Annotated in this window: 51 protein-coding genes, 1 rRNA gene and 4 pseudogenes (1 of these 56 running past the window's edge); 26 read left to right on the top strand and 30 right to left on the bottom strand. The window is 49.6% G+C overall.

Going from position 1 to position 57,671, the window contains the following annotated elements:
- A pseudogene (locus ACJHYD_RS20050) lies at positions 1-736 on the bottom strand (carbohydrate porin) (it extends 659 nt beyond the left edge of the window).
- A 476-nt stretch (positions 737-1,212) separates the two neighbouring features.
- Here ACJHYD_RS20050 and ACJHYD_RS20045 point away from each other — a divergent pair.
- From ACJHYD_RS20045 to ACJHYD_RS20030, 4 genes are read left to right on the top strand one after another with little or no spacing between them, the layout of a single operon-like run.
- Positions 1,213-1,659, top strand: a complete 447-nt coding sequence (locus tag ACJHYD_RS20045) for a PTS fructose transporter subunit IIA (RefSeq protein ID WP_001550361.1) — start codon at positions 1,213-1,215, stop codon at positions 1,657-1,659.
- Positions 1,660-1,669: 10 nt separating this feature from the next.
- Entirely contained in the window at positions 1,670-3,121 is a 1,452-nt protein-coding gene (locus ACJHYD_RS20040) for a PTS fructose-like transporter subunit IIBC (RefSeq protein ID WP_001550360.1), read from the top strand.
- Positions 3,111-4,181 carry an aminopeptidase gene (locus ACJHYD_RS20035; protein WP_001550359.1) on the top strand — a complete coding sequence of 357 codons (1,071 nt, stop codon included), beginning with the start codon at positions 3,111-3,113 and terminating at the stop codon, positions 4,179-4,181. Before ACJHYD_RS20040 ends, ACJHYD_RS20035 begins: the two co-directional genes overlap by 11 nt.
- A complete protein-coding gene (locus tag ACJHYD_RS20030) occupies positions 4,181-5,929 on the top strand; it encodes a putative frv operon regulatory protein (RefSeq protein WP_001550358.1) in 1,749 nt (582 codons plus the stop codon). The genes ACJHYD_RS20035 and ACJHYD_RS20030 overlap by 1 nt, the downstream gene beginning before the upstream one ends.
- A gap of 55 nt (positions 5,930-5,984) precedes the next feature.
- Here the strand turns inward: ACJHYD_RS20030 and ACJHYD_RS20025 are convergent.
- Together ACJHYD_RS20025 and fdhD are read right to left on the bottom strand one after the other, a co-directional pair.
- Positions 5,985-6,626, bottom strand: a pseudogene (locus ACJHYD_RS20025) (YiiG family protein); the annotation flags it as partial.
- 88 nt (positions 6,627-6,714) lie between these two features.
- A complete protein-coding gene (gene fdhD / locus ACJHYD_RS20020) occupies positions 6,715-7,548 on the bottom strand; it encodes a formate dehydrogenase accessory sulfurtransferase FdhD (RefSeq protein ID WP_000753589.1) in 834 nt (277 codons plus the stop codon).
- 193 nt (positions 7,549-7,741) lie between these two features.
- Between fdhD and fdnG the strand changes: the two genes are divergently transcribed.
- Genes fdnG through fdhE form a run of 4 tightly spaced genes read left to right on the top strand, consistent with a single transcriptional unit; the run spans position 7,742 to position 13,265 of the window.
- Complete coding sequence (gene fdnG, locus ACJHYD_RS20015) at positions 7,742-10,792, top strand: formate dehydrogenase-N subunit alpha (protein WP_077626238.1); 3,051 nt, start codon at positions 7,742-7,744, stop codon at positions 10,790-10,792.
- 12 nt (positions 10,793-10,804) lie between these two features.
- Positions 10,805-11,707: a formate dehydrogenase O subunit beta gene (fdoH, locus tag ACJHYD_RS20010; RefSeq protein ID WP_000331377.1), complete on the top strand. Its 903-nt coding sequence runs from the start codon at positions 10,805-10,807 to the stop codon at positions 11,705-11,707.
- Entirely contained in the window at positions 11,704-12,339 is a 636-nt protein-coding gene (gene fdoI / locus ACJHYD_RS20005; protein ID WP_000829013.1) for a formate dehydrogenase cytochrome b556 subunit, read from the top strand. Before fdoH ends, fdoI begins: the two co-directional genes overlap by 4 nt.
- A complete protein-coding gene (fdhE, locus tag ACJHYD_RS20000) occupies positions 12,336-13,265 on the top strand; it encodes a formate dehydrogenase accessory protein FdhE (protein WP_109553726.1) in 930 nt (309 codons plus the stop codon). The genes fdoI and fdhE overlap by 4 nt, the downstream gene beginning before the upstream one ends.
- A gap of 181 nt (positions 13,266-13,446) precedes the next feature.
- Here fdhE and ACJHYD_RS19995 read toward each other — a convergent pair whose 3' ends face one another.
- From ACJHYD_RS19995 to ACJHYD_RS19970, 6 genes are all read right to left on the bottom strand, one after another.
- Positions 13,447-13,689, bottom strand: a complete 243-nt coding sequence (locus ACJHYD_RS19995) for a CopG family transcriptional regulator (RefSeq protein WP_001309881.1) — start codon at positions 13,687-13,689, stop codon at positions 13,447-13,449.
- Between the two features lie 218 nt (positions 13,690-13,907).
- Positions 13,908-14,126, bottom strand: coding sequence for a CopG family transcriptional regulator (locus ACJHYD_RS19990; RefSeq protein ID WP_001295676.1), 219 nt, complete (start codon positions 14,124-14,126; stop codon positions 13,908-13,910).
- 418 nt (positions 14,127-14,544) lie between these two features.
- Positions 14,545-14,823 (bottom strand): hypothetical protein, encoded by a 279-nt coding sequence (locus tag ACJHYD_RS19985; protein ID WP_001315112.1) that lies wholly within the window; start codon positions 14,821-14,823, stop codon positions 14,545-14,547.
- Between the two features lie 51 nt (positions 14,824-14,874).
- The gene (locus ACJHYD_RS19980; RefSeq protein ID WP_001550354.1) at positions 14,875-15,096 is read right to left on the bottom strand and encodes a hypothetical protein; all 222 of its coding nucleotides are present in this window, start codon (positions 15,094-15,096) and stop codon (positions 14,875-14,877) included.
- An 84-nt stretch (positions 15,097-15,180) separates the two neighbouring features.
- Positions 15,181-15,471 carry a NadS family protein gene (gene nadS, locus ACJHYD_RS19975; RefSeq protein WP_000356395.1) on the bottom strand — a complete coding sequence of 97 codons (291 nt, stop codon included), beginning with the start codon at positions 15,469-15,471 and terminating at the stop codon, positions 15,181-15,183.
- Positions 15,472-15,783 carry a hypothetical protein gene (locus tag ACJHYD_RS19970; RefSeq protein WP_000897305.1) on the bottom strand — a complete coding sequence of 104 codons (312 nt, stop codon included), beginning with the start codon at positions 15,781-15,783 and terminating at the stop codon, positions 15,472-15,474.
- A gap of 228 nt (positions 15,784-16,011) precedes the next feature.
- Between ACJHYD_RS19970 and ACJHYD_RS19965 the strand changes: the two genes are divergently transcribed.
- Positions 16,012-16,920, top strand: coding sequence for an alpha/beta hydrolase (locus ACJHYD_RS19965; protein WP_001550353.1), 909 nt, complete (start codon positions 16,012-16,014; stop codon positions 16,918-16,920).
- Positions 16,921-17,087: 167 nt separating this feature from the next.
- On the opposite strand, the gene ACJHYD_RS19960 is transcribed toward ACJHYD_RS19965, so the two are convergent.
- The 8 genes and pseudogenes from ACJHYD_RS19960 to yihV all read right to left on the bottom strand — a co-directional run bounded on the left by ACJHYD_RS19960 (position 17,088) and on the right by yihV (position 24,017).
- On the bottom strand, positions 17,088-18,002 hold the full coding sequence (locus ACJHYD_RS19960; protein ID WP_109553727.1) for a transposase: 915 nt from the start codon (positions 18,000-18,002) through the stop codon (positions 17,088-17,090).
- A gap of 12 nt (positions 18,003-18,014) precedes the next feature.
- Positions 18,015-18,902, bottom strand: a pseudogene (locus ACJHYD_RS19955) (hypothetical protein); the annotation flags it as partial.
- Between the two features lie 415 nt (positions 18,903-19,317).
- A complete protein-coding gene (gene fabY, locus ACJHYD_RS19950; protein ID WP_001297068.1) occupies positions 19,318-20,259 on the bottom strand; it encodes a fatty acid biosynthesis protein FabY in 942 nt (313 codons plus the stop codon).
- A 44-nt stretch (positions 20,260-20,303) separates the two neighbouring features.
- The gene (gene dtd / locus ACJHYD_RS19945) at positions 20,304-20,741 is read right to left on the bottom strand and encodes a D-aminoacyl-tRNA deacylase (protein ID WP_000560983.1); all 438 of its coding nucleotides are present in this window, start codon (positions 20,739-20,741) and stop codon (positions 20,304-20,306) included.
- On the bottom strand, positions 20,738-21,610 hold the full coding sequence (locus ACJHYD_RS19940) for a virulence factor BrkB family protein (RefSeq protein WP_001550351.1): 873 nt from the start codon (positions 21,608-21,610) through the stop codon (positions 20,738-20,740). The genes dtd and ACJHYD_RS19940 overlap by 4 nt, the downstream gene beginning before the upstream one ends.
- Positions 21,604-22,203 (bottom strand): glucose-1-phosphatase, encoded by a 600-nt coding sequence (gene yihX / locus ACJHYD_RS19935; RefSeq protein WP_001315111.1) that lies wholly within the window; start codon positions 22,201-22,203, stop codon positions 21,604-21,606. Before yihX ends, ACJHYD_RS19940 begins: the two co-directional genes overlap by 7 nt.
- 98 nt (positions 22,204-22,301) lie before the next feature.
- Positions 22,302-23,087, bottom strand: coding sequence for a DeoR/GlpR family DNA-binding transcription regulator (locus ACJHYD_RS19930; protein WP_000059678.1), 786 nt, complete (start codon positions 23,085-23,087; stop codon positions 22,302-22,304).
- Between the two features lie 33 nt (positions 23,088-23,120).
- Positions 23,121-24,017: a sulfofructose kinase gene (yihV, locus tag ACJHYD_RS19925; protein ID WP_001521800.1), complete on the bottom strand. Its 897-nt coding sequence runs from the start codon at positions 24,015-24,017 to the stop codon at positions 23,121-23,123.
- Between the two features lie 167 nt (positions 24,018-24,184).
- On the opposite strand from yihV, the gene yihU reads away from it, so the two are divergent.
- The 9 genes from yihU to ompL all read left to right on the top strand — a co-directional run bounded on the left by yihU (position 24,185) and on the right by ompL (position 34,924).
- The gene (gene yihU, locus ACJHYD_RS19920; RefSeq protein WP_000718901.1) at positions 24,185-25,081 is read left to right on the top strand and encodes a sulfolactaldehyde 3-reductase; all 897 of its coding nucleotides are present in this window, start codon (positions 24,185-24,187) and stop codon (positions 25,079-25,081) included.
- Between the two features lie 23 nt (positions 25,082-25,104).
- A complete protein-coding gene (gene yihT / locus ACJHYD_RS19915) occupies positions 25,105-25,983 on the top strand; it encodes a sulfofructosephosphate aldolase (protein ID WP_001550350.1) in 879 nt (292 codons plus the stop codon).
- 15 nt (positions 25,984-25,998) lie between these two features.
- Positions 25,999-27,240, top strand: coding sequence for a sulfoquinovose isomerase (yihS, locus tag ACJHYD_RS19910; RefSeq protein WP_001550349.1), 1,242 nt, complete (start codon positions 25,999-26,001; stop codon positions 27,238-27,240).
- A 67-nt stretch (positions 27,241-27,307) separates the two neighbouring features.
- The gene (locus ACJHYD_RS19905) at positions 27,308-28,210 is read left to right on the top strand and encodes an aldose-1-epimerase (RefSeq protein WP_001167543.1); all 903 of its coding nucleotides are present in this window, start codon (positions 27,308-27,310) and stop codon (positions 28,208-28,210) included.
- A gap of 60 nt (positions 28,211-28,270) precedes the next feature.
- Positions 28,271-29,146: a sulfite exporter TauE/SafE family protein gene (locus ACJHYD_RS19900; RefSeq protein WP_000345433.1), complete on the top strand. Its 876-nt coding sequence runs from the start codon at positions 28,271-28,273 to the stop codon at positions 29,144-29,146.
- Between the two features lie 107 nt (positions 29,147-29,253).
- Complete coding sequence (gene yihQ, locus ACJHYD_RS19895; RefSeq protein WP_001550348.1) at positions 29,254-31,290, top strand: sulfoquinovosidase; 2,037 nt, start codon at positions 29,254-29,256, stop codon at positions 31,288-31,290.
- A 45-nt stretch (positions 31,291-31,335) separates the two neighbouring features.
- Positions 31,336-32,721 carry an MFS transporter gene (locus ACJHYD_RS19890; RefSeq protein ID WP_000018378.1) on the top strand — a complete coding sequence of 462 codons (1,386 nt, stop codon included), beginning with the start codon at positions 31,336-31,338 and terminating at the stop codon, positions 32,719-32,721.
- A gap of 40 nt (positions 32,722-32,761) precedes the next feature.
- Positions 32,762-34,165 carry an MFS transporter gene (locus ACJHYD_RS19885; protein WP_001550347.1) on the top strand — a complete coding sequence of 468 codons (1,404 nt, stop codon included), beginning with the start codon at positions 32,762-32,764 and terminating at the stop codon, positions 34,163-34,165.
- Positions 34,166-34,231: 66 nt separating this feature from the next.
- A complete protein-coding gene (gene ompL / locus ACJHYD_RS19880) occupies positions 34,232-34,924 on the top strand; it encodes a porin OmpL (protein ID WP_001309878.1) in 693 nt (230 codons plus the stop codon).
- A 91-nt stretch (positions 34,925-35,015) separates the two neighbouring features.
- Here the strand turns inward: ompL and ACJHYD_RS19875 are convergent, their stop codons facing one another.
- The 4 genes from ACJHYD_RS19875 to typA form a co-directional block, all read right to left on the bottom strand.
- Complete coding sequence (locus tag ACJHYD_RS19875) at positions 35,016-36,281, bottom strand: MFS transporter (protein WP_000956312.1); 1,266 nt, start codon at positions 36,279-36,281, stop codon at positions 35,016-35,018.
- A gap of 101 nt (positions 36,282-36,382) precedes the next feature.
- The gene (locus tag ACJHYD_RS19870) at positions 36,383-37,363 is read right to left on the bottom strand and encodes a sugar phosphate isomerase/epimerase family protein (protein ID WP_000256393.1); all 981 of its coding nucleotides are present in this window, start codon (positions 37,361-37,363) and stop codon (positions 36,383-36,385) included.
- Between the two features lie 7 nt (positions 37,364-37,370).
- Positions 37,371-38,081, bottom strand: a complete 711-nt coding sequence (locus ACJHYD_RS19865; protein ID WP_001550345.1) for a GntR family transcriptional regulator — start codon at positions 38,079-38,081, stop codon at positions 37,371-37,373.
- Between the two features lie 216 nt (positions 38,082-38,297).
- Positions 38,298-40,121, bottom strand: a complete 1,824-nt coding sequence (gene typA, locus ACJHYD_RS19860) for a ribosome-dependent GTPase TypA (RefSeq protein ID WP_000570668.1) — start codon at positions 40,119-40,121, stop codon at positions 38,298-38,300.
- A gap of 372 nt (positions 40,122-40,493) precedes the next feature.
- Between typA and glnA the strand changes: the two genes are divergently transcribed.
- The 4 genes from glnA (at position 40,494) to ACJHYD_RS19840 (ending at position 44,769) form a co-directional block, all read left to right on the top strand.
- Positions 40,494-41,903, top strand: coding sequence for a glutamate--ammonia ligase (gene glnA / locus ACJHYD_RS19855; protein ID WP_001271717.1), 1,410 nt, complete (start codon positions 40,494-40,496; stop codon positions 41,901-41,903).
- Between the two features lie 173 nt (positions 41,904-42,076).
- A complete protein-coding gene (gene glnL, locus ACJHYD_RS19850; protein WP_000190577.1) occupies positions 42,077-43,126 on the top strand; it encodes a nitrogen regulation protein NR(II) in 1,050 nt (349 codons plus the stop codon).
- Positions 43,127-43,137: 11 nt separating this feature from the next.
- Complete coding sequence (gene glnG, locus ACJHYD_RS19845; protein ID WP_001188777.1) at positions 43,138-44,547, top strand: nitrogen regulation protein NR(I); 1,410 nt, start codon at positions 43,138-43,140, stop codon at positions 44,545-44,547.
- Between the two features lie 111 nt (positions 44,548-44,658).
- Positions 44,659-44,769: a YshB family small membrane protein gene (locus ACJHYD_RS19840; RefSeq protein ID WP_000893994.1), complete on the top strand. Its 111-nt coding sequence runs from the start codon at positions 44,659-44,661 to the stop codon at positions 44,767-44,769.
- Between the two features lie 189 nt (positions 44,770-44,958).
- On the opposite strand, the gene hemN is transcribed toward ACJHYD_RS19840, so the two are convergent.
- From hemN to ACJHYD_RS19825, 3 genes and pseudogenes are all read right to left on the bottom strand, one after another.
- Positions 44,959-46,332: an oxygen-independent coproporphyrinogen III oxidase gene (gene hemN, locus ACJHYD_RS19835; protein WP_001550344.1), complete on the bottom strand. Its 1,374-nt coding sequence runs from the start codon at positions 46,330-46,332 to the stop codon at positions 44,959-44,961.
- Between the two features lie 188 nt (positions 46,333-46,520).
- On the bottom strand, positions 46,521-47,030 hold the full coding sequence (gene yihI / locus ACJHYD_RS19830) for a Der GTPase-activating protein YihI (RefSeq protein WP_001295266.1): 510 nt from the start codon (positions 47,028-47,030) through the stop codon (positions 46,521-46,523).
- Between the two features lie 118 nt (positions 47,031-47,148).
- Positions 47,149-47,315 (bottom strand): annotated as a pseudogene (locus tag ACJHYD_RS19825) (hypothetical protein).
- A gap of 296 nt (positions 47,316-47,611) precedes the next feature.
- Between ACJHYD_RS19825 and yihA the strand changes: the two are divergent.
- Positions 47,612-48,244, top strand: coding sequence for a ribosome biogenesis GTP-binding protein YihA/YsxC (yihA, locus tag ACJHYD_RS19820; protein ID WP_000183349.1), 633 nt, complete (start codon positions 47,612-47,614; stop codon positions 48,242-48,244).
- A 381-nt stretch (positions 48,245-48,625) separates the two neighbouring features.
- Here yihA and polA read toward each other — a convergent pair whose 3' ends face one another.
- Positions 48,626-51,412, bottom strand: coding sequence for a DNA polymerase I (polA, locus tag ACJHYD_RS19815; RefSeq protein WP_000250006.1), 2,787 nt, complete (start codon positions 51,410-51,412; stop codon positions 48,626-48,628).
- A 363-nt stretch (positions 51,413-51,775) separates the two neighbouring features.
- On the opposite strand from polA, the gene ACJHYD_RS19810 reads away from it, so the two are divergent.
- A complete protein-coding gene (locus ACJHYD_RS19810; protein ID WP_001550343.1) occupies positions 51,776-52,708 on the top strand; it encodes an acyltransferase in 933 nt (310 codons plus the stop codon).
- 40 nt (positions 52,709-52,748) lie between these two features.
- On the opposite strand, the gene ACJHYD_RS19805 is transcribed toward ACJHYD_RS19810, so the two are convergent.
- The 4 genes from ACJHYD_RS19805 to ACJHYD_RS19790 all read right to left on the bottom strand — a co-directional run bounded on the left by ACJHYD_RS19805 (position 52,749) and on the right by ACJHYD_RS19790 (position 56,309).
- The gene (locus ACJHYD_RS19805) at positions 52,749-54,179 is read right to left on the bottom strand and encodes a DUF945 family protein (protein WP_001550342.1); all 1,431 of its coding nucleotides are present in this window, start codon (positions 54,177-54,179) and stop codon (positions 52,749-52,751) included.
- Positions 54,180-54,333: 154 nt separating this feature from the next.
- Complete coding sequence (gene dsbA, locus ACJHYD_RS19800) at positions 54,334-54,960, bottom strand: thiol:disulfide interchange protein DsbA (RefSeq protein WP_000725337.1); 627 nt, start codon at positions 54,958-54,960, stop codon at positions 54,334-54,336.
- A 16-nt stretch (positions 54,961-54,976) separates the two neighbouring features.
- Positions 54,977-55,963: a stress response kinase SrkA gene (gene srkA / locus ACJHYD_RS19795; protein ID WP_001065519.1), complete on the bottom strand. Its 987-nt coding sequence runs from the start codon at positions 55,961-55,963 to the stop codon at positions 54,977-54,979.
- A gap of 76 nt (positions 55,964-56,039) precedes the next feature.
- Positions 56,040-56,309 carry a YihD family protein gene (locus ACJHYD_RS19790; protein ID WP_001295263.1) on the bottom strand — a complete coding sequence of 90 codons (270 nt, stop codon included), beginning with the start codon at positions 56,307-56,309 and terminating at the stop codon, positions 56,040-56,042.
- Positions 56,310-56,378: 69 nt separating this feature from the next.
- Here ACJHYD_RS19790 and mobA point away from each other — a divergent pair, with 69 nt between their 5' ends.
- Both mobA and mobB read left to right on the top strand, forming a co-directional pair.
- The gene (mobA, locus tag ACJHYD_RS19785; protein WP_001052184.1) at positions 56,379-56,963 is read left to right on the top strand and encodes a molybdenum cofactor guanylyltransferase MobA; all 585 of its coding nucleotides are present in this window, start codon (positions 56,379-56,381) and stop codon (positions 56,961-56,963) included.
- The gene (gene mobB / locus ACJHYD_RS19780) at positions 56,945-57,472 is read left to right on the top strand and encodes a molybdopterin-guanine dinucleotide biosynthesis protein MobB (protein ID WP_001550341.1); all 528 of its coding nucleotides are present in this window, start codon (positions 56,945-56,947) and stop codon (positions 57,470-57,472) included. Before mobA ends, mobB begins: the two co-directional genes overlap by 19 nt.
- Positions 57,473-57,572: 100 nt before the next feature.
- On the opposite strand, the gene rrf is transcribed toward mobB, so the two are convergent.
- A 5S ribosomal RNA gene (rrf, locus tag ACJHYD_RS19775) occupies positions 57,573-57,671 on the bottom strand; the annotation flags it as partial.

Genomic DNA, 57,671 nt, shown 5'->3' with positions numbered 1-57,671 from the left:
TGACGAGGAAATTACCGCCAGCGTTAGAGCGCCCGCGGCCCTCTTTCATCATATAGATATAACCGCTGCCATCGTCATAAAGATCGTTCGCAGTATTACCGGAATGTTCAACAAAGGTATCCTGATTCAGCGGGAACATATCGTAGGCTTCAAAACGGCCTACTTTGACCTTCCAGTCGTTTTGTTTGCCAAAGAAGAATACCGCATCATCGATATTTACTGAACCGTGCATGTCCCCCAGCGGTTGTGCGGAGAACCCGGCGAAATAGCCATTATCCAGTTTTCGCATACCATCAAAACCTAACAGAATACGACCATTGAGATTCCACTGTTCATTAGTGGGATCGCTATTCACATCAGCGTTGGTCATTGCCAGCAGGCCATGATTACTTTCCGCATCCATATTAAATTCTACATCGCCGTAGATTTTTAAATCGCCATAACCTGAGAGCAAAAGATTAGGTGAGGTGGAATTTTTCTTTGCAGATTCCGCCGTTGCCTGTCCATTTACCGGCGTATTGCCCTGGGCAGCCTTAATTTCGCGGATCTCAGCGGCTTGTTGTGTCTGCAGCTGTTTAACCTGGCTCTCTGCTTTTGCTGCCCGCATTTCTGCCGCTTCCAGGCGTTCTTCCAGCAATGCCATGCGTTGTTCCAGCGTTAAATGCTGTGTTTTTGCCATTCCGGTACTACATGCCAATAATAAACCGATGGCTAAAGATAATGTCGATTTTTTCATTATTTACGTTCCCTGAAATAAAAGAGACCCTACGCTTTCCAAAAGGAATACGTATATAGAGAAATATAAGGTGTGCACTTTCGAATTTTTAATCCAACTTCAGCAGGCCGATGGATAGTATCCCGCTGCATAATATGAGTAAATCCGCTGATTTCCTGGAACGTGAGGAATATAACAATAGTGCCGTTTTTAACTAAATATCGTAAAAAATATTAGATATAATTCACGCTGACTCATAAGCCACAAATATAAATAACCTTGCTGCAAAACATGTGCGACAGTTAAACATTCACAACATCATTAAATAATGATTTCTTATTCACTGCATTTATTTTGCCCATCAATATGTGCCTTACTCCGCAAAATTTATCCTTCACTCTGCCTTATATTGTCACGACTTCACGACATATCCGCGCTCATCACAAAACCGCTCCGCCGTTACAATTAACTATAATATTTTTTCATGGAATCCAATAATGGCAGCACTTACTGCAAGCTGTATTGACCTGAATATTCAGGGCAATGGCACTTATTCCGTTCTGAAGCAGTTGGCGACAATGGCGTTACAAAACGGTTTTATCACCGACTCACACCAGTTCCTGCAAACTCTGCTGCTGCGCGAAAAAATGCACTCCACCGGTTTTGGTTCCGGCATCGCCGTGCCGCACGGTAAAAGCGCCTGCGTTAAACAACCGTTCGTGTTATTCGCCCGCAAAGCGCAGGCCATTGACTGGAAAGCCAGCGACGGCGAAGACGTCAATTGCTGGATCTGCCTCGGCGTGCCGCAAAGTGGCGAAGAGGATCAGGTCAAAATCATCGGCACACTGTGTCGCAAAATTATCCACCAGGATTTTATCAACCAACTGCGACAGGGCGACGCCGACCAGGTGCTTGCTTTGTTAAATCAAACCCTCAGCTCATAAGGAAGTGGCGATGGAGTCATCCTTACGTATTGTCGCGATCACCAACTGCCCCGCCGGGATCGCTCACACCTACATGGTGGCGGAAGCCCTGGAACAGAAAGCCCGTTCTCTCGGTCATACCATTAAAGTTGAAACTCAAGGATCAAGCGGCATCGAAAACCGCTTATCCAGCGAAGAGATTGCCGCTGCCGATTACGTGATTCTCGCTACCGGGCGTGGCCTGAGCGGTGATGATCGCGCGCGATTTGCCGGGAAAAAGGTTTATGAAATTGCCATCTCCCAGGCGCTGAAAAATATCGACCATATTTTCAGTGAATTACCGACAAACTCACAATTTTTTGCCGCAGATAGCGGCGTGAAGCTCGGCAAACAGGAAGTGCAAAGTGGCAGCGTAATGAGCCACCTGATGGCGGGCGTCTCTGCGGCGCTGCCGTTTGTCATCGGTGGCGGTATTCTGGTGGCGCTTGCCAACATGCTGGTGCAGTTCGGTTTGCCGTATACCGATATGTCGAAAGGCGCGCCGTCGTTTACCTGGGTGGTTGAATCCATCGGTTATCTCGGCTTCACCTTTATGATCCCCATCATGGGCGCTTATATTGCCTCGTCGATTGCCGATAAACCCGCTTTCGCTCCGGCGTTTCTGGTTTGCTATCTGGCGAACGACAAAGCCCTGCTCGGCACCCAGTCTGGCGCGGGCTTCCTCGGTGCGGTGGTGCTTGGGCTGGCGATTGGCTATTTCGTCTTCTGGTTCCGTAAAGTGCGCCTTGGCAAAGCATTACAACCGCTGCTCGGTTCCATGCTGATCCCGTTCGTTACTCTGCTGGTTTTTGGCGTACTGACTTACTACGTTATCGGACCGGTGATGTCCGACCTCATGGGCGGGTTGCTGCACTTCCTGAACACCATTCCTCCGTCAATGAAGTTTGCGGCGGCGTTTCTGGTCGGTGCAATGCTGGCGTTCGATATGGGCGGCCCTATCAATAAAACCGCCTGGTTCTTCTGCTTCTCACTGCTGGAAAAACACATTTACGACTGGTACGCCATCGTCGGCGTTGTCGCGCTGATGCCGCCTGTCGCGGCGGGTCTTGCGACGTTCATTGCGCCCAAGCTGTTTACTCAACAGGAAAAAGAAGCCGCCAGTAGCGCCATTGTGGTCGGTGCCACGGTCGCGACCGAACCGGCTATTCCTTACGCTCTGGCGGCACCACTGCCAATGATTACCGCCAATACGCTGGCGGGCGGCATTACCGGCGTGCTGGTGATCGCTTTCGGAATCAAACGACTGGCACCTGGTTTGGGTATCTTTGACCCGCTGATCGGCCTGATGTCGCCGGTGGGTTCGTTTTATCTGGTGCTGGCGATTGGTCTCGCGCTGAACATTTCATTCATTATCGTCCTGAAAGGATTATGGTTACGCCGCAAAGCGAAAGCCGCGCAACAGGAGCTTGCCCATGAACATTGAGTTACTGCAACAGTTGTGCGAAGCCAGCGCCGTTAGCGGCGATGAACAGGAAGTTCGCGACATTCTGATCAACACGCTGGAACCTTGCGTTAATGAGATCACCTTTGATGGTCTGGGCAGCTTTGTTGCCCGTAAGGGGAATAAAGGTCCAAAAGTTGCCGTTGTCGGGCATATGGATGAAGTCGGCTTTATGGTCACCCACATCGACGAGAGCGGTTTTCTGCGTTTTACCACCATTGGCGGCTGGTGGAATCAGTCGATACTCAACCACCGGGTAACCATACGCACACACAAGGGATTTAAAATCCCTGGTGTGATTGGTTCCGTCGCGCCTCATGCGTTAACGGAAAAGCAAAAGCAACAACCGCTGTCATTTGATGAGATGTTCATTGATATTGGCGCGAACAGTCGCGAAGAAGCGGAAAAACGCGGCGTGGAAATTGGTAATTTTATTAGCCCGGAAGCCAATTTTGCCTGCTGGGGCGAAGATAAAGTGGTCGGCAAGGCGTTGGATAACCGCATCGGCTGCGCAATGATGGCTGAGCTATTGCAGACGGTGAATAATCCCGAAATTACGCTGTATGGCGTTGGCAGTGTGGAAGAAGAAGTTGGCCTGCGCGGGGCGCAAACCTCGGCTGAACACATTAAACCGGATGTTGTGATCGTGCTGGATACCGCCGTCGCAGGCGATGTTCCGGGCATTGATAACATTAAATACCCGCTAAAACTGGGCCAGGGGCCGGGGCTGATGCTGTTTGATAAACGCTACTTCCCCAACCAGAAGCTGGTGGTGGCGTTAAAAAGCTGTGCCACACATAACGATTTACCGCTGCAATTTTCCACCATGAAAACCGGTGCGACGGATGGCGGGCGCTACAACGTGATGGGCGGCGGGCGTCCGGTTGTCGCGCTGTGCCTGCCAACGCGTTATCTGCACGCCAACAGCGGCATGATTTCAAAAGCCGATTACGATGCTCTGCTCACGCTGATACGGGGTTTTCTGACGACCTTAACTGCGGAGAAAATCAACGCGTTTAGCCAGTTCCGTCAGGTGGATTAATGCTAAACGAACGCCAGTTAAAGATTGTCGATCTGCTGGAGCAACAGCCGCGCACGCCTGGCGAGCTGGCACAACAGACTGGCGTTTCGGGCAGGACCATCCTGCGCGACATTGACTATCTCAACTTTACCCTTAACGGCAAAGCCCGCATTTCCGCCAGTGGCAACGCGGGCTATCAGCTGGAAATCTTCGAGCGCCGCAGCTTTTTTCAGTTGCTGCAAAAGCACGATAACGACGATCGGCTGCTGGCGCTGCTATTACTGAATACCTTCACTCCCCGTGCGCAACTCGCCTCGGCGCTTAATTTGCCAGAAACGTGGGTAGCAGAGCGCCTGCCCCGCCTGAAACAGCGCTATGAACGCGGTTTTTGTCTCGCTAGTCGCCCTGGTTTGGGCCATTTCATTGATGAGACAGAAGAGAAACGCATTATTTTGCTGGCGAATCTTTTACGCAAAGATCCGTTTTTAATTCCTCTGGCGGGCGTAACACGAGACAACCTTCAGCAATTATCCACGGTCTGCGACAACCAACACCGCTGGCCGCTGATGCAGGGTGATTATCTCTCCAGCCTGATTCTGGCGATTTACGCCCTGCGTAATCAACTGACCGATGAGTGGCCGCAATATCCCGGTAGCGAGATAAAACAGATCGTTGAATATAGCGGCCTGTTTCTTGGTGATAACGCTGTAAGAACGTTGACGGGGTTGATAGAAAAACAGCATCAACAGGCGCAGGTTATTTGTGTCGATAATGTGCTGGCATTGCTGCAAAGGGTGCCGGGCATTGCGTCATTGAATATTATTGATACGCAACTGGTTGAGAATATTACCGGGCATTTATTACGTTGCCTTGCCGCACCAGTATGGATTGCTGAGCACCGCCAAAGCAGCATGAATAACCTGAAAGCCGCCTGGCCTGCGGCCTTTGATATGAGTCTGCACTTTATTACGCTACTGCGTGAACAGCTCGATATTCCCCTTTTCGACAGCGATCTGATCGGTTTGTATTTTGCCTGTGCGCTGGAACGACATCAAAACGAACGCCAGCCGATCATTTTGCTCTCGGACCAGAACGCGATTGCCACTATTAATCAGCTCGCCATTGAGCGCGATGTCCTGAATTGTCGGGTGATTATTGCCCGCAGCCTGAGCGATATTACCGCCATTAGCCAGGAGATTACGCCGTTATTGATCGTCAATAACAGCCACTATTTGCTGGATGACGCGGTAAAAAATAGTATTACCATCAAAAATATCATTACCGCCGCCGGGATTGAGCAAATTAAACATTTTCTTGCCACGGCATTTATTCGCCAGCAGCCGGAGCGTTTTTTCTCTGCCCCCGGAAGTTTTCATTTTTCGAATGTACGCGGTGAAAACTGGCAACATATTACCCAGCAAATATGTGCACAATTAGTGACGCAACACCACATTACCGCCGATGAAGCACAACGGATCATCGCCCGCGAAGGCGAAGGTGAAAACCTGATTGTTAATCGTCTCGCCATCCCACATTGCTGGAGCGAACAGGAACGCCGTTTTCGTGGATTTTTTATTACCCTCGCCCAACCGGTTGAGGTGAATAACGAAGTAGTTAACCATGTGCTGATCGCCTGTGCCGCCGCCGATGCGCGTCATGAGCTAAAAATATTTAGCTATCTGGCAAGCGTATTGTGTCAGCATCCGGCAGAGGTTATTGCCGGGTTAAAAGGATATGAGGCATTTATGGAGTTACTTCACAAGGGGTGAACTGTGTCGGATGCGCCGCATCCGACACTGCATTTATCACCAAAATCAAAAACGTTTAACGCAGGCTATTATAGTCATCGACCATTTCGTTGTACTCGCGTAACGCTCGCGGAAATGAGTCGTCGACCATCCAGCTGGTGTTTGCATCCTGAAGTTGCTCTTTATCCCAGTCAGAGTACGGAACTTTATCTCTGACGCGGCGAACATATTTTTTAGCCTCGAGTTGATACTGGTCTGCCGAATTAATGAACGAGAAATTCATACCGCCTTTATCCGCTTCTTTGGCCTGCGCCACCAGCGTTTCCAGTTCAGAGACTTTCTTCATTGCCGCATCAACATCAAACTTCTCTTGCGAAATCAGGTTATTAATTTGTTTCGCTGAAATCATGACTGCCAGAGAGTAGTAGTGGAATGTTTTCCCTTCTCTTTGTTCAATATTTTTCAGTTCCGCAAGCTGGCGCTTATCGTTAATTTCCTGAATCGCCGCATGATAAGATTCTGCTACAGGTTCAAAGGCTTCAAGATTTTTTAAGAATGTCTGGTGCAGCGTTTTCCCTTTCGCAAACGCATCGTCTTTATAATTTTCCTGGGTGTAATATTTATCCATTTCGTTAATGGTATTACCCAACGCCACGGCAGCATCAATATAACTCACCGCCACGCCATCAATAGGTTGCAGCGCAGGCGTTAACGCCACTACACGCATTTTGTTTATAAATAAAATAATAAAATTCACGAAATGAATAAGTCCTGCAATTTAATATATATCGCAGGACTTATTTTAATTAATTGCTCAAACGCTGCGGATGGGTATAAACCGTTGCCCGACCCGGTTTACAAAAGCCCACCAGCGTCAAATTACAGCGTTCAGCCACTTCTACAGCAAGTGTGGTCGCGGCAGACACCGCAAACAAAATCTCTACGCCACACATCGCCGACTTTTGCACCATTTCATAACTGGCACGACTGGAAACCAGCACCGCACCTTGCTGCCAGCTTTCCCCTTCTTGTGACCGGCGGCCTAACAGTTTGTCCAGCGCCACATGGCGACCCACGTCTTCATGCCCGCCGACCAGTTCGCCAGATGGCAACATCCATGCAGCGGCGTGAGTACAACCAGTCAGTTGCCCCACTGGCTGGAAATCATTGAGATGACGTAATGCATCATCCAGTTTGTTGAGATCAAACGTCTGGGTGAACGGCAGCGGCTGCACCGGTTTCCCGATATCGTTAAGCTGTTCTACACCGCATACGCCACAGCCCGTACGTCCCGCCAGCGCCCGGCGGCGTTCCTTCAACCCCATAAAGCGGCGGCTGGAAAGCTCAATTTGAACTTCAAGACCATTACAGGAAGGAACGACATCCATGCCAAAGATATCGCGCGGACTTTCGATTATCCCCTCGGAAAGCGAAAAACCGAGCGCAAAGTACTCAAGGTCTTTGGGCGACGCCATCATCACCACATGCGAAATGCCGTTGTAGACCAGCGCAACGGGAACTTCTTCCGCGACCTCATCTAACCGTGGGTGTTGTAAATCATCACGCCGCCATAACTCAATTTGACGAACACCTGTGATATTTGTCACATTTTCGATTTCTTTTTGCTGTGTTTTTTTCACTTTCTCTTAACCAGATAAGAACACACACACCAACATTATGGTATTCTGTTACAAACCCTTCCTGGATGGAGGGAAATTGAGCCAATTCTGGACCTTTGCGGCCCCTTCCGCAAAGAAAAATAACTCCCACTCCCTGCACACGCAGCAAGCGAATGTAAATGGGACGTGACAATGTCGAAACAAGGAGCAATCCATGCAGGTCAGCAGAAGGCAGTTCTTTAAGATCTGCGCTGGCGGTATGGCAGGCACCACGGCGGCGGCACTGGGTTTTGCCCCCAGCGTAGCACTCGCGGAAACCCGGCAGTATAAACTGCTGCGCACCCGCGAAACCCGTAATACCTGCACCTATTGTTCCGTAGGCTGTGGGCTGTTGATGTACAGCCTCGGTGACGGAGCAAAAAACGCCAAAGCATCTATCTTCCATATCGAAGGCGATCCGGATCACCCGGTCAACCGCGGTGCACTTTGTCCGAAAGGCGCTGGCCTGGTGGATTTCATCCACTCCGAAAGCCGTCTGAAGTTTCCGGAATACCGTGCGCCAGGTTCTGATAAATGGCAGCAAATCAGTTGGGAAGAGGCGTTTGATCGCATCGCCAAACTGATGAAAGAAGACCGCGATGCTAACTACATTGCGCAAAACGCCGAAGGCGTGACCGTTAACCGCTGGCTCTCCACCGGGATGCTGTGTGCTTCCGCGTCGAGTAACGAAACCGGCTATTTAACGCAAAAATTCTCCCGCGCGCTGGGTATGCTCGCGGTCGACAACCAGGCGCGTGTCTGACACGGACCAACGGTAGCAAGTCTTGCTCCAACATTTGGTCGCGGTGCGATGACCAACCACTGGGTCGACATCAAGAACGCCAACCTCGTCGTGGTGATGGGCGGTAACGCCGCTGAAGCTCACCCGGTCGGGTTCCGCTGGGCGATGGAAGCCAAAATTCACAACGGCGCGAAGCTGATTGTGATCGATCCTCGCTTTACGCGTACGGCGGCGGTGGCTGACTACTATGCCCCTATTCGTTCCGGTACTGACATTGCTTTCCTGTCAGGCGTATTGCTGTACCTGCTGAACAATGAAAAATTCAACCGCGAATACACCGAAGCCTATACCAACGCCAGCCTGATCGTGCGTGAGGATTACGGCTTTGAAGATGGCCTGTTCACCGGCTATGACGCGGAAAAACGCAAGTACGATAAATCCTCCTGGACTTACGAACTGGACGAAAACGGCTTCGCCAAACGCGATACCACGCTGCAACATCCGCGCTGCGTGTGGAACTTGCTGAAACAGCACGTTTCCCGCTACACGCCAGATGTGGTTGAAAACATCTGTGGTACGCCAAAAGACGCGTTCCTGAAAGTCTGCGAATACATCGCAGAAACCAGTGCTCACGATAAAACTGCCTCGTTCCTGTATGCCCTCGGCTGGACGCAACACTCCGTTGGTGCGCAAAACATTCGTACGATGGCGATGATCCAGCTGCTGCTCGGCAACATGGGGATGGCAGGCGGCGGCGTTAACGCCCTGCGCGGTCACTCTAATATTCAGGGGCTGACGGACCTGGGGCTGCTGTCGCAGAGCCTGCCAGGTTACATGACGCTGCCAAGCGAGAAGCAGACCGATCTGCAAACCTACCTTACCGCCAACACGCCAAAACCGCTGCTGGAAGGCCAGGTAAACTACTGGGGCAACTACCCGAAATTCTTCGTCTCTATGATGAAGGCCTTCTTTGGTGATAAAGCGACGGCGGAAAATAGCTGGGGCTTTGACTGGTTGCCGAAGTGGGATAAAGGCTACGACGTCCTGCAATACTTCGAGATGATGAAAGAAGGCAAGGTCAATGGCTATATCTGCCAGGGCTTTAACCCTGTTGCCTCATTCCCGAACAAAAACAAAGTGATCAGTTGTCTGTCGAAACTGAAGTTCCTCGTCACTATCGACCCGCTGAACACTGAAACCTCTAACTTCTGGCAGAACCACGGTGAGCTGAACGAAGTTGACTCGTCGAAGATCCAGACCGAAGTGTTCCGTCTGCCATCGACCTGCTTCGCGGAAGAGAACGGTTCAATCGTTAACTCAGGTCGCTGGTTGCAGTGGCACTGGAAAGGTGCGGACGCCCCTGGGATTGCGCTGACTGACGGCGAGATCCTCTCCGGTATCTTCCTGCGCTTGCGCAAGATGTATGCCGAACAGGGTGGCGCGAACCCGGACCAGGTGCTGAACATGACCTGGAACTACGCCATCCCGCATGAGCCGAAGTCGGAAGAAGTGGCGATGGAGAGCAACGGTAAGGCGCTGGCCGATATTACCGATCCGGCAACCGGTGCGGTTATCGTCAAGAAAGGCCAACAACTTAGCTCGTTCGCCCAACTGCGCGATGACGGTACCACCTCCTGTGGCTGCTGGATTTTCGCCGGTAGCTGGACGCCAGAGGGCAACCAGATGGCGCGTCGTGATAACGCCGATCCGTCTGGCCTCGGTAACACGCTGGGCTGGGCATGGGCATGGCCGCTTAACCGCCGCATTCTGTATAACCGCGCCTCCGCAGATCCGCAGGGTAACCCGTGGGATCCGAAGCGTCAGTTGCTGAAATGGGACGGCACTAAGTGGACCGGCTGGGATATTCCGGACTACAGCGCAGCGCCTCCGGGCAGTGGCGTTGGGCCGTTTATCATGCAGCAGGAAGGCATGGGGCGTCTGTTTGCCCTCGATAAGATGGCGGAAGGTCCGTTCCCGGAACACTACGAGCCGTTTGAAACGCCGCTGGGAACTAACCCGCTGCATCCAAACGTTATCTCGAACCCGGCTGCACGTATCTTTAAAGACGACGCCGAAGCATTGGGTAAAGCCGATAAGTTCCCGTATGTCGGAACCACCTATCGTCTGACCGAGCACTTCCACTACTGGACCAAACACGCGCTGTTGAACGCGATTTTGCAACCAGAGCAGTTTGTGGAAATCGGTGAGTCGCTGGCGAATAAACTTGGCATTGCCCAGGGCGATACAGTGAAAGTCTCCTCCAACCGTGGCTATATAAAAGCCAAAGCGGTGGTGACCAAACGTATTCGCACGCTGAAAGCGAACGGCAAAGATATCGATACCATCGGTATCCCGATTCACTGGGGCTATGAAGGTGTTGCGAAAAAAGGCTTTATTGCCAATACGTTAACGCCATTCGTTGGTGATGCGAACACGCAGACGCCAGAGTTTAAGTCCTTCCTTGTGAATGTGGAAAAGGTGTAACGGAGACGACATATGGCTTATCAATCTCAAGATATCATTCGTCGTTCCGCGACTAACGGTCTGACCCCCGCGCCTCAGGCGCGGGACTTCCAGGAAGAAGTGGCGAAACTCATCGACGTCACCACCTGTATCGGCTGTAAAGCCTGTCAGGTGGCGTGTTCAGAGTGGAACGACATTCGCGATACCGTCGGCAATAACATTGGGGTGTACGACAACCCCAATGATTTAAGTGCCAAATCGTGGACGGTGATGCGCTTCTCGGAAGTGGAACAGAACGACAAACTGGAATGGCTGATCCGCAAAGACGGCTGTATGCACTGTTCCGATCCAGGCTGCCTGAAAGCGTGCCCGGCGGAAGGAGCAATTATTCAGTATGCCAACGGTATCGTCGACTTCCAGTCCGAGCAGTGCATCGGCTGCGGTTATTGCATTGCGGGCTGTCCGTTCGACATTCCGCGCCTCAACCCGGAAGACAACCGCGTCTACAAATGTACGCTGTGCGTTGACCGCGTGGTGGTTGGGCAAGAACCGGCCTGCGTGAAGACCTGCCCAACGGGCGCGATTCACTTCGGTACGAAAGAGTCGATGAAAACGCTGGCGAGCGAGCGCGTGGCGGAGCTGAAAACTCGCGGTTACGACAATGCGGGTCTGTACGATCCGGCAGGCGTTGGTGGTACACACGTTATGTACGTGCTGCACCATGCTGACAAGCCAAATCTGTATCATGGCTTGCCGGAGAACCCGGAAATCAGCGAAACCGTGAAATTCTGGAAAGGCATCTGGAAACCGCTCGCAGCTGTTGGCTTTGCGGCTACCTTCGCAGCCAGTATCTTCCACTACGTGGGTGTCGGTCCGAACCGTGCGGATGAGGAAGAGAATAATCTGCACGAAGAGAAAGACGAGGAGCGCAAATGAAACGACGTGACACCATCGTGCGCTACACCGCGCCGGAACGTATCAACCACTGGATCACCGCCTTCTGCTTCATCCTGGCGGCGGTGAGCGGGCTGGGCTTTTTGTTCCCGTCCTTCAACTGGTTGATGCAAATCATGGGCACACCGCAGCTGGCGCGAATTCTGCACCCGTTTGTCGGCGTGGTTATGTTTGCCTCGTTCATCATCATGTTTTTCCGTTACTGGCATCACAACCTAATCAATCGGGATGATATCTTTTGGGCGAAGAATATTCGTAAGATCGTCGTCAACGAGGAAGTAGGTGACACCGGGCGTTATAACTTCGGTCAGAAATGCGTTTTCTGGGCGGCGATTATTTTCCTGGTTCTGCTGCTGGTGAGCGGCGTGATTATCTGGCGTCCTTATTTTGCGCCTGCTTTCTCAATCCCGGTGATCCGATTCGCGTTAATGCTGCATTCATTTGCCGCAGTGGCGTTAATTGTGGTTATCATGGTGCATATCTACGCCGCCCTTTGGGTGAAAGGCACGATTACCGCCATGGTGGAAGGATGGGTTACCAGCGCCTGGGCGAAGAAACATCACCCGCGCTGGTACCGTGAGGTCCGCAAGACAACGGAAAAGAAAGCTGAATGAGTATTCGCATAATCCCGCAAGATGAGCTGGGTTCGAGCGAGAAACGTACGGCGGATATGATTCCGCCGTTATTGTTCCCTCGGCTCAAGAATTTATACAACCGCCGCGCCGAGCGTCTGCGCGAGCTGGCAGAAAATAATCCGCTGGGTGATTACCTGCGCTTTGCTGCGCTTATCGCCCACGCCCAGGAAGTGGTGCTGTACGACCATCCGCTGGAGATGGATCTGACCACGCGCATTAAAGAAGCCAGCGCACAAGGCAAGCCCCCGCTGGATATTCACGTTCTGCCGCGTGATAAGCACTGGCAAAAGCTGCTGATGGCGCTAATTGCTGAGCTGAAACCTGAAATGAGCGGCCCGGCGCTGGCAGTGATTGAGAATCTGGAGAAGGCATCGACTCAGGAGCTGGAAGATATGGCCAGCGCACTGTTTGCCTCTGATTTCTCGCCCGTCAGCAGCGATAAAGCGCCGTTTATCTGGGCTGCGCTGTCGCTCTACTGGGCGCAGATGGCTAATCTGATCCCCGGCAAAGCCCGCGCTGAATACGGCGAACAACGTCAATATTGCCCGGTATGTGGCTCTATGCCGGTGTCCAGCATGGTGCAAATTGGCACCACTCAGGGTCTGCGTTACCTGCACTGCAACCTGTGTGAAACCGAATGGCACGTAGTGCGCGTAAAATGCAGCAACTGCGAGCAGAGCGGCAAACTGCATTACTGGTCGCTGGATGACGAACAGGCCGCGATTAAAGCCGAAAGCTGCGATGACTGCGGCACTTACCTGAAGATTCTTTATCAGGAAAAAGAACCGAAAGTTGAAGCCGTGGCAGATGACCTCGCCTCTCTGGTACTGGACGCGCGAATGGAGCAAGAAGGCTACGCCCGCAGTTCCATCAACCCGTTCCTGTTCCCGGGTGAAGGGGAGTAATCTCTGACGTTTTCCGGGTGGCGCTGGTCGCCCGGATTACAGCTCATAGGGTGTGACGACACTATCTCTCTTATTCCGCGTTACCACCTCAAGCTATGCTGCCAGTGCCTGTTTTGCCTCAATTTTCACACTGAACAAATCGATAACAATATCGATATCAAATAGCCAAATCTTTTTGCCATTACCATTCCTCGCGCAGCTTACGCTGGTATTCGACACCATCTTCCTCACTCCCTTGCCAGATGCCAAAAGCACTGGCTCTTGCTGTTTGCGATTGATTTACCAGGTATTGATCTACCGCTTCCCGTAATAGCTCCGCACGAGGAAGATTACGCTGCACCTCGAGATCATCAAGTTGCTTAAACAACTCATTCGATAAATTGAGTAAAATTCTGCCCATATCTATACCTGCCAGAGAGTTCATAAATATTTCGCCAATATCATTTTTGAATCTATGGAGAGAAAAGTACCCTTGCCGAATCTTTAAAGAAAGCTCATTTACGCATCATTTTTTATTTTTGCGAGGCGTTTTCCAGATATGATGTAACAGTTGCAGTTATTATAAGTTCAAGTAAAACAACCTTGTATTAATACCACAATAAGGGTATCTGGTTTTTATATTCAAGAATAAAAAAATTTTTGTCATTCCTTATGCTCCTTACACTGATCATCAACACCAACTACCTCCCCCTTTTGCCTGCCTCCCTTTGCTTTACGCACCGGGAATTGCTGACGTTCCAGATATTGCTCTACCGCTTCGCGTAAAATTGCAGATCGTGAAACCTTACGCCAGCCCCTAAGCTTGTTCAGCCGTTTAATTGCCTCTTCTGATAAATGAAGAAAAACCGTATTCATCGCCATTACCAATACCTTACATATATTACTCATTAATGTATGTGCGAAAATTACGCTGAAAAATCATTTAAAAAAAGCGGATTTTTGCATGCTGTTTTGTTTTTGCGAGACGGCATCCAAAGATAATGTAACAGTTGCAGTTATTTCAATTGTTACTCAAAAATGGTTTAGTAATAACCCAGGATGGTTTATTACTTTTAATTAAGCGGGGACACATCTACAGAAAAGAAACAACAAATAATAAGGATGAATTATGGGTGCTATAAATATTTTATATTCAAGAATATTTTTTTGATTGGGTGTTCATTTGCTTCATCAGGATGGTGTACCCGAAAAAGTCAGCAGCTTTACCGCACCAGGGTTTAAGGTGAAATCTACCATTCATAACTGACCGGTCAGTGCCGCACCAACCGGTCTTTAATTGTTAGTAGTAGTAAATTTGTGGATAACAGTCCGGGAACCAGACGATTCCTTCTGGATCATCCCCCTGCATTACCCGATGACATTGGCGTCGATCATCTGCGCGACGGCGAAGCGTAGTATAGAGCCGCTTCCATTCATGATCGCCCGGTGTACTGTAGTTTACCCAACAATCCATTGAAGGGTGACGCCATTTACCTGTAAGTGTTGGGATCCCTGAATGATTATGCAGCTTCGCTTTACCATTACGATCCCTATCTTTACGCGTATTAAGCGTGGACATTTTTAGTCTCCTGTTAAGAGTTCTAAAAATGTGCTTCCTTAAAATAGTTCATCATTTTCCCTTAATTCGCATAGCGTGCTTTTGCACGAATTTCCGATACGCGGGGACCATTATGATAGCGTCGATGCCCACACATCCAACAAGAACAAATACAGGGAGTACGAAAGCAAATACCTGATGCTTTTTTGCTTCCATCGCCTGCAGTGCGATAACGGCAGCGGATTTTTTTAATCGCGCCATATGATGGCGACGTTCAGCACGATTACGGGTCATAGTAAAACTCCTGAGCAGGCGGCACTATGCCGCTTTCATAGGAGTTCTGAATGCTGGTGCTTTCTGTATGGCATAACCATGCCTCTAACGGTTAAGTGCCTGCAGCACATGTTGCGGATCATTGGCAATCGCTCGCAGCAAAGCCTTTGCAGGCCCAGTCGGTGAACGTCGCCCCTGCTCCCAGTTACGCAACGTGTCTACGCTTACGGAAATAAGTTCGGCAAATTTAGATTGTGACAACCCTGAAGCGCGGCGTATTTCTTTGATTTTCATAGCATCAACTTCAAAAGTCCGTGAAGGGTGTCGCGTTCCTTCAATAATTTCATTCATCTGGGCCATGCTGTGAGTCAACCGCTCAAAAAGTGCCTTATCCATTTACCACCTCGTATTTAACAACCGGAGCATTGCTTTTTCCTGGGGAGACAGATCATCTTTAATACCCTTACGATAAATAAGCAGTAATCTGATCTCATAATGTTTAACCTGATGAAAGTAAATAACCCTGACACCAGCACGTTTCCCCTTTCCTCCTGACACCCATCGAACCTTTCTTAACCCACCAGTTTCAGGTATTACCTCACCATAGTCAGGATTCAAGGCCAGGAAAAACTGAAAACGACTGAATTCATCGTCGGTCAGCAGTTTTTGAACATCTTCAGTAAAAATTTCCGTTTCGATGAAGAGCATAATTATACGCCATTGGCTTAGAGTAACAATCCTTTTTGTACGTCATTGACGTACCCTTGAAACCACTAGCTTACTGATAGTGCTCCAGCAAAACCACGTCTCTGCCGGGTTTGTCTTTACATTTGCGAGGCGCTTTCCAGATTTTTCACGCCCGTGAATTTCCCTGTATCCATCCAGCAAAAACGGGTGTATAAAACTGTACATTCATACAGCAAAATGAGTTCTACTATGGCACTGGAAAAAGGAATTGCAGAGTTAGTCGAAGAGTTTATCGCTGCGGGTCGCCCCTCATCGCGTCAACAAAGTATTGCGCAGCGCAGGGAGGGCTATATCGCCAGCGCTGTCCTTGCGGGTGAGACAGAAACGCGGGTAGATATTCAGACTATCGAACTTGAAGGGATGATCTTACGAATAGTGTCACCGCTGAATGCCCCGACATTACTCCCGACGATAATTTATTACTACGGTGGCTGTTTTGTTAGCGGCGGGTTCGCAACTCACGACAACCAGCTGCGCCAGTTAGCCTATTACGGGCAATATCGGGTTATTGCCGTCCAGTATCGGCTGGCACCGGAACAGACTTTCCCCGCCGCCCATGATGATGCGCAACGAGGTGCAGAATTAGTCTGGCAACACGCCGAACGACTCGGCGTTGATAAACAACGGATAACTCTTGCCGGTGACAGTGCGGGCGGACATCTGGCGCTGGTAACTGCTTTGCGATTAAAGCGTGCTGGCGAGTGGCAACCGGCACAACTCATCTTAATTTATCCCATGCTTGATGCGACTGCGCATTTCGAAAGCTACATACGCAATGGTCACGATTACATCATCACACGCGACACTTTACTGAGCGGCTTTGAGATGTATCTGCCAGGCATTGAACGCAGGCATCCTGAAGCCAGCCCTCTTTGGCGCGATGATTTCAATGGCTTGCCACCTGTACATATCATTACCGCTGAATACGACCCACTTTGCGATGAAGGTGAAGCGTTGTATCACCGCATGACAGGGCAAGGAGTGCAATGCACCTGCCAACGCTACCTTGGCGTTATCCACGGATTTTTTCAGTTAGGTGGTATCAGTGAGGCTGCGCGATCGGCGCTGCGGGATGTGGCCTGGAGAGCGGGAAGGTAACTCCTGAGCAGCGGCACTATGCCGCTTTCACAGGAGTTCTGAATGCTGGTGCTTTCTGTATGGCTTCGCCATGCCCCTCGCGGCTAAGCGCCTGCACACATCTCTCTTTGAATGTCATTTTTGCAATGCATTGGCCGAATTCTGGTAATTCTAATGAGTTTTACTCTTCAGACTCCCATCCCTACGGTATACGAGTTAGATTCATGAATGAAATCGACATTTTTAAAAAACGAATCTTGTAAAACATCCGTGTTGATATTACCTTGCAACCCAACATTAAATTTGTTAGAGAGATGAAGAACTCGAATATCAAAAAGGTCTTTTAACATCATTAATTCTTTGGCTGTTAATGAATCGCAACTAAAATATCCCTGTTGATCAAAAAGCTTTTCTATTTCTCTACCATCGGCGAGGCGTTTTTCAAGGAGTGTTTGCAACATCGAGTTGCCAAGGACAATGGATATCGTACGATCTTTCGCAGATTTACACCCCATCACAACGGCAACATTCGTATCCCCCTCAGGAGTTTCATTTATCGCCGTCGCTAAAATGGTGGTCAAACACGCAAACGGAACTGTATTTCTTTCGTGATTTAATTTATCTACCAGCTCATTCCATTTATCAAAAGCCGGGCGATATTTGTTGCGCGCAGAAATATCCAACTGGTTAAACAATTCAGCCATGCGATTTTTTATCATCTCGATATCCGGCGAACCAGAAAGACTTTGCGCATAATACGGTCCTGATGATGTTGCATACATTAAAGCCGATCCCACGCCTGTCGCCATGATGGGCGCAGCTACGGTTTTGGCAAGGGCGACGCTGCGATGGCTATGCGCTTCACAGGCTAAAGGAACATATTCCACTGACTGCGGTAATTCCTTACATGCCTCCCTCATCATTGCGGTATGCTTTACAAACAACGTTTTTTCACTGCCCAAAAAAACTTTCTGCTTAATTGCACTAAGAAAACGTAAATCAAAAATGATTGTTTTTGGTTTATTATTTTTTGGCACATTTCCTATTATCCCGCTAAGAACCTTTCTTGCTGCATGGAGATTTTTTTGCACAGCACATAACACAATTGACGAAGCCTTCTCTACTGCGTTATTGATTTTAATTTTAAAATCTGCATGATATACGTTGACGGGCAATGCAAGTATATCTTCCCCTACATCTTTGGCTGAGTATTTATTTGTGATCGATGGTCGTGAATCCACGAGAAAACTTAGCTGCAAATTATGCTCTATATTACCAGCTGTTTTTGTAGTGTGATTAAACATAGAGATGCCACCTCTCATTCTTTCACACATACCCTCAACTTTTTCACTTCGTTCTTGAGGCAATTTGGCTTTAACGTTAATTTGATGATTTTTACCCGTGCATTCCTTAACTACAAGAGGAATGTTATCTAAAGTGCCATACAGGCTAATAACGTCACCAGGATTTTTATCATGTAAGTAAGTTTGATTAATACTCGAAGCATTCACAAAGAGGTCAATATTATAACTGTTTATGACTTCACCTACATCAAATGTGTAGTGCTTACTCTGGAGGCTGCCATCCTTGTTTAATTGTATATCAATCAATATATCCCCGGACTTTGTCACCATATCTTTGCCATAAACCATTTGCATAGCCATTTCGAGGAGATTTTTATCTAACTGATTGCGGGCGTTGAGTAAGCGACTACCAAATAATTTATATACTGTTCCCGTCATTGCCAGCGCTGCACTTTCTGGTACTTTGCGTTTCCACAGTGAGGTTTCTTTATTTTTAAACAGGTCATATTTATTATTACTCGACAACCCGAGTTTAAGTTCGTTAACACAATCGCACAGTTGCTCCTCACCTTCCATTTTAAGGCGATGTGAAAAATCATTTAATAGCGTTTGCTTCGGTGATTCATTACTCATTAGTTGTTTTTCTAAATTAACAATAGAATAACTTTCTTGTTTAATGAGATTAATATTGGCAACCATTACAGCCTCCTTCCCACGGTTTAAGAGCAAACATGCCACATAATTATTTACAACATCCAGAAGCAGTAAATGAATGATACTGACAATGACGCCAGTCCATTATCTTTGCATAATGTTTGTTAGCTATAGATTTTAAAAATATTTATGAGAAAAGTATGGCACCAGAGGGGGTTTTGACTATCAAAAATCGCTCAAACCTGAACTAAGATGATGAATTAAGCATTATCAGCGATAATTGCCACTCAGCTCTACAAATAATATTTAAATGCTCCTGAACAGTGATGTAGCAAGACACGTATGGTGCCAACGAAGAATAAAAATTTATAGAGTTCTTATTCAATATAACCGGAATAGTCAGAGACTGAAGTAAATGACCTGAAAGAATGAGAGAGGCAGCACCGCCCCTCTCCATCAGCTACTCTTCTTCGTTCCCGCCCTCTTCATACGGGCCAAATGGCTTCGCGGGCAGAACGATATACGTGCCTTCAAACACTGCACCCGGCGTCTCGTCGCCAAAGATTTCGACCTGCATTTGTACTCGCGCTTTGCGCCCGCGCGCCAGACGGTCGAGATCGCCGCTTAAGGCACCGAGGTCGGCTACCGCATGAGGTTTACCGCTAATCGGCTTGCTGTAGCGAATATGCGCATCCGCCAGAATAATCGTTCCGCCCAGATGGCGTTCACGCAGCATCAGCCAGATAAGCCCCCAACCGGTGAGCGTTGCCAGTGAGAATAAACTCCCGGCAAACAGCGTATGGTGCGGATTCTGATTACCGGTTTCCGGCATGGTGGTGATAAATTTTTGCCCGGTATATTGCTGAATGCGCACGCCCATTTTTTCACTCAGCGGGATATGTTCGTACCACGCCTGTTGCAGCTGCGCGCACCAGTCGCCGCGATGCAGAATGTCATCCAGAGTGGCGACAGGTTTTATCATCAAAAAATGGCGAATCGGCGTGGTGGTTGGCGTGGTGATCTCCCCTTGATTGACAAACCCCAGCTTGGCGAAAAACTCCACCGCGTCTTCGCGGGCGCTACAGGTCACGCGCTTAACACCTTCCTGACGCGCCACAGATTCGAGGGTCATCGCCATCAGCGTTCCTAACCCTTTGTCCTGCACGTCGGGATGAACGGCCATAAAGCGAATGGACGCTTCATTGTCGGCATTAATATACAGTCGGCCTACCGCCACCAGATTACCCTGCTCGTCGACGACCATCTGGTGATGCGCCATCGCATCCCACGCGTCGCGTTCCGAACCTTTCGGTTGATGCAGGGGCTTACGCAACATTTCCCAGCGAAACTGATAGTAACGCTCTAATTCTTCTTCTGTTTGTGGAACCCGAAGGTGATACATAGCGATACTCTCTCTTGTTTCCCGTGACAACCCTGGAAGCTGGCTCATACCTGCAACCAGAATGTCACGGGGCCATCATTGACCAGCGATACCTGCATATCGGCAGCGAAGCGTCCTGTTTGCGTGTTCATCTCTTGCTGACGGCAGCGTTCGACGAAATAGTCATATAACGCCTCTGCGCGATCCGGTGATGCACCTTTGGAGAAACTTGGACGCATCCCCCGTTCGGTATCTGCGGCGAGGGTAAACTGGGAAACCACCAGTACACTGCCGCCCGCCTGTTGCACGTTGAGGTTCATCTTGCCTTCGGCATCGCTAAAGATGCGATAGCCGAGCACACGCTCGCACAGACGGTTTGCTTTCTGTTCGTCGTCATCCTTTTCGACACCCAATAACACCAAAAGTCCCGCGCCAATTTCGCCCGTCACTTCTCCCTCCACGGTGACGCTGGCACGGGTTACGCGTTGAATTAATGCAATCATGGTTCGTCGTCTTCTTCTTGTTCAGCTGCTTGTTTTAGTTTGCGGTATTCCCCGAGAGTGACAGTAATTTCCGCACCAAGCAAGACGATACACCATGTCCAGTAGACCCAAACAAAGAGAATGGGGATCACCGCCAGCACACCGTAAATGAGCTGATATGAGGGGAACATGGTGATATAAAGCGCGAAACCTTTCTTTCCTGCTTCGAACAGGAGTGCGGCGACAAACGCGCCGACAATCGCGTCGCGATTAGGTACGCGGATAGTAGGAACAATGCTGTACAGCAACCAGAAGGAGATCCACGACAACAGCAGCGGAAAAATACGCAGCACGTTGTCGATGACAGTATTGAGATCGCTCGCCCAGCGCAGGGAGAGCAAATAGGAACTGATCGCCAGACTGGCCCCTGCCAGCAGCGGCCCCAGCGTTAAAATCATCCAGTACACGGCAAACGAGTAAATTTTTGGTCGCGCTCGTTTACTGCGCCAGATGGTATTCAACGCGCTATCGATGGAGTACATCAACAATAACGCGGTGACGATCAGCCCGCACGCCCCAACGGCGGTCATCTTGTTGGAATTGGCAACAAATTGTTCGATATACCGCTGAATAACATCGCCAGTAGCAGGCAGAAAGTTGGCAAAAATAAAGTGACGCAACTGCATGCTGACGTCGGAAAACATGGGAAAAGCGGCGAAAAGCGCAAAAACAACGGCAACAAGCGGCACTAATGAGAGCAACGAAACATAGGCAAGGTTACCTGCCAGGGTTGTCATGTTGTCCTCATCAATGCGTTGCCAGAGTAGTTTTAGCCAGGCCCATAGTGGACGGGTACGGTGCCTGGCTTTGTCCTGAATGGTTTTTAGCATAACACCTTCGCGAAATAGTCCGGGATGGTGGTTTTATCTTTCACCAGAATACTGGTAATGCCTAGCTGATTCGCTCCTTCTATATTATCGGCGTTATCGTCGAAAAAGACCGTATCGCTGGGTGAAAAACCTTCCGCCTGCAAAACATGCTGATAAATTCGTGCTTCAGGTTTGCGCATCCCCAGATCTTGCGACAGATAGATATGGTCAGCAGCATCACGGATTTCCGGGTATTCCTCCGGCCAGAAGGTAGTATGCAGGCGGTTAGTATTGGAAAGCACCACCACGCGATGCCCCTGCTCACGCAGTTTATGCATGATGGCGATCACTTCCGGGCGCAGCGCAACAAACACCGCCTGCCAGCCGTGGGAGAACTGCTCATAGCTTAGCGGCAGGGCCATCTCATGACACAGCGCCTCTGCGAACGCTTCGTCGCTAATTTCCCCACGCTCATGCTGATGAAACGCCTCGCCCATGTGGAAACTCTTCTTAAGCGTAGCCAGTGGAACACGCGTTAAATCGCTCCAGGCTCCCAGCACACGGTTAAAGTCGATATCGACAATCACATTACCTAAATCAAAGATATAGAGCATTTTTGCCTCCTTTCGCGCCACAAGAAATTAACTGTAGCGGGAAAGGATGGGTTTGGCTATGTGGTCAGGTATGAAGCAAGGTCAACGGTCACAAAATTCTACGCGTCTTCCTGGGGAAGGATGATTTCAATTTGGCTGTCTTGTAAGCGTGATTTTAGCGCAGCGGGCGGCAGCTCGTCGGTAAAGAGCGCGGTAACCTGTGCCACGTTACCAATTTCAACCGCCGCCGAAGCATGATACTTAGTGTGATCGGCGACCAGCAGGATATTTCTCGCGTGCGCCATCATCGTTTTCACCACGTTAGCTTCGTTAACATCAAACTCCATCAACGCGCCATCGCTCTCAATCGCCCCAACGCTTGTTACCAGATAATCAGCACGAAAATCAGCCACAAAGGACGCCGCTGAAGGGCCAATGATCCCGCTATTATGAGAGCGCAACGTACCGCCGGGCACCATCACTTCAAAGCGCGGGTTGTGGTAAAGAATATGCGCCACACGCAGGCTGTTGGTGATTATCCGCAAATGATTGTGGTTAAGTAACGCCCGGGCAACATGTTCAACAGTCGTACCGATGGTGATAAATATTGTCGATCCATCAGGAATATAGTCTGCCACCGCTTCGGCAATCGCTTTTTTTTCCTCGGTTTGCGAAACCTCACGCTGCTCGAACGCCGTATTAACGACGCTGGAAGCCCGACCCGCGCCACCGTGATGGCGCGTAATCAGTCCTTGCTCGCTTAATTTACGAATATCCCGGCGGACCGTCTGCGTGGAGACATCCAGCAGATTTGCCAGCTCATCAATATTCATATACCCACGCTCGGCGATCAGCATGAGGAGTTGGTCGTGCCGCGGGTTACCGGTTAGTTCGGTAAGGCTCATGAAAATTCCTCGAAAAACCATCACCCGGGCATTTTATACAAAAAGTGACAAAAAAGATCGGGTTTGATCACAGTCAGGGATCCCGGCTCGTCCACCGGGACGCGTGCATTTTAACGCCGCCACACCGCTGGCGAAGCGAACTGACTCCGCTAAATTCCCACCGGTTGCCAATGCCACCGCCAGCGCACCGTGAAAAACATCACCCGCACCGGTGGTATCTACCACATCAACTTTGAAAGCCGGTTGATGTTGACGCCCGCCATTTTCCAGCCAGTCGCAGCCGGCACTCCCCTGGGTCACATAGACATGACCATTTGTGAGCGTTTGTGCCTGTTTTAGCGCACTGGCCATCTCTTTCACGCCCGTTAAGCGCGCCAGACCCGGTTCTGAAAAGGCCGCGTGATCGCTTAATGCCACCAGCTCGCTGATATCCTGCGGCGTAATGTCCCCGTCCAGAACGGTCATCACGCCCGCCTGCCGGGCCAGAGTGAAGGCTTTTTTAGCACCGTCGTGCCAGCGTACATCTGCCAGCACAACATCCCACTGAGAGAAATCAATTTCCTCCAACCACTCTGCGTCAGGCAGCAGATCCGGGCTGGGGTAGTTAATGATTATCCGCTCGCCTTTGGCATCCACCATGATGGCGGATTGCGAAGATTTCGCCTGGTTATACCGTTTGGTGTAACGGGTGTTAACGCCCCAGGATTCCAGCTCTGCCAGCAGGCTGTTGCCCGTGTCGTCATCACCGACGCGACCAATAAAATCGACCTGCGCCCCCAGCCTTGCCGCCGCAACCGCTGCCGTCGCCGCTGGCCCGCCACCAACTTCCGTATAATTTCTCGCCACGTATTTACCGCTCTCCGTCGGTAATCCTTCCACGTAATAAATACGATCCATCACGGTAATACCTACACAAGCAACACGAATCATGGTCATTCCTTAAGCATTTTGGGATGCGTTCATTTTAATTTCACCAATTGTTTAAAAAGTGACGGCTGTCAATTTTTTGACGATAAATTACAAATACGATCAAAAACAGACAAGCAAAGCATGTCATAAATGACAAAAAGTGACATCACTGTATTCAGGAGAGGGTTATGGCAGCAATCGCGTTTATCGGTTTAGGACAAATGGGTTCGCCAATGGCGAGCAATTTATTGCAGCAAGGGCATCAACTTCGCGTCTTTGATGTGAACGCCGAAGCTGTGCGGCATCTGGTAGACAAAGGTGCGACTCCCGCCGCCAACCCGGCGCAGGCCGCTAAAGATGCCGAATTTATCATTACCATGTTGCCGAATGGCGATCTGGTGCGCAGCGTGTTGTTCGGTGAAAACGGCGTTTGCGAAAGCTTATCTACCGATGCGCTGGTCATCGATATGTCGACCATCCACCCGCTGCAAACCGATAAATTGATTGCCGATATGCAAGCCAAAGGCTTCAGCATGATGGATGTTCCGGTAGGCCGTACTTCTGCAAATGCCATTACCGGTACTCTGTTACTGCTGGCTGGCGGCACCGCTGAACAAGTTGAACGCGCCACACCGATCCTGATGGCGATGGGCAGTGAGTTGATCAACGCGGGCGGTCCGGGCATGGGGATCCGCGTTAAGCTCATCAACAACTACATGAGCATCGCGCTCAATGCGCTTTCGGCAGAAGCCGCTGTTTTGTGCGAAGCCCTGAATCTTCCCTTCGATGTTGCCGTCAAGGTGATGAGCGGCACCGCCGCCGGTAAAGGCCACTTCACCACTTCCTGGCCAAACAAAGTCCTCAGCGGGGATCTTTCTCCCGCCTTCATGATCGATCTTGCCCATAAGGATCTTGGTATCGCCCTTGATGTCGCCAACCAGCTGCATGTGCCAATGCCGCTGGGGGCCGCCTCACGGGAGGTTTATAGCCAGGCGCGCGCAGCGGGTCGCGGTCGCCAGGACTGGTCCGCCATTCTGGAACAGGTCCGTGTCAGTGCCGGGATGACTGCCAAAGTAAAAATGTAACGACTGGATAAAGGAATAAATGAATGAATAAGTACACCATCAACGACATTACACGCGCATCGGGCGGTTTTGCCATGCTGGCGGTCGATCAACGCGAAGCCATGCGCATGATGTTTGCCGCGGCTGGGGCACCCGCTCCAGTAGCCGATAGCGTTTTAACTGATTTCAAAGTTAACGCTGCAAAGGCCCTCTCGCCTTATGCCTCGGCGATTCTGGTGGATCAGCAATTCTGTTACCGCCAGGTGGTTGAGCAAAACGCGATTGCCAAAAGTTGCGCCATGATTGTCGCCGCCGATGAGTTCATTCCTGGCAACGGTATTCCGGTAGATAGCGTGGTCATTGACCGCAGAATCAATCCGCTACAAATCAAACAAGACGGTGGCAAAGCCTTAAAACTGCTGGTGCTGTGGCGTAGTGATGAAGATGCGCAGCAACGTCTGGATATGGTGAAAGAGTTTAACGAACTGTGCCACTCACACGGCCTGGTAAGCATTATTGAGCCAGTCGTCCGCCCACCACGTCGTGGCGATAAATTCGATCGCGAACAAGCGATCATCGATGCCGCCAAAGAACTGGGCGACAGTGGCGCTGACCTCTACAAAGTTGAAATGCCGCTTTATGGCAAAGGTCCGCAACAAGAGCTTCTCAGTGCTTCACAACGTCTGAATGACCATATCAATATGCCGTGGGTGATCCTCTCATCCGGTGTCGACGAAAAACTGTTCCCGCGTGCCGTACGCGTGGCAATGACAGCGGGTGCATCGGGCTTCCTGGCTGGTCGTGCCGTCTGGGCATCGGTTGTCGGTTTACCAGACAACGAGCTGATGCTGCGTGACGTTTGCGCACCTAAATTACAACAACTTGGCGATATCGTCGACGAAATGATGGCTAAACGCCGTTAAGATGGGGATACAAAAATGAAATGGTTTAACACCTTAAGTCACAACCGTTGGCTGGAACAGGAAACCGACCGCATCTTTGATTTTGGTAAAAATTCCGTAGTACCGACCGGATTTGGCTGGTTAGGCAATAAAGGGCAAATCAAAGAAGAGATGGGCACCCATCTGTGGATCACCGCTCGTATGTTGCACGTTTATTCCGTTGCTGCGGCGATGGGTCGACCTGGCGCTTACTCGTTGGTTGATCACGGTATCAAAGCCATGAACGGCGCACTGCGCGATAAAAAATATGGCGGTTGGTATGCCTGCGTGAATGACGAGGGCGTGGTGGATGCCTCCAAACAGGGCTATCAACACTTCTTTGCTCTGCTGGGTGCTGCCAGCGCCGTCACTACCGGTCACCCGGAAGCCCGTAAACTTCTCGATTACGCCATTGAAATTATTGAGAAATACTTCTGGAGCGAAGAAGAGCAGATGTGCCTGGAGTCCTGGGACGAAGCCTTCAGCAAAACCGAAGAGTACCGCGGCGGCAATGCCAACATGCACGCGGTGGAAGCCTTCCTGATTGTCTATGACGTCACCCATGACAAAAAATGGCTGGATCGCGCGATTCGCGTGGCTTCCGTGATTATCCACGACGTCGCCAGAAATAATCATTATCGCGTTAACGAGCACTTCGATACCCAGTGGAATCCGCTGCCGGATTACAACAAAGATAACCCGGCGCACCGCTTCCGCGCATTCGGTGGCACGCCGGGCCACTGGATCGAATGGGGCCGTTTAATGCTGCACATCCACGCGGCCCTGGAAGCCCGTTGTGAACAGCCGCCTGCCTGGCTGCTAGAAGATGCCAAAGGTCTATTTAACGCCACCGTGCGCGATGCCTGGGCACCCGATGGCGCGGACGGGATTGTTTATACCGTTGACTGGGAAGGCAAACCGGTGGTTCGCGAACGTGTGCGTTGGCCTATCGTCGAAGCGATGGGTACGGCTTACGCGCTCTACACCGTCACCGGCGATCGCCAGTATGAAACCTGGTATCAGACATGGTGGGACTACTGCATTAAGTACCTGATGGACTATGAAAATGGTTCCTGGTGGCAGGAGCTGGATGCGGACAATAAAGTCACCACGAAAGTCTGGGACGGCAAACAGGATATTTATCACCTGCTGCATTGCCTGGTGATCCCGCGTATCCCGTTAGCCCCTGGTCTGGCACCGGCTGTTGCCGCAGGCCTGCTGGACATTAACGCGAAATAACTGAGCTGAAATAACGGCATATCAGGCTACATGCCGGGTATGTCGTTATTCAATAAAGGTGCCTCGTATGCAAATCACCAACATGCATTGCAGTGGACAAACCGTTTCACTTGCCGCGGGGGATTATCACGCGACTATCGTGACGGTTGGTGCTGGTCTGGCTGAATTAACCTTTCAGGGTTGTCATTTAGTCATCCCGCACAAACCCGAAGAGATGCCGCTGGCGCATCTGGGTAAAGTGCTTATTCCGTGGCCGAACCGGATCGCCAACGGCTGTTACCGCTATCAGGGGCAGGACTATCAGTTACCCATTAATGAACATAGTTCAAAAGCCGCTATTCACGGGCTGCTTGCCTGGCGTGACTGGCAAATTAGCGAATTAACCGCCACCAGCGTTACCCTGACAGCTTTTCTGCCGCCCAGTTACGGCTATCCGTTTATGCTGGCTTCGCAGGTTGTTTATTCGCTCAACGCTCGCACGGGCCTTTCCGTTGAGATCGCAAGCCAGAATATTGGTACTGTGACCGCACCTTATGGTGTGGGTATTCATCCTTATTTAACCTGCAACTTAACATCTGTTGATGACTATCTTTTCCAGCTTCCGGCAGAACAGGTTTATGCCGTCGATGAGCACGCAAATCCGACAACGCTTCACCACGTTGATGAGCTGAATTTAAATTTCACGCGGGCGACAAAAATAGCCGCGACAAAAATAGACCATACCTTTAAAACCGCTAATGATCTGTGGGAAATAACCATTACCCATCCACAACAGGCGCTTTCGGTGAGCCTCTGTTCCGATCAACCCTGGGTGCAGGTTTATAGCGGTGAAAAATTACAGCGTCAGGGACTGGCAGTTGAACCTATGAGTTGCCCGCCTAACGCCTTTAATTCAGGTATCGACTTATTATTACTGGAACCAGGAAAAACGCACCGCCTGTTTTTTAATATTCACGGGCAGCACAATTAATTTTATTAAGAAAAGAACGAGATCATTGTTTAGGGTTGTATTTACACAACAGGAAATATTATGGACTTTTTTACGTTATTTTCGCCGGATGGGGCCATGGTGGAAACAAGCGTGGTATGTATCGTTATCGCGTTAATGTTTCTTTATACCTTTGTGGGGATATGCGCGGGATTTGGCGGTGGTTTAACCACTATGCCGCTCGTCACGTTAATGCTCCCCGTAAAAATGGCAACTCCGCTCTCGGTGATTGTCGGCACCGCGACCGCCTTGTACGCCACCTGGCTGTCACGTAAAGAAACGGATTGGCGATCGGCAATGGTACTGATTATTTTCTCGTTTCTGGGAATACCCGTCGGTTTATATGCGCTGTCGTATTTACCCGACCATTTTATGAAAGTGGGCTTAGGCGGATTCCTTATCCTTTACTCGTTTTACAGCATGTTTATTCCTCGCCTGCCGATTTATGACCGTAACTGGATCGCCGCACCTATCGGCGCAGTAGCTGGCGCATTAGGCGCGGCGTTCTCAACCAACGGACCGCCGATGGTTATCTACGGTATGCTGCGTAACTTAGGCCCGGCGGCATTTCGTGGCACTCTGAACGCTTTCTTCACCGCAAACAACATCGCGGTGATCGGCGGGCTGGCGACCAGCGGAATTTTGACTGTTTCTATCTTTAAACTGGTGCTGTTTTGTATTCCCACCATGATCCTCGGTTCACTGGTTGGACAATATGTGCATAAACGCATTTCAGTCAAAGTGTTCCGTGTGATGGTCTTTTTGTTGCTGATTGCCTCCGGTTCTATGTTGATAAAAGGCGCACTGGGAATTCCCGCCGCTGCCGCACTTCTGCCTCCGTTTACCTTGTTAGTTATACTGCAACTGGCATTTGGTAAAAAAGTGGCGGCAATCCGCCGGGCTGAAGAAAGTAAATAATCACTTATGCGGGTTTTAATTTATACCCGCACACATTCTTTAATTAATGAAACCTGTAACAACAGGATGGCATGAAATATTAGCTTTATACTCTATGGAGATTATTTATGGATACGCCACGCCCACAATTACCAGATTTTCAGTTTCATCAGAATAACGACAGTTTTACCCTACATTTTCAACAGCGTCTTATTTTAACCCATAGCAAAGATAATCCTTGTTTATGGATTGGTTCAGGTATTGCGGATATCGATATGTTCCGCGGCAATTTCAGCATTAAAGATAAACTACAGGAGAAAATTGCGCTTACCGACGCCATCGTCAGCCAGTCACCGGATGGTTGGTTAATCCATTTCAGCCGTGGTTCTGACATTAGCGCCACGCTGCGTATCTCTGCTGACGATCAGGGCCGTTTATTGCTGGAACTACAAAACGACAACCTTAACCACAACCGCATCTGGCTGCGCCTTGCCGCTCAACCAGAGGACCATATCTACGGCTGCGGCGAACAGTTTTCCTACTTCGATCTGCGCGGCAAACCGTTCCCGCTATGGACCAGTGAACAAGGCGTTGGTCGCAACAAACAAACCTATGTCACCTGGCAGGCCGACTGCAAAGAAAATGCGGGCGGCGACTATTACTGGACTTTCTTCCCACAGCCTACGTTTGTCAGCACGCAGAAGTATTACTGCCATGTTGATAACAGTTGCTACATGAACTTCGACTTTAGCGCCCCGGAATACCATGAACTGGCGCTGTGGGAAGACAAAGCTACGCTACGTTTTGAATGTGCTGACACATACATCTCCCTGCTGGAAAAATTAACTGCCCTGCTGGGACGCCAGCCAGAACTGCCCGACTGGATTTATGACGGGGTAACGCTCGGCATTCAGGGTGGGACGGAAGTGTGTCAGAAGAAACTGGACACCATGCGTAACGCGGGTGTGAAGGTTAACGGTATCTGGGCGCAGGACTGGTCCGGGATCCGTATGACCTCTTTTGGCAAACGCGTAATGTGGAACTGGAAGTGGAACAGCGAAAACTATCCGCAACTGGACTCACGTATTAAGCAGTGGAACAAAGAGGGCGTTCAGTTCCTGGCCTATATCAACCCATATGTCGCCAGCGATAAAGATCTCTGCGAAGAAGCGGCACAACACGGCTATCTGGCAAAAGATGCCTCTGGCGGTGACTATCTGGTGGAGTTTGGCGAGTTTTACGGCGGCGTTGTCGATCTCACTAATCCGGAAGCCTACGCCTGGTTCAAGGAAGTGATCAAAAAGAACATGATTGAACTCGGCTGCGGCGGCTGGATGGCTGACTTCGGCGAGTATCTGCCCACCGACACTTACCTGCATAACGGCGTCAGCGCGGAAATTATGCATAACGCCTGGCCCGCACTGTGGGCGAAATGTAACTACGAAGCCCTTGAAGAAACGGGCAAGCTTGGCGAGATCCTTTTCTTTATGCGCGCCGGTTCTACCGATAGCCAGAAATACTCCACTATGATGTGGGCGGGCGACCAGAACGTCGACTGGAGTCTCGACGATGGCCTGGCGTCGGTCGTCCCGGCAGCGCTGTCGCTGGCAATGACCGGACATGGTTTGCATCACAGTGACATTGGCGGTTATACCACCCTGTTTGAGATGAAGCGTAGCAAAGAGCTGCTGCTGCGCTGGTGTGATTTCAGCGCCTTCACGCCGATGATGCGCACCCACGAAGGCAACCGCCCGGGCGACAACTGGCAGTTTGACGGCGACGCGGAAACTATTGCCCATTTTGCCCGTATGACCACCGTCTTCACCACCCTGAAACCTTACCTGAAAGAGGCCGTCGCGCTGAATGCGAAGTCCGGCCTGCCGGTTATGCGCCCGCTGTTCCTGCATTACGAAGACGATGCGCAGACCTACACCCTGAAATATCAGTACCTGTTAGGCCGCGACATTCTGGTCGCTCCGGTGCATGAACAAGGCCGTAGCGACTGGACGCTCTATCTTCCGGAGGATAACTGGGTCCACGCCTGGACAGGTGAAGCGTTCCGGGGCGGGGAAGTGACCGTTAATGCGCCCATCGGTAAACCGCCGGTCTTTTATCGCGCCGATAGCGAATGGGCGGCACTGTTCGCGTCGTTAAAAAGCATCTAATCACGTCCGCCCGTGGGGAAACTCACGGGCAAAGGGAGAACAACGATGAGTCACATCACAACGGAAGATCCGGCTACTTTACGTCTGCCCTTTAAAGAGAAACTCTCTTACGGTATCGGCGATCTGGCCTCTAACATCCTGCTGGATATCGGCACGCTTTATCTTTTGAAGTTTTATACCGACGTTCTGGGGCTGCCCGGCACCTATGGCGGCATTATCTTTTTGATCTCGAAATTCTTTACCGCCTTTACCGATATGGGTACCGGCATCATGCTCGATTCCCGGCGCAAGATCGGTCCAAAAGGCAAATTCCGCCCTTTTATTCTGTATGCATCATTCCCGGTCACTCTGCTGGCGATCGCCAACTTTGTCGGCACACCGTTTGATGTCACCGGTAAAACGGTGATGGCCACTATTCTGTTTATGCTCTACGGGCTGTTTTTCAGCATGATGAACTGCTCCTACGGCGCAATGGTCCCCGCTATTACCAAAAACCCCAACGAACGCGCATCGCTGGCAGCATGGCGTCAGGGTGGCGCTACATTGGGCTTACTGCTGTGTACGGTGGGATTCGTGCCGGTTATGAATCTTATCGAAGGTAATCAGCAAATTGGCTATATCTTCGCTGCCACGCTGTTTTCACTGTTCGGCCTGCTGTTTATGTGGATCTGCTACTCGGGCGTGAAAGAGCGTTATGTCGAAACCCAACCTACCAATCCGGCGCAAAAGCCAGGCCTGTTGCAATCTTTCCGCGCAATTGCCGGTAACCGCCCGCTGTTCATTCTGTGCATTGCCAACCTCTGCACTTTAGGGGCGTTTAACGTCAAGCTCGCCATCCAGGTCTATTACACCCAGTACGTACTTAACGATCCCATCCTGTTGTCGTATATGGGATTTTTCAGCATGGGCTGTATTTTCATCGGCGTGTTCCTGATGCCTGGCGCAGTCAGACGTTTTGGTAAGAAGAAGGTCTATATCGGCGGCCTGCTGATTTGGGTGCTGGGCGATCTGCTCAACTATTTCTTCGGCGGCGGCTCGGTCAGCTTTGTGGCGTTCTCCTGCCTGGCATTCTTCGGCTCGGCGTTTGTTAACAGCCTGAACTGGGCGCTGGTTTCCGACACCGTCGAGTACGGCGAGTGGCGCACCGGTGTGCGTTCGGAAGGTACGGTCTACACCGGCTTCACCTTCTTTCGCAAAGTATCTCAGGCGCTGGCAGGTTTCTTCCCAGGCTGGATGCTGACGCAAATCGGCTATGTGCCAAACGTCGCCCAGGCTGACCATACCATCGAAGGTTTACGCCAGCTGATCTTCATCTACCCAAGCGCACTGGCGGTAGTCACCATTGTTGCGATGGGTTGTTTCTACAGTCTGAACGAGAAAATGTACGTCCGCATTGTTGAAGAAATAGAAGCCCGTAAACGCACGGAATAAATAATAAACAACGCCCTGCGGGGCGTTATAAGGAGTGATTATGTCTGACCATAATCCACTGACATTAAAACTGAATCTGCGGGAAAAAATCGCCTATGGCATGGGCGACGTCGGTTCGAATTTAATGCTTAGCATCGGCACTCTGTATCTCCTCAAATTTTATACCGATGAATTAGGGATGCCTGCTTACTATGGCGGGATTATCTTTCTGGTAGCGAAGTTTTTTACCGCGTTTACCGATATGCTCACCGGATTTTTACTCGACTCGCGGAAAAATATTGGGCCTAAAGGCAAATTTCGTCCCTTTATTTTATATGCAGCGGTTCCGGCGGCGTTAATTGCAACGCTCCAGTTTATCGCCACCACCTTTAGTTTGCCGGTTAAAACGACGATTGCCACAGCACTGTTTATGATGTTTGGACTTTCATACAGTCTGATGAACTGCTCGTATGGTGCGATGATCCCGGCAATTACCAAAAACCCCAATGAGCGCGCGCAGCTCGCAGCTTACCGCCAGGGTGGTGCAACCATAGGGCTATTGATTTGTACCGTGGCGTTTATTCCGTTGCAGTCGCTTTTTTCTGACTCCACCGTCGGTTATGCCTGCGCGGCACTGATGTTCTCCATTGGTGGCTTTATTTTTATGATGCTGTGCTACAGAGGCGTCAAAGAGCATTATGTGGACACGACGCCAAGCGGACATAAAGCCAGTATTCTCAAATCTTTTTGCGCGATATTTCGTAATCCGCCATTACTGGTTTTGTGCATTGCTAACCTGTGTACCCTGGCGGCATTTAATATCAAACTGGCGATTCAGGTCTATTACACCCAGTATGTGCTGAATGATATTAATTTATTGTCGTGGATGGGATTTTTCAGTATGGGATGTATCCTCGTCGGCGTATTACTGGTGCCATTAACTGTAAAATGTTTTGGTAAAAAACAGGTTTATTTAGCTGGCATGGTGCTATGGGCGGTTGGTGATATCCTGAATTATTTCTGGGGAAGTAACTCTTTCACTTTCGTCATGTTCTCTTGTGTCGCCTTTTTTGGCACGGCCTTTGTAAACAGCCTGAACTGGGCACTGGTGCCAGATACCGTAGATTACGGTGAATGGAAAACCGGTATTCGTGCCGAAGGTTCTGTTTATACCGGTTATACCTTCTTTCGTAAAATTTCTGCCGCACTTGCTGGCTTCTTGCCAGGCATTATGCTGACGCAAATCGGTTATGTTCCCAACATCGCGCAAAGTGATGCGACATTACAGGGTTTGCGTCAGCTCATTTTTATCTGGCCTTGTGCGCTGGCAATTATTGCTGCATTAACGATGGGATTCTTTTACACACTCAATGAAAAACGGTTTGCATTGATTATTGAGGAAATCAACCAACGCAAAAATAAAGAGATGGCGACAGAAGAAAAAACAGCTTCCGTAACGTTATAAATGTCAATAGCCGCTATTTCCATCCTGGTGGGTGGCGGCCTCCCTACGTTTAAAAATGGACTTATTATGAAAAAGATTAATGCAATAATTCTATTATCCTCTCTGACCTCTGCCTCGGTATTTGCTGGCGCATACGTCGAAAACAGGGAGGCATATAATCTCGCCTCCGATCAGGGCGAAGTTATGCTACGCGTGGGTTATAACTTCGATATGGGCGCGGGTATTATGTTAACCAATACCTACACCTTTCAGCGAGAAGATGAACTCAAACATGGCTATAATGAAATTGAAGGTTGGTATCCTTTATTTAAACCAACCGATAAATTAACCATCCAGCCCGGTGGCTTAATTAATGACAAGAGTATCGGTTCGGGTGGTGCCGTTTATCTGGATGTTAACTACAAATTTACTCCGTGGTTTAACCTGACGGTGCGTAATCGCTATAACCATAATAATTACAGCTCTACAGATTTGAACGGCGAATTGGATAATAACGACACCTATGAAGTTGGCACCTACTGGAATTTTAAAATCACCGAGAAATTCTCCTATACATTTGAACCACATTACTTCATGCGAGTAAATGACTTTAATAGCAGCAATGGAAAAGATCATCACTGGGAAATCACTAACACCTTCCGTTATCGCATTAATGAACACTGGCTCCCTTATTTCGAATTACGCTGGTTAGATCGTAATGTCGAACCGTACCACCGCGAGCAAAACCAGATTCGTATCGGGACGAAGTATTTCTTCTGATGTAAAACTGCCGGATGCGGCGAAAACGCCTTATCCGGCCTACGGTTGATACGGTTTCCGTTGGCCGGATTAAGCCACATCCGGCCATTAATTAAGCTTCAGCCGCCAGCATCTCTTTCTTACGTTGGCTAATACGCTTAACCAGCATTACGGAAACCACCGCACCACAGAATGCGAAGCAGGCCATAATGCCAAACACGATTTTGTAGCCAATAATCCCCGGATTTAAATCCAGAATGTAGCCATACAGACTGAAGCAGAACATCGCCGGGGCGTAACCAATAAAGCTACCCAACGCCATCGCCGCGCCTGTTTTATTTTCAGCAATTTTTGCTTCGCCGATAGGTGCAAAAAATACGGCTCGCTGTGTAAAGACTATCGCGCCAAAGCCCAGCGTACATGCCATCCCTAAATATACCGGCATACTTTCGTGCGGCAGCATAATCAACAGTACGAGCGCAGCGGTACTGATGATAAAGGTGTAGCATAGATATTTACTCGGCGATTTCAGGATCTTATCTGAAATCATGCCACCAATCGGTCCACCAATCATTTTCAGACAGTATTGGTTAATGATGCCGTAAGCCCCCACCAGCGCAACGGGCAATAGATAGATGTTTTTCAGGAATGGAATGAAGAATGTCAGGCCACAGTAAACCGCGTAAACGAAGAAGACGTTGAAAGCGATAAGCCAGATAGTTTTGTCTTTCAGCACCGAGGTCATACTGGTGTTTTTCGATGCTCCGTCTTCTTTTTTCACCTCAACGGACGGTGCCTCTTCTTTGTCATTCAGAACAAAGAAAATGATAATGCCTACGGCAATCACAATAAGGGAATAGAACCAGATGCCTGCTTTAAAACCCAATAAGCCACTGCCAAACCAGGTAAATACTGCCAACGCAGAAAATGCCACCACGGTATCGACAATGCCACGCCCTGTTTCGAAGAAGCCAAACAACCGACCTTGTTGTTCGCTATTGCCCAATCGACTTACCGACTTGAGCAAGACCGGCCAGTTCATCATGTCGCAAGTAACGCCAAATAGCGCCCAGACAAAGAGGATGCCCCAATACCCCGGCATTGTCGTCAAATAAACACCCAGTAATCCTGTCGCAATGAGTGAGAATGACATGGTGTATCTGCGCGGTAGTTTATCGGCAAAATAAATAGACAGAAAAAAGCCCACTGTCGTGACAAATGAGTTTACCGACATAGCATTACCAATTTGACCATTGGTCAAATGGAAATATTCCTGCATCGGGATATAAAACGCATCTTTCAGCGACGGTAATTTATAAATTGTACCGCCACACAATGTTAATAGACTAAATAACGCCCATTTCTTTTTCGTGAGCATAACATCCCCTAAGCGATTTTTAAAATCACTGTTTTAAAGGCAATAAGATACCGACCATTCATATGGAATGGTTTTATTAACTGCGTATGAGTTAAAACTTATTAGTGGTTCAGAAGATGGTTTGCCTCTTGTTTGATTTGTTGTAGTACGTTACGCACATGATTTATCTGATTAATTGCATCTTCTTTTTCTTTACGTAACCGCGCATCCAGTAAATGATTTTCTGGTAGGGGTGTTTCACTCATCTGGCGATAAGGGATCCACGGATTATCATCTTCGTCTTCAAAGCGGAACGCCGGCGCATAGTAATCAACCTCTTCTTCCAGGCCATATGCCGTCACCTGCGGCTCATCATCACCCAGGCAGATAAGGTGCGTTAATAACGCTTTGAACGGCATATCACCCTGACCTGAAATACAGGCTTTATGACCCAGGCCACCCTCTTCTTTAACGATCAAGGCATCTTTGATATGGACCTGGGTAATATGCGGTGCCATCGTTTTTAAAGCGTCGATGGGATGCTCATTTGCATTGATCATGTTCGCAAAATCAAACAGTAAGGAAAGAGATTCCATCTCACTTTCTTTGACCAGCGACACCAGCTCATGGCTTTTTAAATCTTCATGCTGTTCGATCGTAAAAGTCAGGCCGCTGTCCTGATACGTTTCCCGTACATAGGCAATGTCGTTAGCGATGATCGATAATACGTCGCGCAAATTACCTTCATAACGTGGATAAAAACGTACGGACGATGCCCCAGTTTTCAACGCAATGGCGACGGCTTCGTCAATAGATGCCTTATCTGAAGCGCTGGTTTCAATATGAATATCAAGGTTCAGACGGCGGGCTTTATCCCCAAAGGCAGAGAGTTCTTTATCGTCCATATTACCAAGAGAAAAACGCTCGCCATCCAGAACATGGATTTTGACGCCACGTAGATTATTTTCACTTGCGATATCAAGTAAATCAGCAGGCAACACTCTTTCCAGCCGCATATTTAAATGAAAGGCATAAGCATGTAAATAAAGAGGAAGAGTGTCGACACGTTGTAGAATCTTTCTTGCGTTATTTATTGTCACCATAAAACACCTACAGATTAATGATGAGGTCTACGGCCTCAAATCGCCAATATTCAATATCTATCTGGACAATATTGCCTTGCTGGTCGGCGCGATGCTTTTCAATTAAGATCGCTGGCATACCCGCAGAACCGCCAAGATACTTGCTGATATCGCCCGGCATTCTGACGGGTTTGAAAATCAATTTTTTTACTACCGTCTCTTTTTGGTAGCACTTTTCCCAGACTGCAGAAAATGAGTGGTTTTCAAGTTGTTCAATAAAACCCGGAGCAACTTCAGGATTAATATATGTTTCGTGATAGAAAACTTTATGTCCTTCCAGCGCCCCCCAGCCGGTGATGCGATAGAGTTCAGTTGATGGTGTCACTGCAATCAGTGGCGCGAGCGTCTCGGGAATATCGCTGGTACGTTTTTTCTCGGTAAACCCCCAGGAAGGCTCTCGTCCTTGCTCAATTGCGGCCCGCTGAAAGCTCGCTGACAGCTCCGGACTGTAATTAAATCGCGGCTGGGTCACGAACCACCCCTTACGATCCTTACGGAAGATTTTGGATTCTGCCTCGAGGTTCAACAACGCCTGGCGCAGCGTCATACGTTTAATGCCCAGCAGTTCTCCCAGCTCTCTTTCTGAAGGGAGTTTTCCACCCGGCGTGGTGATGCCATCTTTCAACCACCGATCCAGTTTCTCTTTTGCATTTTCTACGGTGGATTGATTCTCCGCCATTGTTTAATCCTTTTGGTTTAAACCAGATGAAGCATCTTACGCTTACGCCAAAAAAGAAAGCAATTAACGGTGTATGACTTTGCAGATAATTGTGACAAAGCTCTCTATTGACGTAATCACAGACTTATAAGGGAGATACTCGCATTGGTGTGCGCTCACGACAGGTAAAAAAAAACCTGCCAGCGATGGCAGGTTTTTTATGACTGAAAAGCGAAATTAATCGTCTTTCGGTGCGCGGTTGGCGCGGCGACGATCGTTTTCCGTCAGGTGACGTTTACGAATACGGATAGAGGTCGGAGTCACTTCTACCAGTTCGTCATCATCGATAAACTCCAGAGCTTGTTCCAGAGTCATGCGGATAGGCGGAACCAGAACAACGGCTTCGTCAGTACCGGAAGCACGCATGTTGGTCAGTTTCTTACCGGTCAGGCAGTTTACAGTCAGGTCGTTAGAGCGGCTATGAATACCGATAATCTGACCTTCGTAAACTTCTGCACCGTGACCGAGGAACAGCTTACCGCGATCCTGCAGACCGAACAACGCGAACGCTACCGCTTTACCCTGACCGTTAGAGATCAGTACGCCGTTCTGACGCTGACCCACTTCACCCGGACGTACGTCGTCGTAGTGGCTGAAGGTGGAGTACAGCAGACCCGTACCGGAAGTCATGGTCATGAACTCAGAACGGAAGCCAATCAGACCACGGCTTGGGATCACGTAGTCGAGACGTACGCGGCCTTTACCGTCTGGATTCATGTTTTTCAGGTCGCCTTTACGTTCGCCCAGCGCCTGCATCACAGAACCCTGATGCTGTTCTTCAACGTCCAGCGTCACGTTTTCATACGGCTCTTGTTTACGACCGTCGATTTCACGGAAGATTACTTTCGGACGGGATACCGCCAGTTCGAAACCTTCACGACGCATGTTTTCGATAAGAACAGACAGGTGCAGTTCGCCACGACCAGAAACGCGGAACGCATCGGCGTCTTCGGTTTCTTCTACGCGCAGCGCAACGTTGTGTACCAGTTCTTTGTTCAGACGATCCAGGATCTGACGAGACGTTACGAACTTACCTTCTTTACCGCAGAACGGCGAGGTGTTAACGCAGAAGAACATAGAAACGGTCGGCTCATCAACGGAGAGTGCCGGCAGCGCTTCAACGTTTTGCGTGTCGCAAACGGTGTCAGAAATGTTCAGTTCGCCCAGGCCCGTGATCGCAACGATATCGCCAGCTTCCGCCAGATCGGTTTCAATACGTTCCAGACCGAGGTGGCCCAGCACTTTACCGACTTTCGCGTTACGGGTTTTGCCTTCGCTATCGATGATAGTGACCTGCTGGTTCGGCTTCACTTTACCGCGCTTGATGCGGCCAATGCCGATAACGCCAACATAGCTGTTGTAATCGAGCTGAGAAATCTGCATCTGGAACGGACCGTCAAGGTCAACGTCCGGCGCAGGAACGTGGTCAACAATCGCCTGATACAGCGGGGTCATGTCTTCCGCCATATCTTCGTGGTCCAGACCCGCGATACCGTTCAGCGCAGAAGCGTAAACGATCGGGAAGTCCAGCTGCTCGTCGGTCGCGTCGAGGTTAACGAACAGATCGAATACCTGATCCACAACCCAATCAGGACGCGCGCCAGGGCGGTCAACTTTGTTGATAACAACAATCGGCTTCAGGCCGTAAGCAAACGCTTTTTTGGTTACGAAGCGCGTTTGCGGCATCGGGCCGTCAAATGCGTCAACCACCAGCAGCACTGAGTCTACCATGGACATTACACGTTCAACTTCACCACCGAAGTCGGCGTGCCCCGGGGTATCAACGATGTTGATACGGTAATCATTCCATTTGATAGCGGTGTTTTTCGCGAGGATGGTAATCCCACGCTCTTTCTCCAAATCGTTGGAGTCCATCACGCGCTCTTGGGTTTCGGCACGAGAGTCGAACGTACCGGATTGTTGGAGCAGCTTGTCTACCAGGGTGGTTTTACCATGGTCTACGTGCGCGATGATGGCGATATTACGCAATTTTTCGATCACAACTTTGCCTCAGGCATTAGAAATAGCGCGTTATTGTACACGGATTAATCGCACTACAAAACAGGATCACAAACATCCTCCGCAAACAAGTATTGCAGAGTCCCTTTGTGATCGCTTTCACGGAGCATAAAAAGGGTTATCCAAAGGTCATTGCACCAATATGGTGCTTAATGTTTCCATTGAAGCACTATATTGGTGCAACATTCACATCGTGGTGCAGCCCTTTTGCACGATGGTGCGCATGATAACGCCTTTTAGGGGCAATTTAAAAGTTGGCACAGATTTCGCTTTATCTTTTTTACGGCGACACGGCCAAAATAATTGCAGATTTCGTTACCACGACGACCATGACCAATCCAGGAGAGTTAAAGTATGTCCGCTGAACACGTACTGACGATGCTGAACGAGCACGAAGTGAAGTTTGTTGATTTGCGCTTCACCGATACCAAAGGTAAAGAACAGCACGTCACTATCCCTGCTCATCAGGTGAATGCTGAATTCTTCGAAGAAGGCAAAATGTTTGACGGCTCCTCGATTGGCGGCTGGAAAGGCATTAACGAATCCGACATGGTGCTGATGCCAGACGCATCCACCGCAGTGATTGATCCGTTCTTCGCCGATTCTACCCTGATTATCCGTTGCGACATCCTTGAACCTGGTACCCTGCAAGGCTATGACCGTGACCCGCGCTCCATCGCGAAGCGCGCTGAAGATTACCTGCGTTCCACTGGCATTGCCGACACCGTACTGTTCGGGCCAGAACCTGAATTCTTCCTGTTCGATGACATCCGTTTCGGATCTTCTATCTCCGGTTCCCACGTTGCTATCGACGATATCGAAGGCGCATGGAACTCCTCCACCCAATATGAAGGTGGTAACAAAGGTCACCGTCCGGCAGTGAAAGGCGGTTACTTCCCGGTTCCGCCGGTAGACTCTGCTCAGGATATTCGTTCTGAAATGTGTCTGGTGATGGAACAGATGGGTCTGGTGGTTGAAGCCCATCACCACGAAGTAGCGACTGCTGGTCAGAACGAAGTGGCTACCCGCTTCAATACCATGACCAAAAAAGCTGACGAAATTCAGATCTACAAATATGTTGTGCACAACGTAGCGCACCGCTTCGGTAAAACCGCGACCTTTATGCCAAAACCGATGTTCGGTGATAACGGCTCCGGTATGCACTGCCACATGTCGCTGTCTAAAAACGGCGTCAACCTGTTCGCAGGCGACAAATACGCAGGTCTGTCTGAGCAGGCGCTGTACTATATTGGCGGCGTAATCAAACACGCGAAAGCGATTAATGCCCTGGCAAACCCGACCACCAACTCTTACAAGCGTCTGGTCCCGGGCTACGAAGCACCGGTAATGCTGGCTTACTCTGCACGCAACCGTTCTGCGTCTATCCGTATTCCGGTGGTTTCTTCTCCGAAAGCACGTCGTATCGAAGTACGTTTCCCGGATCCGGCGGCTAACCCGTACCTGTGCTTTGCTGCCCTGCTGATGGCCGGTCTTGATGGTATCAAGAACAAGATCCATCCGGGCGAAGCCATGGACAAAAACCTGTATGACCTGCCGCCGGAAGAAGCGAAAGAGATCCCACAGGTTGCTGGTTCTCTGGAAGAAGCACTGAACGAACTGGATCTGGACCGCGAGTTCCTGAAAGCCGGTGGCGTGTTCACTGATGAAGCGATCGATGCGTACATCGCTCTGCGTCGCGAAGAAGATGACCGCGTGCGTATGACTCCGCATCCGGTAGAGTTTGAGCTGTACTACAGCGTCTAATAGTTGAAGTTGTACTACCCGGCGCAACAACGCCGGGATTTAGTTGCCGTGGAAACTTTCAGCCCATCTCTGCATGGGCTTTTTTCTCCGTCAATTCTCTGATGCTTCGCGCTTTTTATCCGTAAAAAGCTATAATGCACTAAAATGGTGCAACCTGTTCAGGAGACTGCTTTATGGCAACAGGCACGCAGCCCGATGCTGGGCAGATCCTCAACTCGCTGATTAACAGTATTTTGTTAATCGATGACAACCTGGCGATCCATTACGCCAACCCCGCCGCGCAACAACTGCTCGCCCAAAGCTCCCGCAAATTGTTTGGTACACCGTTACCGGAACTGTTGAGCTACTTCTCATTAAATATCGAGCTGATGCAAGAAAGTCTGGAGGCGGGGCAAGGTTTTACTGATAACGAAGTGACGCTGGTCATCGACGGGCGTTCGCATATCCTTTCTGTGACGGCCCAGCGTATGCCGGACGGCATGATCCTGCTGGAGATGGCACCGATGGATAACCAGCGCCGCTTAAGTCAGGAACAGCTACAGCACGCCCAGCAGGTTGCTGCCCGTGATTTAGTGCGCGGCCTGGCACATGAGATTAAAAATCCGCTTGGCGGTTTACGTGGCGCGGCGCAGCTGCTCAGCAAAGCATTACCTGACCCGTCACTACTCGAATATACCAAAGTGATTATCGAACAGGCGGACCGGCTGCGAAATCTGGTCGACCGTCTGTTGGGACCGCAACTGCCCGGTACGCGCGTTACCGAAAGTATTCATAAAGTGGCTGAACGCGTGGTGACGCTGGTGTCGATGGAACTGCCGGACAACGTGCGGTTGATTCGTGATTACGACCCCAGCCTGCCGGAACTGGCGCACGACCCGGATCAAATTGAGCAAGTGCTCCTGAATATTGTGCGCAATGCGCTACAGGCGCTGGGGCCAGAGGGTGGTGAAATCATTCTGCGTACCCGCACAGCTTTCCAACTGACCTTACACGGCGAGCGTTATCGGCTGGCGGCGCGAATTGATGTGGAAGATAACGGGCCAGGTATTCCGCCTCATTTGCAGGATACACTGTTTTACCCGATGGTCAGCGGCCGCGAAGGTGGCACCGGGCTTGGCTTATCCATCGCCCGTAATTTGATTGATCAGCATTCAGGCAAAATTGAATTTACCAGTTGGCCAGGTCATACCGAGTTCTCGGTTTACCTGCCTATCAGGAAATAAAGGTGACGTTTATGCAACGAGGGATAGTCTGGGTAGTCGATGACGATAGTTCCATCCGTTGGGTGCTTGAACGTGCGCTCGCTGGAGCGGGTTTAACCTGTACAACATTTGAGAACGGCGCGGAGGTACTGGAGGCGCTGGCGAGCAAAACGCCGGATGTGCTGCTTTCAGATATCCGTATGCCGGGAATGGACGGGCTGGCGCTGCTCAAGCAGATTAAACAGCGCCATCCGATGCTTCCGGTCATCATTATGACCGCACATTCCGATCTGGATGCTGCCGTCAGCGCCTATCAACAAGGGGCGTTTGATTATCTGCCCAAACCGTTTGATATCGACGAAGCCGTGGCGCTGGTTGAGCGCGCCATCAGCCATTATCAGGAACAGCAGCAGCCGCGTAATGTTCAGCTTAACGGCCCAACGACCGATATCATCGGCGAAGCGCCAGCCATGCAGGACGTGTTCCGTATTATCGGTCGGCTTTCGCGTTCTTCTATTAGCGTGCTGATTAACGGCGAATCCGGCACCGGTAAAGAACTGGTCGCTCATGCCCTGCATCGCCACAGTCCGAGAGCCAAAGCGCCATTTATCGCGCTGAATATGGCGGCTATCCCGAAGGATTTGATCGAATCAGAACTGTTTGGTCACGAGAAAGGCGCGTTTACCGGCGCGAATACCATTCGTCAGGGGCGTTTTGAACAGGCCGATGGCGGCACGTTATTTCTCGACGAAATTGGTGATATGCCGCTGGATGTGCAGACGCGTTTGCTGCGCGTGCTGGCAGACGGTCAGTTTTATCGCGTTGGCGGCTATGCGCCGGTGAAAGTGGATGTGCGGATTATCGCTGCCACTCACCAGAATCTTGAACAGCGGGTGCAGGAAGGTAAGTTCCGTGAGGATCTGTTCCACCGCCTGAACGTCATCCGCGTTCATCTGCCACCACTGCGTGAGCGTCGGGAAGATATTCCCCGCCTGGCACGCCATTTTTTACAGGTTGCCGCGCGCGAACTGGGCGTAGAAGCGAAGTTACTGCATCCGGAAACCGAAGCCGCGCTGACGCGTCTGGCGTGGCCAGGCAACGTGCGCCAGCTGGAAAACACCTGCCGCTGGCTAACGGTAATGGCTGCCGGACAGGAAGTGTTGATTCAGGATTTGCCTGGCGAACTGTTTGAATCAACGGTTGCGGAGAGTACTTCGCAAATGCAACCGGACAGTTGGGCGACGCTGTTAGCGCAGTGGGCAGACAGGGCGCTGCGTTCCGGTCATCAAAATCTGCTTTCCGAAGCGCAGCCTGAGCTGGAGCGGACGTTACTGACCACCGCGCTGCGACATACGCAGGGGCATAAACAGGAAGCGGCGCGGCTACTCGGCTGGGGGCGTAACACTCTGACGCGGAAGTTAAAAGAGCTGGGGATGGAGTGATTCACGGCTTGTGTGTAAAGATTGATTATTGAGCGCAAATTGCTGGTATTTTGCGCTTTACTGTTCCGATAAGTTCAGTATGATCTTGCCCGGAAAACGGGGAGAGTCATTATGCTGGAATCAATAATTAATCTGGTATCGAGTGGCGCAGTTGACAGCCACACACCGCAAACTGCCGTTGCTGCCGTGCTGTGTGCCGCAATGATTGGGCTGTTTAGTTGAGTTTCAGATTGCTGATGAAGTGCTCTTTGTTCATGCCGGATGCGGCGTGAACGCCTTATCCGGTCTACAAAAGCAATATTTTCAACAGGTTTTGTAGGCCTGATAAGCGTAGCGCATCAGGCAATCTTGTTCTCAGCACATTGATGGCGCTTTCGTTTTCTACTTTGTAAACGAAGCGCCATTCACTATTTAAATCACCCGAGAGAACTGCTGCATCCGCGCTTTCTGGCGCAGATAGGTATCAAAGCACATGCAAATGTTGCGGATCAGCAAGCGACCTTTCGCCGTCACCTGAATCCCCTTCTCATCCACATCCACCAGCCCATCTTTTGCTAACGGGGCGAGCAGCTTGAGATCTTCCGCAAAGTAATCAGCGAAGTGCAAATCCCACTGTTGCTCAATGGGAGCGTAATCCAGACGGAAGTTGCAGATGAGCGACTTAATCACATCGCGGCGAATACAGTCATCACGCGTTAGCGCAATACCACGCCACAGCGCATTGCCTTGTTCATCCACTTGCTGATAGTAGTGCTTCAACTCTTTCTGGTTCTGCGCATAGCAGTCGCCAATCATACTGATGGCGGAAACGCCCATCCCCAGCAGATCGGTATCGCCCTGAGTGGTGTAGCCCTGGAAGTTACGGTGCAGCACGCCTTCACGCTGGGCCACCGCCAGCTCGTCATCCGGACGGGCAAAGTGATCCATACCGATAAACTGATAGCCCGATTGCGTCAGGAAGGCGATGGTTTCCTGCAGGATATCGAGTTTTTGCTGCGGACTCGGCAGGTCAGCATCTTTGATTTTGCGCTGAGCAGCAAAAATGGTCGGCAGATGCGCGTAGTTAAAGACACTCAGACGATCGGGGTTCAGCTCCGCCACGCGTTTCAGGGTAAAAGCGAAACTCTCCGGCGTTTGTTTCGGCAGGCCGTAAATCAGGTCGATGTTGGTGGAGGTAAAGCCAATCTCACGCGCATGGTTAAGCAGTGCCAAGATGAATTCTTCATCCTGCTCGCGGTTAACCAGACGTTGCACTTCTTTGTTGAAGTCCTGCACGCCCATACTCAGACGATTAAAGCCCTCGGCGCGTAAATGATCGAGTACATCCAGTTCGATTTCGCGCGGATCGACTTCGATCGAAATCTCCGCATCGGCATTGAACTGGAAGTTTTCGCGCAGCAGCTTCATCAGACGGCTGATTTGCGCTTTGTTCAGATACGTCGGCGTACCACCGCCCCAGTGCAGCTGGCTCACCTTGCGCCCGGCAAAAAGCGGTGCACGATGGACGATTTCTTGCTCCAGCGCGTCCAGATACTGATCGGCCTTGTGCTGCTGGCGAGTAACAATCTTATTGCAACCGCAGAAGTAACAAAGCTTATGGCAGAACGGGATATGTACGTAGAGAGATAATGGACGCTCAGGATAGCGCGCCACGGCTTGTAAAAACGCCTGTTCGCCGAAGTCTTCTGAAAACTCCAGCGCGGTCGGGTACGAGGTGTATCGTGGCCCGGAATAGTTATATTTCTGGATCAGGGCCAGATCCCAGTCGATTTGCTGTACAGACATGCTCACTCCTTCCGATGGCGTCTCTGGCGGCTACGGCGTACCGGCGGATGCCCGTTTCGGGTCATCAGCCGGTTGCGCAGCCACTTTTGTCGCCGCGACAACCGCTGTAGTTTAACGAATAACCACACCAGATAACATATAACCGGAAGGGTTATCAGCAGAACGGGAAGACCCACGGCGGCAATCCGTTAGTTGCCCCGCAGCAGACGCATCATGTCTTCTTGCTTCTCGTCTTCTTCCTCTTCTTCGTCATCGTCATAAGAGAGGCCGAGTTTCTGCATCAACTCATCAATACGATCCAGTTTGGCATCCACCCAGGATTGCTCTTCGGCGCTCAGGGTTTCGCCTGCTTCCAGACGTTCCAGCAGCGCATCCAGACGCTCATCCGTTTCCAGTAACTCCAACTCCGCCTGCGGTGAAAGCATAGGTTTCTCACTCTTCGGTTTGTGCTGTTTGGTGACTTTTTCAGTCACGCCCAATGGAATAGGGGTTTTACTGCCAATACGTGGATCTTTCGGTGCGTTCTGGCCTTTACTGCCTGACGTGGTGTTACCGCCCGCTGCGCGGCTGCCCGGCGCATGACCACGACGTTTTTTCTGACGCTTACGGTCACGAGCTTCCTGATCCAGCTCCTCGCGTGTTTTTCGACGCGCTTTTGCATGACCTTTGCTGCGTGAGTTTGAAGATGATGGTTTCATAATGGTTCGTCTTTTAGCCGTTTTATTCAGTATAGATTTGCGGCGGAATCTAACAGAAAGCAAGCAAAGAAAAAAGGCGACAGATTACTCTGTCGCCTTTTTTCCTGACTCATAACCCTTAACGGGTCTTACAATCCTTGCAGGCCGCCAACACACCCTGTTTTTCCATTAGCCGGAACAATCCGTGTTGATTCCATTTCCGTTTAATTACGTCTCCGGACGTTTGTCTTCCTGACAATCCTCTGTCTTCGCCTCCTGGCGCTCCTGACCCTCATCCTGAGTCATTGTTCCTGTTAGCGTCCTCGCTCTATGGGTGCTACTTTACGCCTTTGCTTTAAACAAACAATCAACCGCCATCAGTATTTGCACATTTTCAGAGTTTTATATAAAAGCAATTAACTGATTTATATAGCTTATTTGACATGCATCGCAGAATTTTCTCTGCTATTTCGCATAAAGACTATCGGCAATGTCTCACAAAGCGTATGGCTTTTACTTACAACGCTCACGCCGAAAAATCCGCCTTTTATTATGGTTCAGGTATAATCGCCGCAAAGCTTTGACTGACGGAGACGACCGCTTTGACTAATTTGAATTATCAACAGACGCATTTTGTGATGAGTGCGCCTGATATTCGCCACCTACCTTCCGATACCGGAATTGAAGTGGCTTTTGCAGGCCGTTCCAACGCAGGTAAATCCAGCGCGCTGAACACGCTGACTAACCAGAAAAGCCTGGCTCGTACCTCAAAAACCCCAGGGCGCACCCAGCTTATCAACCTGTTTGAAGTGGCTGACGGCAAGCGTCTGGTTGACCTGCCCGGCTATGGCTACGCGGAAGTCCCGGAAGAGATGAAGCGCAAATGGCAACGCGCGCTCGGCGAATACCTCGAAAAACGTCAGAGCCTGCAAGGTCTGGTGGTGCTAATGGATATTCGCCATCCGCTGAAAGATTTGGATCAACAGATGATTGAGTGGGCGGTAGACAGCAATATCGCCGTGCTGGTGCTGCTGACCAAAGCGGACAAACTGGCAAGCGGCGCACGTAAAGCGCAATTGAATATGGTGCGTGAAGCGGTGCTGGCGTTTAACGGTGATGTGCAGGTTGAAACGTTCTCTTCACTGAAGAAACAAGGCGTGGACAAGCTGCGGCAGAAACTGGATACCTGGTTTAGCGAGATGCAGCCTGTAGAAGAAACGCAGGACGGCGAATAATTTTCTTGCCTTAATGCTTGTGCCGGATGTGGCGTATCCGGCCCGTAAATTCAATAGATTACACTTCTACCGTTGGCCTGATAAACATGGCGCATCAGGCATTACGGATCTTTTCTTTCGCCCAATAAAAAACGCCCCAGTCATTACTGACTGGGGCGGCTAAAATATTCAGCCAAATCCGATTACGTGAAGTAAAAGGTCTGAAAGATAGAACATCTTACCTCTGTACCCTACGCGACTAACTTTACTCTTTTTTGTTCAGTTCAGAAAGCATTTTTTGTAATTTTTTTTCAGTTGTTGCATAGGAATTTCTAATAGCCATCACAAAACGTGACAGCTTATGTTGCTTACTTACGAAAAAAGGGCATATTCAGGCGAATCTTAGTGCGCCTGATCCCAGTTTTCGCCACTCCCCACTTCCACCAGCAACGGCACATCCAGACGGGTACAGTTTTCCATCAGTTGATGAATCTGCTTCGCGACGGCATCGACATCATCTTTATGAACTTCAAATACCAGTTCATCGTGTACCTGCATGATCATACGTACACGCGGTTGCTCAGCCTGTAGCCACGCATCAACGGCAATCATCGCCCGTTTGATAATGTCGGCGGCGGTTCCCTGCATTGGCGCGTTAATGGCTGCACGTTCAGCCGCTGCACGACGAGCCCCATTGCTGGATTTGATATCCGGCAGATACAGACGGCGTCCGTCCAGCGTTTCAACGTAGCCCTGCTCTTTCGCCTGAGCACGGGTGCGTTCCATATACTCCAGCACGCCAGGGTAGCGTTCGAAGTAAAGGTCCATGTACTTCTGCGCTTCTTTACGTGGAATGTTCAATTGCCGCGCCAGACCGAAAGCACTCATGCCATAAATCAGACCAAAGTTGATCGCTTTCGCGCTACGGCGTTGCTCGCTGGTTACGGTTTCCAGTGGCAAACCAAACACTTCTGCCGCCGTTGCCCGGTGGATATCTTTTCCTTCCGCGAATGCGGTCAGCAAGCCTTTGTCACGCGAGAGATGCGCCATAATGCGCAGTTCAATCTGCGAGTAGTCCGCCGAGACAATCACATAATCCTCTGGCGCAATAAACGCCTGGCGGATACGACGACCTTCTTCGTTACGCACCGGAATGTTTTGCAGGTTAGGATCGGTTGACGATAAACGTCCCGTTGCAGTTACTGCCTGGTGATAAGAGGTATGCACACGCCCGGTTTTCGGGTTGATCATCAGCGGCAGCTTGTCGGTGTAGGTCGATTTCAGCTTCGCCAGACCACGATACTCCAGAATCACTTTTGGCAACGGATAGTCCAGCGCCAGTTCTTCCAGTACCTCTTCCGACGTTGACGGCGCGCCACCCGGCGTTTTCTTCAGCGGTTTAATTCCCTGTTTTTCAAACAGAATGGTTTGCAACTGCTTGGTGGAGGAAAGGTTAAATTCTTCACCTGCAATTTCATGCGCTTTCTTTTCCAGCTCAGCCAGACGAAGAGTGAGCTCTTCAGAATGATTGTGCAGCACTTTCGGATCGATCTTCACACCGTTACGTTCAATGCGTGAAAGCACCGGCACTAGCGGCATTTCGATATTCTCGAAGACGTTCAACGGCCCTTTGTGTTTTTGCAGATCCGGCCACATTTTCAGATGCAGCTGCAAGGTGACATCTGCATCTTCGGCGGCGTAACGTCCGGCCTCTTCGAGGGCAATCTGGTTAAAGGTCAGTTGATTTTTACCTTTACCAGCAATCTCTTCAAAAGTGATGGTTTTATGCTTCAACCAACGTTCCGCGAGGCTGTCCATATCGTGGCGACCGGCAACGCTGTTGAGAATGTAGGACTCCAGCATGGTATCAAATGCAATCCCCCGCAGTTCAATGCCGTAGTTCGCCAGAATACCGCGATCGTATTTCAGGTTTTGCCCAACCTTCAGCGCCTTTTCATCTTCCAGCAGCGGTTTTAGCAACTCGAGTGCACGCTCGCGAGAGATTTGATCGGGCGCATCAAGATAATCATGAGCAACCGGAATATATGCCGCTACGCCTGGCTCGATAGCAAAAGAAAGCCCGACCAGGTTAGCAGAGATGTTATCAAGGCTGTCGGTTTCGGTATCAAATGCAAATACCGGCGCTTTTTCCAGCTTCGCAATCCACGCTTTCAGTGTTTCTTCATCAAGGATGGTGACGTAGTTGTCATAAGAAATCACCGTTGCCGTCACTTCTGGTGCTTCGTCTGCAACACTGGTTTCCTGTGGCTTCGCGGCTGGTTTTGCCCCTTTGGCCTGTAACCATTTGCCCGCTTCGACATCAGCAGTCCAGCGTTTGAACTCATACTTTTTGAACAGCCCCAACAACTCTTCCGCTGCCGGTTGCTGCACTTCCAGTTGTTCGCAGGTCAGCTCCAGTTCAACGTCGGTTTTAATCGTCGCCAGCTGGTATGAGAGATAAGCAACTTCTTTGTTTTGCTCGAGCTTCGCTGCCATTGTTTTCGCGCCACGGAAGCTCAACCCGGCAATTTTTTCTGGCTCGGCATACAGCGTATCCAGTCCGCCAAGACCTTGCAGCAATGCCTGTGCGGTTTTTTCACCGACGCCCGGTACGCCTGGAATGTTATCAGAGGAGTCACCCATCAGCGCCAGGAAGTCGATGATCAATTCTGGCGGCACGCCGTACTTATTCACCACCTCTTCCGGTCCGAGGATGGTATTCGTCATAGTGTTGATAAGCGTAATATTTGGCGTCACCAGCTGCGCCATATCTTTATCGCCAGTGCTGATCAGCACCGGACGCCCGGCTTTTTCGGCTTCGCGCGCCAGAGTACCGATAACGTCGTCCGCTTCTACGCCAGAAACCGCCAGCAGCGGCAGTCCCATCGCTTTAACCATCGCGTGCAAAGGTTCGATTTGTGCACGCAGATCGTCCGGCATTGGCGGGCGATGTGATTTGTAATGTTCAAACAGTTCATCACGAAAGGTTTTTCCCTTGGCGTCAAAGACCACCGCTGCATGCGTCGGTTTATATTGCATGATCAGACTGCGCAGCATGTTGAGGACACCATACATCGCACCGGTCGGCTCGCCTGCGCTGTTAGTCAGCGGGGGAAACGCGTGATATGCGCGATAAAGATAAGATGAACCATCTACAAGGATAAGTGGATTTTGGGGGATCTGAACCATAATGTCCGTGCCTGTTTATCAGATTATGGGTAAAGGATGCCACAGACAGGATGAAAACATGAGTTTTTCACCGCTTTTCGTGAAAATCTTTTGTAGATCTTCTGGATCGCTCGCAAATCGTCATGTGGATAACTTTGTGCATAAATTATTTACATCGCTTTTAATTTATTATCATGCTTTTTACAGCATGATGTTTGTCTTTGTTTTTCATGAAGTTAAAAATAAGACCATCCCTAATAATTGAGATAATGGGATTTTTTCTAATGTGGATAGATATGAATTATTTTTCTCCTTAAGGATCATCCGTTATTTGGGTCGTTTTCTGCTAAAATCTGCGCCTTGCGCTTCTTTAGCGCACTGTCTATGGCTAACTTTTTGAATAAATTCATTATGACGAGAATACTCGCTGCGATAACCCTTTTGCTGAGTATCGTATTGACCATTTTGGTCACTATTTTTTGCTCCGTCCCGATCATCATTGCCGGGATTGTAAAACTATTGCTTCCTGTGCCAGTCATTTGGCGAAAGGTTTCGCGTTTTTGTGATTTTATGATGTATTGCTGGTGCGAAGGTCTGGCGGTATTACTGCATCTGAACCCACACCTGCAATGGGAAGTTCACGGGCTGGAAGGGTTAAGTAAGAAGAACTGGTATCTGCTTATTTGTAACCACCGTAGTTGGGCAGATATTGTCGTACTGTGCGTGCTGTTTCGTAAGCACATTCCGATGAATAAATATTTCCTCAAGCAGCAGCTGGCCTGGGTGCCTTTTCTTGGCCTGGCGTGCTGGGCGCTGGATATGCCGTTTATGAAGCGTTATTCCCGCGCTTATTTATTACGTCATCCGGAGCGACGTGGTAAAGATGTCGAAACCACTCGGCGTTCTTGTGAAAAGTTTCGCCTGCATCCCACCACCATTGTCAATTTCGTTGAAGGCTCCCGTTTCACGCAAGAAAAACATCTGCAAACCCACTCCACTTTTCAAAACTTGTTGCCACCAAAGGCGGCAGGCATTGCGATGGCGCTAAATGTACTGGGTAAACAATTCGATAAACTGCTTAATGTTACGCTGTGTTATCCGGACAATAACCGTCAGCCGTTCTTCGATATGTTAAGCGGTAAACTGACGCGAATTGTCGTACATGTGGATTTGCAGCCTATTTCCGATGAGTTACATGGCGACTACATCAATGACAAAAGCTTTAAGCGCCATTTTCAGCAATGGCTGAACTCACTGTGGCAGGAAAAAGACCGACTTCTGACGTCGTTGATGTCATCACAGCGTCAGAATAAGTAAGTTTTACTCGCCTCTGAATGAGCAGAGGCGAGTGAGTATTTTAATGAACAAAACGTCCGGCACGAGACATAAATTCTTCTTCGCTCATTTCCTGTCCGTTAAAAACAACTTTACCCGGTGTATAACGCAGTTGCAGCGAGGCGGTATTGTTGTCAATCGTGATTAACTGAAACATCTGACCTAATGTCATCATCCCGCTGATTTGTTTATCAGCCCGCTTTTGCGCTTTTTCAGCATCCATTCCTTCAGATAAATTAAGCTGTTTTGCGGTTTCTGTGACGACATTAAGCGGTAACTTCACATCAAAATTGAGCGATTTAATATCTTTGTTTGTGGATGATGAGGATTTGGCTGGGTCGGCAATACTGATATCCAGATTGGCATTTAGTTCGCCGAGTGCGTTCTTCCATCTTACCGGTTGTTTAATGGTCGGCTCACTTTTTTGTAATAACGGTAAATACTCTTTGAACAATGCAGCATTCACTTCTTGCAGAGCAACTTCATCGTTTGCTAACTCAGGGTGTGCAGCAAGCTGCTTCTGCATCGCAATGTTATACTGGATGATAAATTGGCGCACCGCTGAAGGATCAATAGATTCAGCAATCAATGACCACTCACCACTACCGAGTTGCTGATTCCCTTTTGTTAACTTATCAAGTTCGTAGGTCAGATTGACATTGATATAATCTTTGTCTTTAACGCGATCCAGCCTGGTTTTTGCAACGAAAGTATCGATTTGGGCAACGTCTTCCCCGTGATTGATAATGTTAATCTGATTAAATTTCGACTCGCTTTCACCAACCGGAAATTTCTTTTCTTCTAATCGCGCCAGAGAATCAATGGTAAAGCTTTTCGCCGTTACTTTGTTCATTGGTGATAATTGCAGAACAATATCTTCGACTTTGCCTTCAATATCCAGGTTAGACAATGAACTACCATCACCATTAAAAGTAAACTGGCCCTTACCAAAGGAAAACTTTCCATACTCTGCAGGGGCAACATCTAATGTCGTGGAGAATGAGCTACCAAACGCGAACCTCAATGTCGCTTCCACGGGCGATTTATTTTTCGCGGCGATAAATAGCGGTTGTGTCAGTTCATTATTCACTAAGTTCACTTTTGCCGCTGCCAGTGCGGGGATGACATTACCACGCATTAACATTGTGATGGGCAACGGACCGTGCTCAACATCCACATCAAATGCAACTTTCTGGCCTGGCTTGATATTGAGATCGGGTGCACCGTTATCAAATGTTATTTGCATTTGAAAATGAGAATTAAAAAAGCCTTTGTCAAAGTTTTTATAACTTAACGTCATATCGTAGGCATGTTCACCTTTCTTTTTAGCATCGTTAAAATCTTTAATGAACTTTTCGACACCAGGCTGAATTTGCGTACCTGTGTACCATGTGCCACCACCCCAGATTACGGCAAACGCAACAATAACACCTGTAGCTGACTTACGTATCATATAAATATTCCCTGATAAAACAGCAAAACTTTGAATATCCACTTATGCTGAAATAATGTCCAGCGGCAGGACGCATTATCAGAATGTATTTATATTTATTAAATAATAAAAAAAGCCCGTGAATATTCACGGACTTTATGTAATTTACATTGAATTATTTTTTCTCGGACAGATATTTCACAGTATCAGCATACTGCTGAACAAAAACATCCATATTGCTGGTATCCATACCCTGCGGATTCAGCTGATATTTACCGTTAACAAACATCGCCGGAACGCCACGCAATTGCACGTCAGCTGCAGCTTTTTCCTGCTGAGCGACCAGGGATTTCACCACGAAGCTGTTCCATGCCGCGTCGTACTCTTCACCTTTAATACCTGCGTTGATAAATACATCGCGGATATCAGATGCTGAACGAATAGTCTGGGTTTTCTGTACGCCTTCAAACAGCGGAACAGTGACTTTGTCTTCCACGCCCAGTGCCATCGCCACTGCCCATGCCTGAGTCAGATCTTTGCCCAGATCACCACCCATGAAGTTGACGTGGTATTTAGTCATCTTCACGCCTTCCGGCAGTTTTTTCTTCACGTTATCAGAAATATGCAGAACTTCTTCAAACTGATAGCAGTGCGGGCAGAAGAAAGAGAAAAACTCCAGCACTTGCGGCGCGCCAGCTACCGGTTTTTCCAGGGTAGTGTACTGTTTACCATCTTCATACTGCGCCGCCGATGCGCTAAACGCTAAAACTAAACCAGCCAGCGCCAGCCAAATCTTTTTCATGATCTACTCTCTCCGATTAATACATAGGTGTTAATTGCAAAGGGGGTTCTTGTAGAACTTTTGCCTGTTCTATAAAAGTCGCCGTCTGTCGCAGCCAGTAATCTTCCCCGGTTAACCACGGGAAATTTTTCGGGAACGCGGGATCAGCCCAACGCCGCATTAGCCAGGCAAGATAATAAACCAAACGCATGGCGCGTAAAGGTTCAATCAGTCCGATTTCAGCGGTGTCGAACTCGCTAAATTCTTCATAAGCTTCAATAATAGTTTCCAGTTGCATCCGCTGCTCGGCTTTATCGCCATTGAGCAACATCCACAAATCCTGAACGGCTGGACCATTACGTGCATCATCCAGATCAACAAACATTGGACCATCGCGCCAGAGAATATTCCCAGCGTGGCAGTCTCCATGTAGCCGCAGAACGGTGAAATCTTCCCGCCAGTGTGCTGTAACGGCGGCGATCAGCTCATCTGTCGCTTTCAGAAATGCCGCTTTCAACCCGGAAGGTATCAGTGTAGCGTCCTCAAACAGCTTGCGAGGCTCAATGAGATATTCATTCAGACCGATGGTCGGGCGATGGATAAAAAGCTGTTTGCGCCCCGTCTGGTGCATACGCCCTAAATAACGCCCAACCGCTTCCATCTGATCGATATTATCAGCTTCGAACTGGCGACCACCGACGCTTGGAAAAACAGCGAAATAAAATCCCTGATGATTCAATAAAGTCTGACCGTTAAAGGCCACAGGTGCTGCGACCGGAACTTCATCATTTACCAGCTGCAACGCAAACTGATGTTCTTCGAGGATTTGGTCGGCTGTCCAACGTTCAGGGCGATAAAATTTGACGACAAAACGTCGACGATCTTCGTCCTGAAATTGATAGACACGGTTTTCATAGCTGTTAAGCGGGGTAAGACCGGAATCCACCCGGATCCCTTGCTCAAATAGAGCATCCATGATGGTATCCGGGTGTAGTGTCTGGAAAGTAAAAGCGCTGTTGTTCATCCCATCATCCGGAAAACATTACGAATGATGAAGGATATCATTTCACGATGATTTTGGTGGCGCCGCTTACAAGCTTTTACTCTTTAATTACGCCGCGAGCGCGTAACAGCGCCGTTTTGAAATCTTCTTCATAATCTTTTTGCAAACCCGGGATAACCGCATCTTTCGCGGAATCACGCATTTTCAGATGATAGATCAGAATGTCATCCGTCAAATCCGCCAGTTCGCCGTCAAAACCTGACTCTTTCGCCAGTTTCTGCAAAAATTGCAGCAGGTTAAGGTCTGGCTCTTTTTGCCAGGCTGGCTGGAGGAGTTCAATAACTTCATTCAGACGTTTACATTTCATAGTAATGCTCCTTACTCTTGAGACAGACACGTTAGCAGGGTCAATCCCACAATAAAAGAGGCGATATCGGTGAATCTGATGACGACGATAACAGGCGTTGTGCTGGCGGGCGGTAAAGCCAGACGAATGGGCGGCGTAGATAAAGGATTGCTTGAATTAAACGGCAAACCGCTGTGGCAACATGTCGCTGACGCGCTTATGACGCAGCTCTCGCACGTCGTGGTTAATGCCAATCGTCATCAGGAAATCTATCAGGCAAGCGGTCTGAAAGTGATTGAAGATTCACTGGCGGATTACCCAGGCCCTCTGGCAGGAATGCTTTCAGTAATGCAGCAGGAAACGGGGGAGTGGTTTTTGTTTTGTCCGTGCGATACGCCTTACATTCCCCCTGATTTAGCAGCCCGGCTTAACCATCAGCGCAAAGAGGCACCTGTCGTGTGGGTCCACGACGGTGAACGCGATCACCCGACGATTGCTCTGGTAAACCGCGCAATTGAGCCTTTATTACTGGAATATCTGCAAGCAGGAGAACGCCGAGTAATGGCATTTATGCGTCTGGCTGGCGGTCATGCGGTTGATTTCAGCGATAATAAAGATGCATTTATTAACGTGAATACGCCAGAGGAGCTTGCCCGATGGCAGGAAAAACGATGATACCGTTACTCGCCTTTGCCGCGTGGAGCGGCACTGGAAAAACTACGCTTTTGAAAAAACTGATCCCGGCATTATGCGCCAGAGGGATCCGTCCAGGGCTGATTAAGCATACGCACCATGATATGGATGTTGATAAACCGGGCAAAGATAGCTATGAGCTGCGAAAGGCTGGCGCGGCACAAACCATCGTTGCCAGCCAGCAGCGATGGGCCTTGATGACGGAAACACCAGACGAAGAAGAGCTGGATCTACATTTTCTCGCAAGTCGAATGGATACCTCAAAGCTGGATTTGATTCTGGTCGAAGGGTTTAAGCATGAAGAGATCGCAAAGATTGTGCTGTTTCGCGATGGAGCCGGACATCGACCGGAAGAATTAGTGATAGACAGACATGTTATTGCTGTAGCCAGTGATGTGTCACTTAATCTTGATGTCGCGTTACTGGATATTAATGATGTTGGGGGGCTGGCTGATTTTGTGGTGGAGTGGATGCAAAAGCAGAACGGATAAGCAAGAGTAGGCTGGATAAGACGCGCCAGCGTCGCATCCGGCATTTTTTTCACCAACGCAAAAAGGCCATCCTTTCGAATGGCCTTTCGCTTAATTTGATGCCTGGCAGTTCCCTACTCTCGCATGGGGAGACCCCACACTACCATCGGCGCTACGGCGTTTCACTTCTGAGTTCGGCATGGGGTCAGGTGGGACCACC

This window comes from Escherichia sp. WS1368, assembly GCF_046487485.1.
Classification (GTDB): Bacteria; Pseudomonadota; Gammaproteobacteria; order Enterobacterales; family Enterobacteriaceae; genus Escherichia; species Escherichia coli.
The sequence above is the reverse complement of the archived record's forward strand: the minus strand, read 5'-3'. Positions and strand labels throughout refer to the sequence as shown.

Coding starts and splice junctions, on each gene's coding strand:
- ACJHYD_RS20045 (WP_001550361.1), top strand. CDS start 1,213: ATGGCAGCACTTACTGCAAGCTGTATTGACCTGAATATTCAGGGCAAT.
- ACJHYD_RS20040 (WP_001550360.1), top strand. CDS start 1,670: ATGGAGTCATCCTTACGTATTGTCGCGATCACCAACTGCCCCGCCGGG.
- ACJHYD_RS20035 (WP_001550359.1), top strand. CDS start 3,111: ATGAACATTGAGTTACTGCAACAGTTGTGCGAAGCCAGCGCCGTTAGC.
- ACJHYD_RS20030 (WP_001550358.1), top strand. CDS start 4,181: ATGCTAAACGAACGCCAGTTAAAGATTGTCGATCTGCTGGAGCAACAG.
- fdoH (WP_000331377.1), top strand. CDS start 10,805: ATGGCTTATCAATCTCAAGATATCATTCGTCGTTCCGCGACTAACGGT.
- fdoI (WP_000829013.1), top strand. CDS start 11,704: ATGAAACGACGTGACACCATCGTGCGCTACACCGCGCCGGAACGTATC.
- fdhE (WP_109553726.1), top strand. CDS start 12,336: ATGAGTATTCGCATAATCCCGCAAGATGAGCTGGGTTCGAGCGAGAAA.
- ACJHYD_RS19995 (WP_001309881.1), bottom strand. CDS start 13,689: ATGAACTCTCTGGCAGGTATAGATATGGGCAGAATTTTACTCAATTTA.
- ACJHYD_RS19990 (WP_001295676.1), bottom strand. CDS start 14,126: ATGGCGATGAATACGGTTTTTCTTCATTTATCAGAAGAGGCAATTAAA.
- ACJHYD_RS19985 (WP_001315112.1), bottom strand. CDS start 14,823: ATGTCCACGCTTAATACGCGTAAAGATAGGGATCGTAATGGTAAAGCG.
- ACJHYD_RS19980 (WP_001550354.1), bottom strand. CDS start 15,096: ATGACCCGTAATCGTGCTGAACGTCGCCATCATATGGCGCGATTAAAA.
- nadS (WP_000356395.1), bottom strand. CDS start 15,471: ATGGATAAGGCACTTTTTGAGCGGTTGACTCACAGCATGGCCCAGATG.
- ACJHYD_RS19970 (WP_000897305.1), bottom strand. CDS start 15,783: ATGCTCTTCATCGAAACGGAAATTTTTACTGAAGATGTTCAAAAACTG.
- ACJHYD_RS19965 (WP_001550353.1), top strand. CDS start 16,012: ATGGCACTGGAAAAAGGAATTGCAGAGTTAGTCGAAGAGTTTATCGCT.
- fabY (WP_001297068.1), bottom strand. CDS start 20,259: ATGTATCACCTTCGGGTTCCACAAACAGAAGAAGAATTAGAGCGTTAC.
- dtd (WP_000560983.1), bottom strand. CDS start 20,741: ATGATTGCATTAATTCAACGCGTAACCCGTGCCAGCGTCACCGTGGAG.
- ACJHYD_RS19940 (WP_001550351.1), bottom strand. CDS start 21,610: ATGCTAAAAACCATTCAGGACAAAGCCAGGCACCGTACCCGTCCACTA.
- yihX (WP_001315111.1), bottom strand. CDS start 22,203: ATGCTCTATATCTTTGATTTAGGTAATGTGATTGTCGATATCGACTTT.
- ACJHYD_RS19930 (WP_000059678.1), bottom strand. CDS start 23,087: ATGAGCCTTACCGAACTAACCGGTAACCCGCGGCACGACCAACTCCTC.
- yihV (WP_001521800.1), bottom strand. CDS start 24,017: ATGATTCGTGTTGCTTGTGTAGGTATTACCGTGATGGATCGTATTTAT.
- yihU (WP_000718901.1), top strand. CDS start 24,185: ATGGCAGCAATCGCGTTTATCGGTTTAGGACAAATGGGTTCGCCAATG.
- yihT (WP_001550350.1), top strand. CDS start 25,105: ATGAATAAGTACACCATCAACGACATTACACGCGCATCGGGCGGTTTT.
- yihS (WP_001550349.1), top strand. CDS start 25,999: ATGAAATGGTTTAACACCTTAAGTCACAACCGTTGGCTGGAACAGGAA.
- ACJHYD_RS19905 (WP_001167543.1), top strand. CDS start 27,308: ATGCAAATCACCAACATGCATTGCAGTGGACAAACCGTTTCACTTGCC.
- ACJHYD_RS19900 (WP_000345433.1), top strand. CDS start 28,271: ATGGACTTTTTTACGTTATTTTCGCCGGATGGGGCCATGGTGGAAACA.
- yihQ (WP_001550348.1), top strand. CDS start 29,254: ATGGATACGCCACGCCCACAATTACCAGATTTTCAGTTTCATCAGAAT.
- ACJHYD_RS19890 (WP_000018378.1), top strand. CDS start 31,336: ATGAGTCACATCACAACGGAAGATCCGGCTACTTTACGTCTGCCCTTT.
- ACJHYD_RS19885 (WP_001550347.1), top strand. CDS start 32,762: ATGTCTGACCATAATCCACTGACATTAAAACTGAATCTGCGGGAAAAA.
- ompL (WP_001309878.1), top strand. CDS start 34,232: ATGAAAAAGATTAATGCAATAATTCTATTATCCTCTCTGACCTCTGCC.
- ACJHYD_RS19875 (WP_000956312.1), bottom strand. CDS start 36,281: ATGCTCACGAAAAAGAAATGGGCGTTATTTAGTCTATTAACATTGTGT.
- ACJHYD_RS19870 (WP_000256393.1), bottom strand. CDS start 37,363: ATGGTGACAATAAATAACGCAAGAAAGATTCTACAACGTGTCGACACT.
- ACJHYD_RS19865 (WP_001550345.1), bottom strand. CDS start 38,081: ATGGCGGAGAATCAATCCACCGTAGAAAATGCAAAAGAGAAACTGGAT.
- glnA (WP_001271717.1), top strand. CDS start 40,494: ATGTCCGCTGAACACGTACTGACGATGCTGAACGAGCACGAAGTGAAG.
- glnL (WP_000190577.1), top strand. CDS start 42,077: ATGGCAACAGGCACGCAGCCCGATGCTGGGCAGATCCTCAACTCGCTG.
- glnG (WP_001188777.1), top strand. CDS start 43,138: ATGCAACGAGGGATAGTCTGGGTAGTCGATGACGATAGTTCCATCCGT.
- ACJHYD_RS19840 (WP_000893994.1), top strand. CDS start 44,659: ATGCTGGAATCAATAATTAATCTGGTATCGAGTGGCGCAGTTGACAGC.
- hemN (WP_001550344.1), bottom strand. CDS start 46,332: ATGTCTGTACAGCAAATCGACTGGGATCTGGCCCTGATCCAGAAATAT.
- yihI (WP_001295266.1), bottom strand. CDS start 47,030: ATGAAACCATCATCTTCAAACTCACGCAGCAAAGGTCATGCAAAAGCG.
- polA (WP_000250006.1), bottom strand. CDS start 51,412: ATGGTTCAGATCCCCCAAAATCCACTTATCCTTGTAGATGGTTCATCT.
- ACJHYD_RS19810 (WP_001550343.1), top strand. CDS start 51,776: ATGGCTAACTTTTTGAATAAATTCATTATGACGAGAATACTCGCTGCG.
- ACJHYD_RS19805 (WP_001550342.1), bottom strand. CDS start 54,179: ATGATACGTAAGTCAGCTACAGGTGTTATTGTTGCGTTTGCCGTAATC.
- dsbA (WP_000725337.1), bottom strand. CDS start 54,960: ATGAAAAAGATTTGGCTGGCGCTGGCTGGTTTAGTTTTAGCGTTTAGC.
- srkA (WP_001065519.1), bottom strand. CDS start 55,963: ATGAACAACAGCGCTTTTACTTTCCAGACACTACACCCGGATACCATC.
- ACJHYD_RS19790 (WP_001295263.1), bottom strand. CDS start 56,309: ATGAAATGTAAACGTCTGAATGAAGTTATTGAACTCCTCCAGCCAGCC.
- mobB (WP_001550341.1), top strand. CDS start 56,945: ATGGCAGGAAAAACGATGATACCGTTACTCGCCTTTGCCGCGTGGAGC.